At 56.8% G+C, this 57,671-nt stretch carries 48 protein-coding genes, 2 tRNA genes, 1 other RNA gene and 1 pseudogene (1 of these 52 cut by a window edge); 18 read left to right on the top strand and 34 right to left on the bottom strand.

Going from position 1 to position 57,671, the window contains the following annotated elements; genetic code table 11:
• Positions 1-87, top strand: partial view of an acyl-CoA thioester hydrolase YciA gene (gene yciA / locus FHN83_RS25305; protein ID WP_139565333.1) — the final stretch only. Its footprint begins 309 nt before the window's first position; only the last 87 of its 396 coding nucleotides appear in the window; its start codon lies beyond the left edge, outside the window; it ends in the stop codon at positions 85-87.
• 30 nt (positions 88-117) lie between these two features.
• On the opposite strand, the gene tonB is transcribed toward yciA, so the two are convergent.
• Positions 118-849, bottom strand: a complete 732-nt coding sequence (gene tonB, locus FHN83_RS25310; protein ID WP_138369256.1) for a TonB system transport protein TonB — start codon at positions 847-849, stop codon at positions 118-120.
• A 221-nt stretch (positions 850-1,070) separates the two neighbouring features.
• Between tonB and FHN83_RS25315 the strand changes: the two genes are divergently transcribed.
• Positions 1,071-1,367, top strand: coding sequence for a YciI family protein (locus FHN83_RS25315; protein WP_032611245.1), 297 nt, complete (start codon positions 1,071-1,073; stop codon positions 1,365-1,367).
• 36 nt (positions 1,368-1,403) lie between these two features.
• Here FHN83_RS25315 and leuE read toward each other — a convergent pair whose 3' ends face one another.
• Positions 1,404-2,039, bottom strand: coding sequence for a leucine efflux protein LeuE (leuE, locus tag FHN83_RS25320; protein ID WP_138369214.1), 636 nt, complete (start codon positions 2,037-2,039; stop codon positions 1,404-1,406).
• A gap of 70 nt (positions 2,040-2,109) precedes the next feature.
• Positions 2,110-2,283: a YciY family protein gene (locus FHN83_RS25325; protein ID WP_098946243.1), complete on the bottom strand. Its 174-nt coding sequence runs from the start codon at positions 2,281-2,283 to the stop codon at positions 2,110-2,112.
• 142 nt (positions 2,284-2,425) lie between these two features.
• Between FHN83_RS25325 and cls the strand changes: the two genes are divergently transcribed.
• Entirely contained in the window at positions 2,426-3,886 is a 1,461-nt protein-coding gene (gene cls / locus FHN83_RS25330; protein ID WP_039030676.1) for a cardiolipin synthase, read from the top strand.
• Between the two features lie 32 nt (positions 3,887-3,918).
• Positions 3,919-4,248, top strand: a complete 330-nt coding sequence (locus FHN83_RS25335; RefSeq protein ID WP_039030677.1) for an HI1450 family dsDNA-mimic protein — start codon at positions 3,919-3,921, stop codon at positions 4,246-4,248.
• Positions 4,249-4,307: 59 nt separating this feature from the next.
• Here FHN83_RS25335 and oppF read toward each other — a convergent pair whose 3' ends face one another.
• The 6 genes from oppF to FHN83_RS25365 all read right to left on the bottom strand — a co-directional run bounded on the left by oppF (position 4,308) and on the right by FHN83_RS25365 (position 11,318).
• The gene (gene oppF / locus FHN83_RS25340) at positions 4,308-5,312 is read right to left on the bottom strand and encodes a murein tripeptide/oligopeptide ABC transporter ATP-binding protein OppF (RefSeq protein ID WP_039030678.1); all 1,005 of its coding nucleotides are present in this window, start codon (positions 5,310-5,312) and stop codon (positions 4,308-4,310) included.
• Entirely contained in the window at positions 5,309-6,322 is a 1,014-nt protein-coding gene (locus FHN83_RS25345; protein WP_039030679.1) for an ABC transporter ATP-binding protein, read from the bottom strand. The genes oppF and FHN83_RS25345 overlap by 4 nt, the downstream gene beginning before the upstream one ends.
• Before the next feature lie 11 nt (positions 6,323-6,333).
• Entirely contained in the window at positions 6,334-7,242 is a 909-nt protein-coding gene (gene oppC, locus FHN83_RS25350) for an oligopeptide ABC transporter permease OppC (RefSeq protein WP_039030680.1), read from the bottom strand.
• A 14-nt stretch (positions 7,243-7,256) separates the two neighbouring features.
• The gene (gene oppB, locus FHN83_RS25355) at positions 7,257-8,177 is read right to left on the bottom strand and encodes an oligopeptide ABC transporter permease OppB (RefSeq protein ID WP_039030681.1); all 921 of its coding nucleotides are present in this window, start codon (positions 8,175-8,177) and stop codon (positions 7,257-7,259) included.
• 85 nt (positions 8,178-8,262) lie between these two features.
• Positions 8,263-9,894: an oligopeptide ABC transporter substrate-binding protein OppA gene (gene oppA, locus FHN83_RS25360; RefSeq protein ID WP_139565334.1), complete on the bottom strand. Its 1,632-nt coding sequence runs from the start codon at positions 9,892-9,894 to the stop codon at positions 8,263-8,265.
• Between the two features lie 776 nt (positions 9,895-10,670).
• Positions 10,671-11,318 carry a YchE family NAAT transporter gene (locus FHN83_RS25365; RefSeq protein WP_039030683.1) on the bottom strand — a complete coding sequence of 216 codons (648 nt, stop codon included), beginning with the start codon at positions 11,316-11,318 and terminating at the stop codon, positions 10,671-10,673.
• A 475-nt stretch (positions 11,319-11,793) separates the two neighbouring features.
• On the opposite strand from FHN83_RS25365, the gene adhE reads away from it, so the two are divergent.
• Positions 11,794-14,469 (top strand): bifunctional acetaldehyde-CoA/alcohol dehydrogenase, encoded by a 2,676-nt coding sequence (gene adhE / locus FHN83_RS25370; RefSeq protein WP_139565335.1) that lies wholly within the window; start codon positions 11,794-11,796, stop codon positions 14,467-14,469.
• 63 nt (positions 14,470-14,532) lie between these two features.
• Here the strand turns inward: adhE and tdk are convergent, their stop codons facing one another.
• Complete coding sequence (gene tdk / locus FHN83_RS25375) at positions 14,533-15,147, bottom strand: thymidine kinase (protein WP_139565336.1); 615 nt, start codon at positions 15,145-15,147, stop codon at positions 14,533-14,535.
• 536 nt (positions 15,148-15,683) lie between these two features.
• On the opposite strand from tdk, the gene hns reads away from it, so the two are divergent.
• Positions 15,684-16,097, top strand: a complete 414-nt coding sequence (hns, locus tag FHN83_RS25380) for a histone-like nucleoid-structuring protein H-NS (RefSeq protein ID WP_039030686.1) — start codon at positions 15,684-15,686, stop codon at positions 16,095-16,097.
• Positions 16,098-16,299: 202 nt separating this feature from the next.
• On the opposite strand, the gene galU is transcribed toward hns, so the two are convergent.
• From galU to rssA, 3 genes are all read right to left on the bottom strand, one after another.
• Entirely contained in the window at positions 16,300-17,208 is a 909-nt protein-coding gene (gene galU / locus FHN83_RS25385) for a UTP--glucose-1-phosphate uridylyltransferase GalU (protein ID WP_039030687.1), read from the bottom strand.
• Between the two features lie 201 nt (positions 17,209-17,409).
• The gene (rssB, locus tag FHN83_RS25390; protein WP_039030688.1) at positions 17,410-18,423 is read right to left on the bottom strand and encodes a two-component system response regulator RssB; all 1,014 of its coding nucleotides are present in this window, start codon (positions 18,421-18,423) and stop codon (positions 17,410-17,412) included.
• A gap of 92 nt (positions 18,424-18,515) precedes the next feature.
• Positions 18,516-19,415, bottom strand: coding sequence for a patatin-like phospholipase RssA (rssA, locus tag FHN83_RS25395; RefSeq protein WP_039030689.1), 900 nt, complete (start codon positions 19,413-19,415; stop codon positions 18,516-18,518).
• Between the two features lie 115 nt (positions 19,416-19,530).
• Between rssA and FHN83_RS25400 the strand changes: the two genes are divergently transcribed.
• The 5 genes from FHN83_RS25400 to FHN83_RS25420 all read left to right on the top strand — a co-directional run bounded on the left by FHN83_RS25400 (position 19,531) and on the right by FHN83_RS25420 (position 21,413).
• A complete protein-coding gene (locus FHN83_RS25400) occupies positions 19,531-19,989 on the top strand; it encodes a YchJ family protein (RefSeq protein ID WP_072036690.1) in 459 nt (152 codons plus the stop codon).
• A gap of 45 nt (positions 19,990-20,034) precedes the next feature.
• Positions 20,035-20,877 carry a formyltetrahydrofolate deformylase gene (gene purU / locus FHN83_RS25405; RefSeq protein WP_039030691.1) on the top strand — a complete coding sequence of 281 codons (843 nt, stop codon included), beginning with the start codon at positions 20,035-20,037 and terminating at the stop codon, positions 20,875-20,877.
• Positions 20,878-21,033: 156 nt separating this feature from the next.
• A tRNA-Tyr gene (locus FHN83_RS25410) sits at positions 21,034-21,118 on the top strand.
• A gap of 43 nt (positions 21,119-21,161) precedes the next feature.
• Positions 21,162-21,293, top strand: a non-coding RNA gene (locus tag FHN83_RS25415) — RtT sRNA.
• 35 nt (positions 21,294-21,328) lie between these two features.
• Positions 21,329-21,413, top strand: a tRNA-Tyr gene (locus FHN83_RS25420).
• Positions 21,414-21,641: 228 nt separating this feature from the next.
• Here the strand turns inward: FHN83_RS25420 and FHN83_RS25425 are convergent.
• Positions 21,642-22,085, bottom strand: a complete 444-nt coding sequence (locus FHN83_RS25425) for an Lrp/AsnC family transcriptional regulator (protein WP_139565337.1) — start codon at positions 22,083-22,085, stop codon at positions 21,642-21,644.
• 107 nt (positions 22,086-22,192) lie between these two features.
• Between FHN83_RS25425 and FHN83_RS25430 the strand changes: the two are divergent.
• Positions 22,193-23,088: pseudogene (locus tag FHN83_RS25430) on the top strand (DMT family transporter).
• Here FHN83_RS25430 and narI read toward each other — a convergent pair.
• From narI to FHN83_RS25455, 5 genes are all read right to left on the bottom strand, one after another.
• The gene (narI, locus tag FHN83_RS25435) at positions 23,085-23,762 is read right to left on the bottom strand and encodes a respiratory nitrate reductase subunit gamma (RefSeq protein WP_139565338.1); all 678 of its coding nucleotides are present in this window, start codon (positions 23,760-23,762) and stop codon (positions 23,085-23,087) included. The pseudogene FHN83_RS25430 and the gene narI sit on opposite strands and share 4 nt — an antisense overlap.
• The gene (gene narJ / locus FHN83_RS25440; RefSeq protein WP_139565339.1) at positions 23,762-24,472 is read right to left on the bottom strand and encodes a nitrate reductase molybdenum cofactor assembly chaperone; all 711 of its coding nucleotides are present in this window, start codon (positions 24,470-24,472) and stop codon (positions 23,762-23,764) included. The genes narI and narJ overlap by 1 nt, the downstream gene beginning before the upstream one ends.
• Positions 24,469-26,004 (bottom strand): nitrate reductase subunit beta, encoded by a 1,536-nt coding sequence (narH, locus tag FHN83_RS25445; RefSeq protein WP_039030696.1) that lies wholly within the window; start codon positions 26,002-26,004, stop codon positions 24,469-24,471. The genes narJ and narH overlap by 4 nt, the downstream gene beginning before the upstream one ends.
• Entirely contained in the window at positions 26,001-29,744 is a 3,744-nt protein-coding gene (locus tag FHN83_RS25450; protein WP_139565340.1) for a nitrate reductase subunit alpha, read from the bottom strand. The genes narH and FHN83_RS25450 overlap by 4 nt, the downstream gene beginning before the upstream one ends.
• A 383-nt stretch (positions 29,745-30,127) precedes the next feature.
• Positions 30,128-31,522: a NarK family nitrate/nitrite MFS transporter gene (locus FHN83_RS25455; RefSeq protein ID WP_139565341.1), complete on the bottom strand. Its 1,395-nt coding sequence runs from the start codon at positions 31,520-31,522 to the stop codon at positions 30,128-30,130.
• Positions 31,523-31,831: 309 nt separating this feature from the next.
• Between FHN83_RS25455 and narX the strand changes: the two genes are divergently transcribed.
• Entirely contained in the window at positions 31,832-33,628 is a 1,797-nt protein-coding gene (gene narX, locus FHN83_RS25460) for a nitrate/nitrite two-component system sensor histidine kinase NarX (protein WP_139565342.1), read from the top strand.
• Positions 33,621-34,271 carry a two-component system response regulator NarL gene (gene narL / locus FHN83_RS25465; RefSeq protein ID WP_039030700.1) on the top strand — a complete coding sequence of 217 codons (651 nt, stop codon included), beginning with the start codon at positions 33,621-33,623 and terminating at the stop codon, positions 34,269-34,271. Before narX ends, narL begins: the two co-directional genes overlap by 8 nt.
• 2 nt (positions 34,272-34,273) lie before the next feature.
• On the opposite strand, the gene FHN83_RS25470 is transcribed toward narL, so the two are convergent.
• From FHN83_RS25470 to nasR, 7 genes are all read right to left on the bottom strand, one after another.
• Positions 34,274-35,677: a YchO/YchP family invasin gene (locus tag FHN83_RS25470; RefSeq protein WP_039030701.1), complete on the bottom strand. Its 1,404-nt coding sequence runs from the start codon at positions 35,675-35,677 to the stop codon at positions 34,274-34,276.
• Between the two features lie 329 nt (positions 35,678-36,006).
• Complete coding sequence (locus tag FHN83_RS25475) at positions 36,007-38,517, bottom strand: nitrate reductase (RefSeq protein ID WP_139565343.1); 2,511 nt, start codon at positions 38,515-38,517, stop codon at positions 36,007-36,009.
• Entirely contained in the window at positions 38,514-42,494 is a 3,981-nt protein-coding gene (gene nirB, locus FHN83_RS25480; RefSeq protein ID WP_139565344.1) for a nitrite reductase large subunit NirB, read from the bottom strand. The genes FHN83_RS25475 and nirB overlap by 4 nt, the downstream gene beginning before the upstream one ends.
• A gap of 11 nt (positions 42,495-42,505) precedes the next feature.
• Positions 42,506-43,294, bottom strand: a complete 789-nt coding sequence (locus tag FHN83_RS25485; protein ID WP_103179937.1) for an ABC transporter ATP-binding protein — start codon at positions 43,292-43,294, stop codon at positions 42,506-42,508.
• A gap of 9 nt (positions 43,295-43,303) precedes the next feature.
• Positions 43,304-44,182: a nitrate ABC transporter permease gene (gene ntrB / locus FHN83_RS25490; RefSeq protein ID WP_139565345.1), complete on the bottom strand. Its 879-nt coding sequence runs from the start codon at positions 44,180-44,182 to the stop codon at positions 43,304-43,306.
• A gap of 1 nt (position 44,183) precedes the next feature.
• A complete protein-coding gene (locus FHN83_RS25495) occupies positions 44,184-45,431 on the bottom strand; it encodes a CmpA/NrtA family ABC transporter substrate-binding protein (RefSeq protein ID WP_138369261.1) in 1,248 nt (415 codons plus the stop codon).
• 228 nt (positions 45,432-45,659) lie between these two features.
• Entirely contained in the window at positions 45,660-46,826 is a 1,167-nt protein-coding gene (gene nasR, locus FHN83_RS25500) for a nitrate regulatory protein NasR (protein WP_139565346.1), read from the bottom strand.
• A 73-nt stretch (positions 46,827-46,899) separates the two neighbouring features.
• Here nasR and FHN83_RS25505 point away from each other — a divergent pair, with 73 nt between their 5' ends.
• From FHN83_RS25505 to FHN83_RS25515, 3 genes are all read left to right on the top strand, one after another.
• Positions 46,900-47,253: a DsrE/DsrF/TusD sulfur relay family protein gene (locus FHN83_RS25505; protein WP_139565347.1), complete on the top strand. Its 354-nt coding sequence runs from the start codon at positions 46,900-46,902 to the stop codon at positions 47,251-47,253.
• A 107-nt stretch (positions 47,254-47,360) separates the two neighbouring features.
• Positions 47,361-49,145 carry a methyl-accepting chemotaxis protein gene (locus FHN83_RS25510; protein ID WP_039030708.1) on the top strand — a complete coding sequence of 595 codons (1,785 nt, stop codon included), beginning with the start codon at positions 47,361-47,363 and terminating at the stop codon, positions 49,143-49,145.
• A 212-nt stretch (positions 49,146-49,357) separates the two neighbouring features.
• Entirely contained in the window at positions 49,358-49,600 is a 243-nt protein-coding gene (locus tag FHN83_RS25515; RefSeq protein ID WP_039030709.1) for a DUF1883 domain-containing protein, read from the top strand.
• Between the two features lie 38 nt (positions 49,601-49,638).
• Here the strand turns inward: FHN83_RS25515 and FHN83_RS25520 are convergent, their stop codons facing one another.
• Together FHN83_RS25520 and chaB are read right to left on the bottom strand one after the other, a co-directional pair.
• Complete coding sequence (locus FHN83_RS25520) at positions 49,639-50,334, bottom strand: gamma-glutamylcyclotransferase (RefSeq protein ID WP_039030710.1); 696 nt, start codon at positions 50,332-50,334, stop codon at positions 49,639-49,641.
• 194 nt (positions 50,335-50,528) lie between these two features.
• The gene (gene chaB, locus FHN83_RS25525) at positions 50,529-50,759 is read right to left on the bottom strand and encodes a putative cation transport regulator ChaB (RefSeq protein WP_039030711.1); all 231 of its coding nucleotides are present in this window, start codon (positions 50,757-50,759) and stop codon (positions 50,529-50,531) included.
• A 268-nt stretch (positions 50,760-51,027) separates the two neighbouring features.
• On the opposite strand from chaB, the gene chaA reads away from it, so the two are divergent.
• Entirely contained in the window at positions 51,028-52,128 is a 1,101-nt protein-coding gene (chaA, locus tag FHN83_RS25530; RefSeq protein ID WP_039030712.1) for a sodium-potassium/proton antiporter ChaA, read from the top strand.
• A 115-nt stretch (positions 52,129-52,243) separates the two neighbouring features.
• Here the strand turns inward: chaA and kdsA are convergent, their stop codons facing one another.
• From kdsA to hemA, 6 genes are read right to left on the bottom strand one after another with little or no spacing between them, the layout of a single operon-like run.
• Positions 52,244-53,098 carry a 3-deoxy-8-phosphooctulonate synthase gene (gene kdsA, locus FHN83_RS25535; RefSeq protein WP_039030713.1) on the bottom strand — a complete coding sequence of 285 codons (855 nt, stop codon included), beginning with the start codon at positions 53,096-53,098 and terminating at the stop codon, positions 52,244-52,246.
• A gap of 36 nt (positions 53,099-53,134) precedes the next feature.
• A complete protein-coding gene (sirB1, locus tag FHN83_RS25540) occupies positions 53,135-53,944 on the bottom strand; it encodes an invasion regulator SirB1 (RefSeq protein WP_039030714.1) in 810 nt (269 codons plus the stop codon).
• Between the two features lie 3 nt (positions 53,945-53,947).
• Complete coding sequence (gene sirB2, locus FHN83_RS25545; RefSeq protein ID WP_039030715.1) at positions 53,948-54,340, bottom strand: invasion regulator SirB2; 393 nt, start codon at positions 54,338-54,340, stop codon at positions 53,948-53,950.
• The gene (prmC, locus tag FHN83_RS25550) at positions 54,333-55,166 is read right to left on the bottom strand and encodes a peptide chain release factor N(5)-glutamine methyltransferase (protein WP_138369266.1); all 834 of its coding nucleotides are present in this window, start codon (positions 55,164-55,166) and stop codon (positions 54,333-54,335) included. Before prmC ends, sirB2 begins: the two co-directional genes overlap by 8 nt.
• Entirely contained in the window at positions 55,166-56,248 is a 1,083-nt protein-coding gene (gene prfA, locus FHN83_RS25555) for a peptide chain release factor 1 (RefSeq protein ID WP_138369267.1), read from the bottom strand. Before prfA ends, prmC begins: the two co-directional genes overlap by 1 nt.
• Before the next feature lie 42 nt (positions 56,249-56,290).
• A complete protein-coding gene (gene hemA, locus FHN83_RS25560; protein ID WP_039030718.1) occupies positions 56,291-57,547 on the bottom strand; it encodes a glutamyl-tRNA reductase in 1,257 nt (418 codons plus the stop codon).
• Positions 57,548-57,671 lie beyond the last annotated feature (124 nt).

Below are 57,671 nucleotides of genomic sequence, written 5' to 3' on the forward strand. Positions count from 1 at the left end.
GGTCAGCGTTATAAAGCCACCGAAGCGCTGTTTATTTATGTGGCGGTGGACAGCGAAGGTAAACCTCGCCCGTTACCTCAGGTCTAAAAAAAGCCTCCCGATTGGGAGGCTTTTTTATTATTCCATCTGTGCCCCGCCGTTCAGGCGGAAGACAATATTCACGATCAGCCCGCTGCCTGGCTTACCGGCTTCATAACGCCATTTGCGCATCGCGGTTTTCACTTCACGCTCAAACATATTCGACGGCTGTGCGGAGAGGATCTGCACATTATCTACGCGTCCGTCGGCGGTAACGTCAAATTTCACCCGTACACGGCCTTCAATACGTAATGCCTGAGCTCGCGCCGGGTATTGCGGCTGGTTACGGCTCAACGCGCGTGGACCTGCCGGGGCCGCTGCTACCGGCTTCGCGGTGGCGGGCGAAGAGTTCATGACCGGGCGAGCCGGGGCCGCTCGCTCAACGGGCTGGGTGGTGCGTGGCTCAACCGGGCGCTCTTCACGCTTCGGACGCTCCTCCACCTTTTTCACCGGTTTTGGTTTTGGCTTCGGTTTTGGCTTGGGCTCCGGCTTATGAATCACTACAGGCGCTTCTTTAGGCGGTTCAGGAACGATTTCAGGTTCCGGTTCCGGCTCGGGTTCAGGCTCTGCAACAGGTTCCGGTGGTGGCGCCACCTGCACGGGCTCCAGCTCCGCAGGTGTTACCATGGTCACAGAAATCGGCTGCGCGGGCGCTGGCATTTCAATAACCTGATGTACCGATGTGTAAAGCAGACCCGCCACGACGGCTCCGTGAATGCCGACGGACAACAGCGTCGGCCAGGGAAAGCGGCGAGGTAAATCAAGGGTCATTGAAGTCATAATCGTTTCAGTTAAAAAGCCAGGCCTCGATTTTAAATGCAAATAGCAATCATATTCAATAAGCCAGTTAAACTTCGCCCGATTTAACCGTTCAGCTGGCGAAAAAAGGCACGTGTTAAGAAGGGTTTTAACATTGTCGCTATCTTTGCGTTGCAGTCACCTGTACTTTCACATAACGTAATTCCCACTTTTATCGGTTAAGGAGCTCCGCTGTGCTTTATGTGATTTTTGCTGCAGATGTTGCTGATTCTCTGGAAAAACGCCTCTCCGTACGCCCTGCCCATCTTGCGCGCTTACAGCTGCTGCATGACGAAGGCAGATTACTGACCGCAGGGCCAATGCCTGCTGTAGACAGCAATGATCCGGGTGCGGCAGGATTTACCGGCTCGACGGTAATTGCCGAGTTTGAATCTCTCGAAGCGGCACAGGCCTGGGCCCAGGACGACCCCTATGTGGCAGCAGGCGTGTATGATAACGTCGTGGTGAAGCCGTTTAAAAAAGTTTTCTAGGATAAAAAAAGGCTCCGCACCGGGAGCCTTTTCTCATCAGTTCAGCGATGCCAGCCGCGCCGCGAACCCAACAAACAGTAAACCAATCAAGCCATTTCCCAGCTTCGCCAGTTTCTTTTTGGTTTTCAGGTAGCGCGTCACAAAGGCTCCGGAGAAGATCAGGAAGCTCATATAGACAAAACTGATGATTTCCAGCGTGACCGCGAGGATCATAAAGGCTACGCCGGTATGCTTCGCCTGAACATCAATAAACTGTACGAAGAACGAGACATAGAACAGGATCGCCTTCGGGTTGGTCATGCTCAGCACCAGCGAGCGTTTCATTATTGTTTTGGCTGGTTCAAGACCGCCCGCTTCGCCCTGCTGATTATGCCTTATCACTGACCAGAGCATCTTGCCGCCCAGCCATAACAGATAGAATGCCCCAAGATAGCGAACAATATTAAACAGCATCGGTGTGGTCTGGATCAGCGCAGCCACGCCCGCCCAGGCCAGAAACATCAGCACCGCATCGCCGATAAACACGCCGCTGGCGGCCAGATAGCCCTTTTTCACGCCGTGACCAATACCGGTCTTTAAGACAAACAGGGTATTTGGACCTGGCACCAGCACGATAAAAATAGCCCCAACGACATAAGTCCAGAAATTCAGTACACCCAAATCCGCAAACACCTCATCCTCCTTTTCGAAATAGCGAATCATATAAAAACATCGGGCACCTCTGAGGGTGCCCTTGTGTCATTCAGTAATCCTGAACGGCGAACAGCAACGCATTGCGATGACGGTTCATACTGCACTTTCTGATGGCGTGGATACGCATATTACGGCGGGATTGTGCTTCCAGCCAACGCGCTTTGCGACGACCTGTCTGTCGCAACATGCGCCAGCGCCCTACTTCTGTTCTACTGCGCTTCATGTTAACAACTCTTCCCAAAACAGAACGCTCATTATAGTCCCTTGCCTGCGTCAGACCAGTGCTTTTATCTGGCGTTTTTATTTGCCAGAAAAATCCTGACGCGTAAACTCATAACAATACGCTTTCAAAAGGATTTTTTATTATGACAACCTTCTACACCGTGGTGAGTTGGCTGCTCATTCTGGGATACTGGCTGCTCATCGCGGGGGTAACATTACGCATCCTGATGAAGCGCAGAGCCGTTCCTTCTGCCATGGCATGGCTGTTGATTATCTATATCCTGCCGCTGGTCGGTATTATTGCGTATTTATCCTTTGGCGAACTTCACCTCGGCAAACGTCGGGCAGAGCGCGCACGGGCGATGTGGCCTTCGACTGCGAAGTGGCTTAACGATCTCAAATCCTGCAAACATATCTTCGCCGAAGAGAACAGTGACGTCGCCGCGTCATTATTCAAGCTCTGCGAACGCCGCCAGGGCATTGCCGGGGTGAAAGGCAATCAGCTGCAGCTGATGACCACCTCCGATGACGTCATGAACGCGCTAATCCGCGATATACAGCTGGCGCGGCATAATATTGAGATGGTGTTCTACATCTGGCAGCCCGGCGGCATGGCCGATCAGGTAGCGGAATCGCTGATGGCCGCCGCGCGTCGCGGTATCCACTGCCGCTTAATGCTCGACTCCGCCGGGAGTGTGACCTTTTTTCGCAGCAACTGGGCATCAATGATGCGCAATGCCGGTGTGGAAGTGGTCGAAGCCTTAAAGGTCAATCTGATGCGTGTGTTCCTGCGCAGGATGGATCTGCGTCAGCACCGCAAAATGGTGCTGATCGACAACTACATTGCCTATACCGGCAGCATGAATATGGTCGACCCGCGCTTCTTTAAACAGGATGCCGGCGTGGGCCAGTGGGTCGATCTGATGGCGCGCATGGAGGGCCCGGTCGCCACCGCGATGGGGATTGTCTACTCCTGCGACTGGGAAATCGAAACCGGCAAACGCATTCTGCCTCCGCCGCCGGATGCCAACATCATGCCGTTTGAGCAGGCCAGCGGACACACTATCCACACCATTGCCTCCGGCCCGGGCTTTCCGGAAGATCTGATCCACCAGGCGCTGCTGACCGCAGCCTATTCCGCCCGTGAATACCTGATCATGACCACCCCCTACTTCGTGCCGAGCGACGATCTGCTGCACGCCATCTGTACCGCCGCCCAGCGTGGGGTCGATGTGAGTATCATCCTGCCGCGCAAGAACGATTCGGTGCTGGTGGGCTGGGCCAGCCGGGCGTTCTTCAGTGAACTGCTGGCGGCCGGGGTGAAGATTTATCAGTTCGAAGGTGGGCTGCTGCACACCAAGAGCGTGCTGGTCGACGGCGAACTCAGTCTGGTAGGAACCGTGAACCTGGATATGCGCAGCCTGTGGCTCAACTTTGAGATCACCCTGGTGATCGACGATGCCGGTTTTGGCGGCGATTTGGCCGCCGTGCAGGACGACTATATCTCCCGCTCCCGCCTGTTGGATGCCCGTTTGTGGATGAAAAGACCGCTGTGGCAGCGAATTGCCGAACGACTGTTTTACTTCTTTAGTCCGTTGCTGTAAAACGTGCCCAACGATGTTAAAAGGTAGTCATCATGGAAATGGATCTGAACAATCGCCTGACCGAAGACGAAACGCTCGAGCAGGCCTACGATATCTTTCTTGAACTGGCCGTCGATAATCTCGATCCGGCTGACGTCATTCTCTTTAATCTGCAGTTTGAAGAGCGTGGCGGTGCCGAGCTGTTCGACCCGTCTGAAGACTGGGCTGAACATGTCGATTTCGACCTGAACCCGGATTTCTTCGCCGAGGTGGTGATTGGCCTGGCGGATACCGACGGCGGTGAAATCAACGACATCTTTGCCCGCGTCCTTCTGTGTCGCGAGAAAGACCACAAGCTGTGCCACATACTCTGGCGCGAGTAAAATCTGGCGCGAATAAAAAAAGGCTGCAAATGCAGCCTTTTTTATTACCTGTTATCCACTCAGAGCGGATCGACCTTCAGGCAGGAGACCGCATGGCGGAAGCTGCCTTCCAGCACCGGACGCGTCTTCGCGCACTCCGGCCCGGCAATCGGACAGCGGGTACGGAACACACAGCCGGACGGCGGATTGATCGGCGACGGCAGTTCCCCTTCCAGCAGCTGAATCGTTTTATTCTGCTCGAGGTCAGGATCCGGCACCGGCACCGCAGACATCAGCGCTTTGGTGTAAGGGTGTAACGGGTTGTGATAGACCTCATCATAGGTGCCCAGCTCAACCGCATGGCCTAGATACATCACCAGTACGCGATCGGAGATGTGCTTCACCACCGCCAGGTCGTGCGCGATGAAGATCAGCGACAGGCCCATCTCTCGCTGCAGCTTTTGCAGCAGGTTAACTACCTGCGCCTGGATGGACACGTCCAGGGCGGAGACCGGTTCGTCGCAGATGATCAGTTTCGGCTCGAGGATCAGCGCGCGGGCAATACCGATACGCTGACACTGGCCGCCAGAGAACTCGTGCGGATAGCGGTTGATGAGGTTAGGCAGCAGGCCCACTTTCATCATCATCGCCTTAACACGGTCACGCACTTCTGTACGAGGCATCTTCGGATGATAGGTGCGCAGCGGCTCGGCGATGATCTCCCCGATGGTCATACGCGGGTTCAGTGATGCCAGCGGATCCTGGAAAATCATCTGGATGTCGCTGCGCACTTCGCGCCACTCATCCGGTTTCATCCCCAGCAGATCTTTACCCAGCCAGGCCACTTTGCCGTCGGTGGCTTTCACCAGGCCGATAATGGCGCGGGCGAAGGTGGATTTACCGCAGCCCGACTCACCCACCACGCCGAGGGTTTCCCCTTCGTACAGACGCAGGGTCACGCCGTCCACCGCTTTCAGGGTTTTGGCCGGCTGCCAGAACCACTGCTTGCCATCCTTAATGTCGAAATGCACCTTCAGATCGGCGATTTCGAGCAGAACATTTCTTTTTTCGTCGGTCGCGTTCATACCAGCTCCTCGTACGGCTTAAAGCAGGCGCGCAGACGGCCTGGGGCAAACTCTTCCAGCGGCGGAGCGCTGTTGCAGATTTCCATCGCGTGCGGGCACCGCGGCTGGAACGGACAGCCCTTCGGCAGACGCAGCAGGTTTGGCGGGTTGCCTGGAATGGTCAGCAGCGACTCCCCTTCCGCATCAAGACGCGGTACCGCATTCAGCAGGCCAATAGAGTACGGGTGCGCCGGATGGTAGAACACATCGCGCGCTTTACCGTACTCCATAGTACGACCGGCATACATCACCAGCACCTTGTCGCAGATCCCGGCCACGACGCCCAGATCGTGGGTAATCATGATGATCGCGGTGTTAAACTCGCGCTTCAGCTCATTCAGCAGGGTCATGATCTGCGCCTGAACGGTCACGTCCAGTGCGGTGGTGGGTTCATCGGCAATCAGCAGTTTTGGCCGGCACAGCAGGGCCATGGCGATCATCACGCGCTGGCGCATCCCGCCGGAAAACTCGTGCGGGAACATGCGCATGCGCTTACGCGCTTCCGGCATTTTCACCGCATCCAGCATCTTCACCGACTCTTCAAAGGCTTCGCCTTTGCCCATCCCTTTGTGCAGCATCAGCACTTCCATCAGCTGCTCGCCCACACGCATGTACGGGTTCAGGGAGGTCATTGGATCCTGGAAAATCATCGAGATCTGCTCGGCGCGCAGCTTGTTCAGCTCGTTTTCCGGCAGGTTAAGGATCTGTTTGCCGTTAAAGAGCGCAGATCCGCCGATAACACCGTTTTGTGCCAGCAGGCCCATCAGCGCGAACGCCGTCTGGGATTTACCGGAACCGGATTCACCCACGATACCCAGCGTTTCGCCAGCACGCAGGCTGAAGTTAAGATCGTTTACCGCGGTCACGTCGCCATCGGGCGTTTTGAAGGTAACGCGCAGATCTTTCACATCCAGCAGAAGGTTGCTCTGCTGATGCGCTTGTGGGGCAGATGCCGTTTCAATAATAGTCATGGCGGCACTCCTTAACGGTCTTTCGGATCGAGGGCATCACGCAGGCCATCGCCGATAAAGTTGAAACAAAACAGTGTCACCACCAGGAAACCCGCCGGGAACAGCAGCAGCCACGGTGAAACTTCCATAGAGTTGGCGCCATCACTCAACAGCGCACCCCAGCTGCTCAGCGGCTCCTGGGTACCCAGGCCGAGGAAGCTCAGGAAAGATTCAAACAGGATCATGCTCGGCACCAGCAGGGAGGCATACACCACCACTACGCCCAGCACGTTCGGCACGATGTGGCGAACCACGATATTGCCGGTAGAGACCCCGCCGACCTGCGCCGCTTCGATAAACTCTTTGCGCTTCAGACTCAGGGTCTGACCGCGAACGATACGCGCCATATCCAGCCACGACACCATGCCGATGGCCACGAAGATCAGCAGAATGTTCTGGCCGAAGAAGGTCACCAGCAGGATGACGAAGAACATAAACGGGAAGGAGTTGAGGATCTCCAGAATACGCATCATCACCGAGTCGACTTTACCGCCGAGGTAGCCGGACAGCGATCCGTATAAAGTCCCCAGAATTACCGCAACGAAGGCCGCCGCGATCCCGACCATCAACGAAATGCGTCCACCGATGGCCACACGCACCAGCAGGTCGCGCCCGGAGGAGTCGGTACCAAAGTAGTGGCCCGATTCGGTATCCGGCGCGCTGGACATCATGCCCCAGTCGGTATCGAAGTAGGTGAACTGAGACAGCATCGGCGCCAGCGTCACAAACAGAGCGATAATGACCAGCACAATCAGGCTGGCAACCGCTGCACGGTTGTGCATAAAGCGACGGCGGGCATCCTGCCAGAGACTACGCCCCTCGACTTCGAGTTTTTCACTGAAGTTTTCCAGCGCCTCGCTGTTTTTCTTACTTAACATCATGGCGAGCTCCAGTGTCAGTAGCGAATTTTCGGATCGATAACGGCATACAGCACGTCGACGATCGCGTTAAAGAAGATGGTGAGCGCGCCAACAAGAATGGTCAGACTCAATACCAGAGAGTAGTCGCGGTTAAGGGCGCCGTTAACGAACAGCTGGCCGATACCCGGCAGACCATAGATGGTTTCGATAACCATTGAACCGGTGATGATCCCGACAAACGCTGGGCCCAGGTAAGAGAGCACCGGCAGGAGCGCTGGCTTTAACGCGTGACGGAAGATAATGCGGCGCATCGGCAGCCCTTTCGCGCGGGCGGTGCGGATGAAGTTAGAGTGCAGCACTTCAATCATCGAACCACGGGTAATACGCGAAATACTGGCGATATAGGCGAGAGACAGCGCTACCATCGGCAGGATCATGTACTGCAGCGCCCCGCCGTTCCAGCCGCCGCCGGGCAGCCATTTCAGGGTGATGGCAAATATCATTACCAGTAAGGGTGCGACGACAAAACTCGGTATGACGACGCCGGTCATTGCCACCCCCATCACGGCGTAATCCCATTTGGTATTTTGATTAAGCGCGGCAATAACGCCCGCCGTCACGCCAAGAATAACGGCCAGTAAAAATGCCGCGGCGCCTAATTTTGCCGAAACGGGGAAGCTCGAAGCCACCAGGTCGTTTACGGAATAATCTTTGTATTTAAATGACGGACCAAAATCACCGTGGGCCAGCTGTTTCAGATAGTTGAAATACTGGGTGGAGATAGGATCGTTTAAATGATATTTCGCTTCGATATTCGCCATGACTTCTGGTGGCAGCGTACGTTCACCGGTGAAAGGACTTCCCGGCGCGAGACGCATCATAAAGAAGGAGATCGTTATAAGAATAAATAGCGTTGGGATCGCTTCAAGACAGCGACGTAGGATAAATTTCAACATTGCCCGTACCTTCTGGCGTGTGCCTATATAGTATTACGATGAGTAGACACCGTGGGGCAGGCATCGCCCGCCCCACTCATTGCCATTAATGCTTGATAATATACAAGTTTTTAACGTAGATATTATCCATCGGGTCTTTCCCGGTATATCCACCTACCCACGGTTTGACCAGACGGGCGTTCACGTAGTAGTAAACCGGCACGATTGCAGAGTCTTTATCGAGCTGCTGTTCTGCTTTCGCATACAGGTCAGCACGCTGCGCTTCGTCAGTGACTTTCAGGGTATCGCCAATCAGCTTGTCGAACTCTGGGCTTTTATAGTGCGCGGTGTTGTTCGAGCTGTCGCTCAGCATGGTGTTCAGGAAGGAGGTCGGTTCATTGTAGTCCGCACACCAGCCTGCACGCGCCACATCAAAGGTGCCCTGATGACGGCTGTCGAGGAAGGTTTTCCACTCCTGGTTTTCCAGCTTCACGTTCGCACCCAGGTTTTTCTTCCAGATGGAGGAGACGGCGATAGCCAGTTTCTTATGCAGGTCAGAGGTGTTGTACAGCAGGTTAAAGGTCAACGGTTTCTCAGCGGTATAACCGGCTTCGGCCAGCAGTTTCTTCGCTTCTTCGTTACGTTTTTCCTGTGACCAGCCGAACCACTCTGGCTGGGTCAGTTTTGCGCCATCGGTATACGGTGGGGTGTAGCTGTACGCCGGCAGGTCGCCCTGGTTTTTCACTTTATTAACGATGATGTCGCGATCCAGTGCCAGTTTCAGAGCGGTACGAACGCGAACGTCATTGAATGGCGCTTTCTGGTTGTTGATCTCGTAGTAATAGGTGCAGAGGTACGGGTCAACGTGTACTTCAGCCGGGATCTCTTTTTTCAGCTTCTGGAACAGTTCAATCGGCATGTTGTTATAGGTCATGTCGATTTCGCCGCTGCGATAGCGGTTAACGTCGGTCACTTCAGATGAGATTGGCAGGTAGGTTACCTGATTGATAACGGTTTTTGCGTTATCCCAGTAGTTGGTATTACGCTCGAGGTCGATACGTTCGTTAACAACCCAGGCTTTCAGCTTATAGGCGCCGTTGGTCACGATATTGGCAGGCTGAGTCCACTTCTCGCCGAATTTCTGAACCGCGGCTTTCGGAACCGGGGAAACGGACGGGTGAACCAGCAGCTTATAGAAATACGGAACCGGCTCGCTCAGGGTCACTTCGAAGGTGTTGTCATCGATCGCTTTTACGCCGAGGTCGGTAACAGGTTTTTTGCCAGTGATGATGTCGTCGATATTGGCGATATGGCCATACTGCAGATAGCTCGCATAAGGAGAGGCGGTGTTTGGATCCGCCAGGCGCTGCCAGCTATAAACGAAATCTTGTGCGGTGACCGGGGAACCGTCAGACCATTTTGCGTCTTTACGCAGGTGGAAGGTCCAGACTTTACCGTCTTTGTTTTCCCATTTTTCAGCGACACCCGCAACCGGGTGGCCGTCTACGTCAGAGACCAGCAGACCTTCGAACAGATCGCGGTTAACGTTAGACTCAGGTACACCTTCAATTTTGTGCGGGTCCAGAGACTGGACTTCAGCACCGTTGTTACGGACCAGCGTTTGCTTCTCCGCCAGTTGGACCCCAGCAGGTACGTCAGCAGCCATTGCAACGTTGCCTGCGATTAGCGCAGTTAAGATCCCCGCAGCGACCAGACTTTTTTTTGTGATGATGGACATTGTGTTGATACTCCACTCTTTATAATTACTGGTTTTTTACCAGCCTGTTTAATTCCCCTTTTTGGGGTTCCCTGACAACGTAGGAGTTTATGCTGCCGTCAGGCGTTTTTTTTTACTTCTTGCTATCACCGACTTTACTATTACTGGCGACTCGTCTGGCCGCCTTGCGTCGATTTGTGACACGCCTCCCCTGTCGAGGCGTGTATTAATTCTTATAGGTCAGAATCGTTAATGAAAAAGATTCTCAACTAAAGGAATTACGCTGAAATGGAATGGCCGGAAAGTACCAAATGGCTTACTTAGGTGCCAATACATTTTGCAAATTTGTTAACCAATTCTCTTTTACGAAAGTTACCGTAACGCTGTGGGCTACCCTGCCGCGCATCAAAAGCGGGAAAAGTTACCGCTATTCAATGGGATGTTGAAAATGTTATCGATGACTGCCTGGCGCTGCCAGAGACGAACCGTTATTTGTACAAAAAATTAACAACTGTCTATTATTTAGCACATTCATCTAAATCATTCAGCAAATTACTAATATCATCTCAGTAATCTTGCAGCAAGCCCCAGAGTATCGTGTGAGTAAAATAACAGTCGCATTGCGCGGATTGTGACCAAAGTAGTTGGAAGGTATTTGTTAACCCTTTGAAAAATAACAAAACAAAATTATTAATAAAATTTATTATAGATAGAGCGATTTTCAACTTTCATTATATGATTTGCTGATAATGACAAAAAAAACGGAGCCACAGGCTCCGCTCTTTCGTTTGAAATGGCTAACTGAGTAAACCCGGGAAAATGGATTTCAGACCGGTAACAATAAATTCGATCCCCAACGCCATCAGCAACAGACCCATAATTCGGGTAATAACGTTAATGCCGGTCTGCCCCAGTAGACGCACCAGCCAGGGTGCGAGACGGAATACCCCCCAGCAGCAGAACGCAAACAGCGCGATGGCTACCGAGAAGCCAACCAGATGCATAAGATTATGGTAGCGCGTTCCCCATACGATAGTGGAGCTGATTGCCCCCGGTCCCGCCATTAATGGCAGCGCCAGCGGTACTACACCAATACTCTCGCGGATGGCGGTTTCTGATTTCTCCTGCTTGTTTTGTTTGTCCTCACCCAGCTTGCCGCTGATCATTGACATTGCAATAGTCACCACGAGGATCCCGCCGGCAATTCTGAACGAATCAATGGAGATGCCAAAAATTTGCAATATTGAATCGCCAAGATAGAGCGAGGTCAGCAGGATGATTGCCACCGACAAATTTGCCGTCAGGTTGGTTTTATTCCTGGCCACAGCGGTTTGATAGCTGGTCATACTGATAAACACGGGGATGATGCCCACCGGGTTCACCAGCGCAAACAGGCCGATGAAAAACTTAAAATAGGTTGGAAAATCAAAGAGCGATAGGCTCACTGTTAGCTCCGCTGATAAGCAAGACGTAATATAAAATGTGGCAACAACAATAACCGCGCAGAAGATACGCCTTTTATGCCTGCCTTTCATCACATTAATGCTAAATATAGTGATGTTGCACTGTAAAATATTTGTGTACTTTATAGGTGCTTATGGTTCAATTAGTTTTGCAATTATTTAACATCTGACGAAATGCCCCAAAATACCCCTGCTGAAAGGTATCAGCTTATGGATAAATTGATACAGATCATGTTTTCGGTACTCAGAAGTGAGTAATCTTGATTACGCCACCACGGAGATGCAGAGTCTGACCCAGGCTACTGATAGGAGGCTCTTTTAGTAAATCAGGGGAAAGATAAAAACGTTAACACCTTGTTTTTATGTAATTAAAGCAAGTGGCAATGACGCTGACTATACTGTTTTCTTGTCGAGCAGCTGATTTACTAAAAGAGTTTAACATTATCAGGAGAGCATTATGGCTGTTACTAATGTCGCTGAACTTAACGCACTTGTAGAGCGCGTAAAAAAAGCCCAGCGTGAATATGCCAATTTCACCCAAGAACAGGTTGATAAAATCTTCCGCGCCGCCGCCCTGGCTGCTGCAGATGCTCGAATCCCTCTCGCTAAAATGGCCGTTGCCGAATCCGGTATGGGTATCGTTGAAGATAAAGTGATTAAAAACCACTTTGCTTCTGAGTATATCTACAACGCCTATAAAGATGAGAAGACTTGTGGCGTCCTGTCAGAAGATGACACCTTCGGAACCATCACCATCGCTGAGCCAATCGGTATCATCTGCGGTATCGTTCCAACTACCAACCCAACTTCTACCGCTATCTTCAAATCGCTGATCAGCCTGAAGACGCGTAACGCAATCATTTTCTCTCCACACCCACGTGCTAAAGATGCAACCAACAAAGCTGCGGATATCGTTCTGCAAGCGGCGATCGCTGCAGGTGCACCGAAAGATCTGATCGGCTGGATCGATCAGCCTTCTGTGGAGCTGTCTAACGCACTGATGCACCACCCGGACATCAACCTGATCCTTGCGACCGGTGGTCCAGGTATGGTTAAAGCAGCTTATAGCTCCGGTAAACCGGCTATCGGCGTAGGTGCAGGTAACACCCCTGTTGTTATCGACGAAACCGCCGATATCAAACGTGCTGTCGCTTCTGTACTGATGTCTAAAACCTTCGATAACGGCGTAATCTGTGCTTCCGAGCAGTCCGTTGTTGTTGTTGACTCCGTATACGATGCCGTTCGCGAACGCTTCGCCAGCCACGGCGGCTACCTGCTGCAGGGCAAAGAGCTGAAAGCTGTTCAGGACATCATCCTGAAAAATGGCGCACTGAACGCCGCCATCGTCGGTCAGCCAGCGTACAAAATCGCTGAACTGGCAGGTTTCACCGTTCCAGCCAGCACTAAGATCCTGATTGGCGAAGTGAAAATCGTTGATGAAAGCGAGCCGTTTGCGCACGAAAAACTGTCTCCGACCCTGGCAATGTACCGCGCGAAAGATTTTGAAGACGCGCTCGTTAAAGCTGAGAAACTGGTTGCGATGGGCGGTATCGGTCATACCTCCTGCCTGTATACCGACCAGGATAACCAGCCAGAACGTGTTGCTCACTTCGGTCAGATGATGAAAACTGCCCGTATCCTGATCAATACCCCTGCTTCTCAGGGTGGTATCGGTGACCTGTATAACTTCAAACTCGCGCCTTCCCTGACTCTGGGTTGTGGTTCATGGGGTGGTAACTCCATCTCTGAGAACGTTGGTCCTAAGCACCTGATCAACAAGAAAACCGTTGCTAAGCGAGCTGAAAACATGTTGTGGCATAAACTTCCGAAATCTATCTACTTCCGCCGTGGCTCCCTGCCAATCGCGCTGGATGAAGTGATTACTGATGGCCACAAACGTGCGCTCATCGTGACTGACCGCTTCCTGTTCAACAACGGCTACGCAGACCAGATCACCTCTGTTCTGAAAGCAGCTGGCGTAGAAACTGAAGTGTTCTTCGAAGTTGAAGCTGACCCTACCCTGTCCGTTGTGCGTAAAGGCGCAGAGCTGGCAAACTCCTTCAAACCAGACGTGATCATCGCGCTGGGCGGCGGCTCCCCAATGGACGCAGCCAAAATTATGTGGGTAATGTACGAGCACCCTGAAACGCACTTCGAAGAACTGGCGCTGCGCTTTATGGATATCCGTAAACGTATCTACAAGTTCCCGAAAATGGGCGTGAAAGCGAAAATGATCGCCGTCACCACCACTTCCGGTACCGGTTCTGAAGTGACTCCGTTTGCCGTTGTAACCGACGATGCAACCGGTCAGAAATACCCACTGGCAGACTACGCTCTGACGCCGGATATGGCGATTGTCGATGCCAACCTGGTTATGGAGATGCCGAAATCACTCTGTGCATTCGGTGGTCTTGATGCGGTAACTCACGCCCTGGAAGCCTATGTTTCTGTACTGGCGTCTGAGTTCTCCGACGGTCAGGCTCTGCAGGCACTGAAACTGCTGAAAGAGAACCTGCCAGCGTCCTATAACGAAGGCTCTAAAAACCCGGTTGCCCGTGAGCGTGTGCACAGTGCTGCCACCATCGCCGGTATCGCGTTTGCTAACGCCTTCCTGGGCGTGTGTCACTCCATGGCGCACAAGCTGGGTTCACAGTTCCACATTCCTCACGGTCTGGCGAACGCCCTGCTGATTTCTAACGTTATCCGTTACAACGCGAACGATAACCCAACCAAGCAGACTGCATTCAGCCAGTACGACCGTCCACAGGCTCGTCGTCGCTACGCAGAAATCGCTGATCACCTGGGCCTTAGCGCTCCTGGTGACCGCACTGCAGCGAAAATCGAGAAGCTGCTGGCATGGCTGGAAAGCCTGAAAGCTGAACTGGGTATTCCTAAGTCAATCCGTGAAGCAGGCGTTCAGGAAGCTGACTTCCTGGCTCACGTTGACAAGCTGTCTGAAGATGCCTTCGATGACCAGTGTACTGGTGCGAACCCGCGCTACCCACTGATTGCCGAGCTGAAACAGATCCTGCTGGATACCTACTACGGCCGTGAATACTCTGAAGGTGTGGTTGCTGCACCTGCAGTGGAAGCCCTGGTGAAAGCGGATAAGAAAGCGAAGAAAAGCGCTTAATTAATCGCTCAATAAAAAACCCGCTTCGGCGGGTTTTTTTATGTCTGTTAAGAAACAGGGATGTTAGCGGCGAAAGGCGTCCTGAATCGCCGTCAGAGAGCCTGTGACCAGCGCCTCTTTGTAATGCTTACGACAGACGGATACATAGCGCTCATTGCCGCCAATAACCACCTGCTCGCCTTCCGCATAGGGTTTACCCGACTGATCGAGGCGCAGCACCATACTCGCTTTACGCCCGCAGAAGCAGATGGTTTTTAATTCCACCAGTTTGTCTGACCAGGCTAGCAAATACTGGCTACCGATAAATAACTCGCCGCGAAAATCAGTACGCAAGCCATAACAGAGCACCGGTATATCCAGCTCATCAACCACTTCTGAAAGCTCATGTACCTGCTGACGCGTTAGAAACTGGCTTTCATCTACCAGCACGCAATGCACCGCCTGATCGGCGGCTTCTGCTCGAATTTCATCCAGCAGATTGGTTAGTGGGTTAAATAGCCTGGCGGGTGAAGAAAGGCCAATTCGGGAGCTGACCTTCCCGGTGCCAAAGCGGTCATCGATTTCAGCGGTGTACACCACCGTGCGCATCCCACGCTCCTGGTAATTGTAGGAGGATTGCAGTAATGCGGTCGACTTACCTGCGTTCATTGCTGAATAGTAGAAATACAGTTGTGCCATTGGCCCTTAAACCCTAATCAATGTGTATTATTACCGATGCGCGATTGTACCATATTTTGTCGGGTCTTCCGTGCTCCAGCGCTGTTTACCGGGATTTCAGAAGATTTTATCCCTTAACAAGGATATAGGGATCATACTAAAAAGAGGAAATATCTGAGCTTTATCACCGTGCTAAGTTCAGGAAAAACCTCTTATTTTAATGTCGTCACAGGGTTCAAAATGAATCAATAATAATTAACCATTTTGGCGAGAAACCGTGTTTTCAGTACTAATACGAAAGGTTGATATTTATCCTGAGAAACAATAAACCCTGACAAAATTGCAGACGAAAAAGAGTTCACCGTCAGGTTTACAACGCATCATTGGATAACCGGGGTTACCTTTTGCCCTACCAAATTTAAGTTGGCTTAATTATTAATAGCGTCGAATATTAGGTATTTTTGAATTCCTTACATTATGACCTATTGCATATATCAATTTATGCCTCTATTATTACTTCAACAACCCCCCCACATTATAAGTTTGAGATTACTACAATGAGCGAAGCACTTAAAATTCTGAACAACATCCGTACTCTCCGTGCCCAGGCGAGAGAATGTACTCTGGAAACGCTTGAAGAAATGCTGGAGAAATTAGAAGTCGTTGTTAACGAGCGCCGTGAAGAAGAAAACGCTGCTGCTGCTGAAATCGAAGAGCGTACGCGTAAACTGCAGCAATATCGTGAAATGCTGATCGCAGATGGTATTGATCCAAACGAATTGCTGAACAGCATGGCTGCCGCTAAAACCGGTACTAAAGCTAAACGCGCTGCGCGTCCTGCTAAATATAGCTACATCGACGAGAACGGCGAATCTAAAACCTGGACTGGCCAGGGTCGTACTCCAGCTGTTATCAAAAAAGCCATGGATGAGCAAGGTAAACAACTGGACGACTTCCTGATTCAGGAATAAGTCAGAAACTTATCCGAAAAATCCCGCTTAATGCGGGATTTTTTATGCCTTTATTTTATACAGTGTGACATTCTGTTACATGCTGTCATAACGATTGAACCAGATTATTCTCGTGCCCTGGTAAGAAACGCCTTAAAAAGGCCATAAAAAAACCGGTGTAGCCTGGCTATCACCGGTTTTTGCTTAGCGCGTCATCGCAAAATTAGTTTTTAATGCCCAGCGTATCTTTCAGCCAGCCTTTAAATTCCTCACCTAAAGACTGGTGACGAATACCATATTCAACGAATGCCTGCATGTAACCGAGTTTATTACCGCAGTCATGGCTCTTACCTTTCATGTGGTAAGCTTCAACGGTCTCTTTTTCGATCAGCATATCGATGGCATCGGTCAGCTGGATTTCATCCCCAGCGCCTGGAGGTGTTTTAGCCAGCAGTGGCCAAATCTCCGCGCTCAGGACGTAACGCCCTACTACAGCGAGATTAGACGGCGCTACGTCGGCTTTTGGCTTCTCAACCACGCCGACCATTGGCACGCTGTCACCCGGGTTCATGCCAACGCCTTTGCAGTCAACCACGCCATAAGCGGTAACGTCTTCAACCGGCTCAACCATGATCTGGCTGCTGCCCGTTTCGTCGAAGCGCTTAATCATTTCTGCCAGGTTATCCTGTGAGAGATCGGATTCAAACTCATCGAGAATAACGTCAGGTAAAATAACCGCTACCGGCTCGTTCCCGACGACCGGATGTGCACACAATACGGCATGGCCCAGACCTTTTGCCAGACCCTGACGAACCTGCATAATAGTCACGTGCGGCGGGCAAATAGACTGAACTTCCTGCAGAAGCTGACGCTTAACACGTTTTTCCAGCATAGCTTCAAGTTCAAAACTGGTATCGAAATGGTTTTCGATAGAGTTTTTGGATGAATGCGTTACCAGCACAATTTCAGTAATGCCAGCGGCAATACATTCGTTGACCACATACTGGATTAATGGCTTATCAACGAGTGGCAGCATCTCTTTTGGAATTGCCTTCGTTGCCGGCAGCATCCTGGTTCCCAACCCGGCAACCGGGATAACGGCCTTTGTCACTTTCGAATTTACGGCAGCCATTGAAACTCTCCTGAACTGTTCATGTTTTGAACTTTAGTCTGCATTAATAACGCGTTCAGTATATCAGCCTGAAGATGGTGTCCGGGTCTGAAAAGGACGCGCTACCGCTTAATTAGGATAAATACGAATGAAAACAGGCACCGATAGTAGCATTGCCCGTAAAACGACGGTAAAGCTATCTACCGTTTAAAATTCAACTGACTATTCTGTGGACAACATTAAGCGCAACCGTCCCCCTGTCCCCCAAATTTGGCATTGCCATGAGGTGCAGCGGTGGCTTATTTGATTAAGATAAGTATTACCTAACGTGCCTAACGGAACGCCGTTACTGACCTGAATATGATGCTCACCTGTATTAAGCGTGGCATTAAGTCCGGCAGACACCAGAATCAAATTTTTCAGGCCGCTGTGGTAATAACCGACCAGTAAAGGAAATTGACCAGGCAGACTGGCTTGTCGCAGCAGCTGGTTAACCTGTTTCAACAAGCTGCCCAACTCAGGCAGACGCTGCCCCTGGTGAGAAAGTTGTTCCTGGAGCAGGCCATTAAATAATGCCCGCAATAATAACGCCGCCAGCACGCCATTATCGCCTGCCCGGGTGACGTCCAGACAATAAAATGCCAGATCGTTTTCAGACAACGGTGCGATATCCAGCACCAGACCTGGTTGATCGGCCGCCATCAGCTGGCGGTAATTCACCTTGCACCCGGAGATGGTCTGTTGCACTGGCGGCTGAAGTTCCTGTAACAGCTTTGCTGCCGCAGATGGGTTATTGACCAGCGCATCCCAGTCCTGAAAAAGTCGCTCTTCTTCTTCAACGCGCGAATTGAACATATTGGGATAGAGGCAGGCGAGCACGGTTTCACGCAGGCGATTGAGATCTTTTACCGGCTTAAGCAATACATCCTGGACTCCAAGACGTAACGCTTTTGCGATATCGGCCATATTTTCCGTCGCGGAAATAACCAGAATCGGAAGCTGGTTACCTGCGTTACGCAGATGCTCCACCAGCTTCAGGCCATTCATACGCGGCATGGCGATGTCGCAAATCATCAAATCGGGCTTAAGCCCTACCATTATTTCCAGAGCGTCGATTCCATCAGCTGCAAGCGCGGTGGTCGCCCCCAGCGATGATAGCCATGAATCCAGTAAAGAGCGGAAAACAGGCTCGTCTTCAACTATCAGAATTTGTTTTCCGGCTAGTGGTTGTGTCATGGTCTCTCCCGGCGCTGACAATAGATAAATAGTGGCATGCTATCGGTACTATCGCCTGTCAGATTTTGCTGAAGTAATCAAAAAAAACGTGCTCAGGCTGTTGCCCGCACTAAAGGTAATAATTCATCCATTTTCTTTTCGACTGCCTGCGCGCCTGCGGTAATGGCTGCCTCTGCACGATGGAAATCGAGCGTTGAAATTTGTGGACAAAAAGGTTGGATCAATATATCCGGCGGATCTCCCGCCATTCGATTGCGCTTCAGGCGATTTTCCAGCACCTGAATTGACGTCGTCATGATTTCCATAGCGGTAGGCGCAGTGACCAGCTTACGGGTGGTCCGCGTGAAGCGTCCTCGCAGGCGTTTATGCCAGGCGAGATCTTCTGGCGCGCCCTCATCAGTATGGGTATTGACCGGCATAAGATCCTGCTGCATCAGGTGGGCATCATGCTGGAGGTCGACGGCAATGACGATATCGGCCCCCATCGCGCGGGTCAGTGAAATGGGCACCGGATTAACAACGCCGCCGTCAACCAACCAGTAGCCATTATGCGGAACCGGCGCCATCAGGCCAGGCATACTGCAGGAGGCTCGTACGGCAAGATGAAGATCGCCTTCGGTGAACCAGATTTCCCTGCCGGTGCTGAGATTGGTAGCTACCGCACCGAAAGGCATCTGACAGCTTGAGAATTCGGTCAGGGGCATGACCTGGCGAAAACGGTTAAAGACGCGCTCACCGCGTAATAACCCGCCACGTTGCCAGGAGAGATCCATCAGGCGCAGGACGTCCCAGTAGCTAAAAGAACGAACCCAGGTTTCCAGCTCCGGGAGCTTGCCACACGAGTAGGCGGCCCCCACCAGTGAACCTATTGAACAGCCTGCAACAATATCAATTTCGATACCTAAACGTTGTAAGGCGTTGATCACGCCAATATGCGACCAGCCCCGGGCTGCACCTGAGCCCAACGCCAGTCCAATTTTTACTTTTCTCATTAGCCCTGTTTAACGTCCCCTGGATTCCTGGCATAGCGTCATTGCACACGCTCAGTTAACATAGTGCCACCCTGGCGTTGTCAGCCATTCATATTTTAATTTCAGGAAGAGAATCGTGTCTCAACTCTGTCCCTGCGGTAGCGCTCTCGATTATAGCCTATGTTGCCAGCGATATCTTACTGGTGAACAGGTTGCACCGGACCCGGCATCACTTATGCGCTCCCGATATGCCGCTTTTGTGACGCGGGACGCAGACTACCTGATCAGGACCTGGCATCCATCCTGCCATGCTACTGATTTTCGTCAGGAGATCGAGGCCGGATTTGCAAATACGCAGTGGCTCGGCCTGACTCAGTACGAAACGGCAGCAGGCCGGGATGAAAACGAGGGGTTCGTCAGTTTTGTCGCGCGCTTTACCGAACAAGGCAAAGCGGGTGCCATCATCGAACGCTCGCGTTTCTTAAAGGAGGGCGGACAGTGGTACTATATTGACGGTACGCGTCCACAGTTCGGTCGTAATGACCCCTGCCCCTGTGGTTCAGGTAAAAAATTTAAAAAGTGTTGCGGCCAGTAAGGCCTGACGACACCATTTCAGCAAACACTTAAGGATTTTCCGGCAATGCAATCAACACAACGCAAAGTGCTGCGCACCATTTGTCCCGACCAGAAAGGGCTGATCGCCCGTATCACCAATATTTGCTACAAGCATGAACTGAATATCGTGCAGAACAACGAGTTTGTTGATCACCGTACCGGCCGCTTCTTTATGCGTACCGAGCTGGAAGGGATTTTCAATGACGCGACGCTGCTTGCCGATCTGGACGGCGCCCTGCCGGAAGGCTCGGTACGTGAACTGACTCCTGCCGGTCGTCGCCGCGTGGTTATCCTGGTCACCAAAGAGGCGCATTGCCTGGGCGACCTGCTGATGAAAGCCAACTATGGCGGGCTGGACGTGGAGATCGCTGCGGTCATTGGCAACCACGAGACGCTGCGTACTCTGGTTGAGCGTTTTGATATTCCGTTTGAGCTGGTCAGCCATGAAGGCCATACCCGCGAAGAGCATGACAATTTAATGGCTCAGGCCATTGAAGCGCATGATCCGGACTACGTGGTGCTGGCGAAATACATGCGCGTTCTGACGCCGTCATTTGTTGCCCGTTTCCCGAACAAGATTATCAATATTCACCACTCGTTCCTGCCGGCGTTTATTGGCGCGCGTCCTTATCACCAGGCGTACGAGCGCGGCGTGAAGATCATCGGCGCAACGGCCCACTACGTGAATGACAATCTGGATGAAGGTCCAATCATTATGCAGGACGTGATTCATGTCGATCACACCTACACGGCGGAAGATATGATGCGTGCCGGCCGCGACGTCGAAAAAAATGTATTAAGCCGCGCGCTGTATCAGGTGCTGGCTCAGCGTGTCTTCGTGTACGGTAACAGAACGATTATTCTTTAATCCTTTATAAAATGAATTGATTAGCTTTGCGTCTTTATGCGCAAAAATCAGGCAAACGATTCAATTTAGCAAAGGAAGTCTTTACAGGGGCGCGTCATTTGATATGATGCGCCCCGCTTCCCACAAGGAAGCAGGCCAGTATAAGCATTACCCCGTGGTGGGGTTCCCGAGCGGCCAAAGGGAGCAGACTGTAAATCTGCCGTCATCGACTTCGAAGGTTCGAATCCTTCCCCCACCACCATTATTCACCACAGCGATGTGGTAATACCGATGAGATGTAGCGAAGTTTGCACTTATCGGGAAGGGTGAGAACCTTCGATTAAGGTTCGAGTCGAGCGAAAGCGAGACAACGTTGCCAAAGGCAACGGCCCGAAGGGTGAGGAGCGAAGCGACGAATAATCCTTCCCCCACCACCATCTCTCAGCTTTACCTCAAAATTTGAATTACCCCTGGTGGGGTTCCCGAGCGGCCAAAGGGAGCAGACTGTAAATCTGCCGTCATCGACTTCGAAGGTTCGAATCCTTCCCCCACCACCATCATTTTCAAATCCTATTAAATCTGTTATTCGCAACATGTCTCATGCATTTTTTGATGCAGCCGAGTAATCTTTCCTTCTCCACCATTACTTCCCAAATCAATGTATTTATCCAGCTCCCGCGCACCTGTATTCCCCGGTGGCGCTGCGCTTACCGGGGCTACAAAACGACAACACCGCACCGTATCCGTAGGCCGGGTAAGGCGCAGCCGCCACCCGGCAAAAAACACTACACCGGCGGCAACCGGCGCGTTACCGGTGAACTCTTCACAATAGACGTATTGCACTGCGCGTGTTCTGCCAGCCCATCCAGCAACGTATCCAGCTGTTCAATCGAGCACACCACCAGCCTGATAACAAAGCAGTCTTCGCCGGTCACTTTGTCGCTCTCTATACATTCGGGCATCTGCTGGATGTATTTATCCACCTTATGCAATAACCCCGGCAACGGCCGCACGCGGACAAGCGCCTGCAGCGTATACCCCAGCGCAGCCAGGTTTACCCGGGCACCGTACCCCTGAACAATCCCCCGCTCCTCCAGCCTTTTTAAACGCTCCGCCGTACTGGGTGACGTGAGTCCAACCCGGGCGCTCAACACCTTCAGCGACATACGCGCGTCCTCTACCAGACAGCGCAGAATATGGCGGTCGATCTCATCAATAACGTAATCCATAGCATCCACCTAATTTATAAAAGCAAATCCTGACTCTTACCTTACTTCAGCACTGTAAAACCAGACACAATTTTTTAACAATAAAGGCATTAATCAGGAGGTGTGTGATGAGTGACATTCAAAAAGGCGTCTGGCAAATGAGCCTGGCGATGCTGATATCCGGCTCCATCGGCGCGTTTGTTTTGCTTTCCGGTTTACCGGTGACCGAAGTAGTGTTCTGGCGCTGCCTGATCGGTGCCATTGCGCTGTTTCTCTTTATTCGTTTCAGTAAACACCCTTTCAGCCCCTTAACTAAAGTCACTCTGGGGCTGGCCGTGCTCGGCGGCGTTGCGCTGGTCATTAACTGGCTACTGCTGTTTGCCGCCTTCGACCGTATCTCAATCGGGCTTCAACGGTGGTTTATAACACCCAGCCCTTTATGCTGGTGCTGATGGGCATGTTGATGGGTGAAAGGGTGAGCCTGGTGAAATGGGGCTGGCTGTTCCTCGCCTTTGGCGGCGTGGTGATACTGCTCTCCAGCGAACTGACCGGCGGGCATAACGCACAATGGCTCGCGGGGATCGCCCTCGCGCTGGGCGCAGCCTTTTTCTATGCCCTGACCGCCATCATCACGCGCAAATTGAAGACCATCGCGCCGCAGCATATCGCCTTTATTCAGGTTTTAACCGGGGTGGTGATGCTCCTGCCACTGGCAACTATGCCAACTTTCTCCGGCGATTTTCCTTGGGCGATTTTACTCACGCTGGGGATTGTGCACACGGGGGTGATGTATCAACTGCTCTACAGCGCCATTCAGAAACTCCCTACGCCCATCACCGGTTCGCTGTCGTTTATCTATCCGGTGGTGGCATTGATTGTCGATAATCTGGTCTTTGGCCATGCGCTGAATCTCACCCAACTGGCCGGTGGGGCGCTGATCCTGTTTGCTGCGGCGGGGAATAATCTCGGCTGGGGCGAAAAAAAACCCCGCGAGTGCGGGGTTCAGATTAAAACGGCTGATTAGCGACGGGCACGCACAATCTGATATCTGCGCGTCAGGTACTCTACCGGCGCGCTCCAGATATGCACCAGACGGGAGAACGGGAACAGCAGGAACAGGGTCATGCCCAGCACCAGGTGGACGCGGAAAACAAACGCCACGCCGTCCAGATGCTCAGATGCCCCGCCGTGGAAGGTCACCACCGACTGTGCCCAACCCACCAGCTTCAGCATTTCGCTGCCGTCCATGTGCTGCGCAGAGAACGGAATGGTCAGCAGACCCAACGCACACTGCACCATCAGCAGGGAGAGGATCAGGATATCTGCCCCGGTGGTGGTGGCGCGAACGCGCGTGCTGAACAGACGACGTTTCAGCAGCAGCAGGCCGCCGACCAGGGTCATCACGCCGCAGGCGCCCCCGGCAATCATCGCCATCTTCTGCTTCACGTCCATCGGCAGGAAGGATTCATACATCCAGTGCGGGGTCAGCATCCCGAGGAAGTGACCGGCAAAGATGCCCAGAATACCGATATGGAACAGGTTCGACGCCAGGTTCATCCCTTTGCGATCCAGCATCTGGCTGGACGCGGCGCGCCAGGTGTACTGACCGTAGTCATAACGCAGCCAGCTACCAATCAGAAATACCGAACCGGCAATATACGGATAGATATCGAAGAAGAACATATTCAGGAAATGCATTATTGCTGTCCTCCGTTAGAGATATTCAAATATTGCGGGGCAACGGCACCGGCAAAACGACGCTGGTGAGCGGCGATCTCCGACTCACCGCAGCTCTGGTCAGCAAAGAACTTCACCTGCTCCTCTTCCCAGACCGCATCCAGCGCCTGTGGGGTATCATCGCGCGCTTCATCGGCGATTTTTTCCGCCACTTTTTCACTGTCGACCGATGCGTTTGCCAGTTTCACCAGCAGATCGAACAGCACCGCGTAGCGGCTTTCACGCTGTTGCAGACGCGCGCTCAGTAACGCCAGAATCGGAGCGATATCCTGCAGGCCGCCCAGCGCCTCTTCTTTCGGCAGCTGCGCCAGATACTCCAGGTACAGCGGCAGGTGATCCGGCAGCTCGCGGCTGTCGAGATGCAGGCCGTGCTGCTCGTACTGCGACATCAAGTCGACCATCGCCTGACCCCGGTCACGGGATTCACCGTGAACGTGCTCGAACAGCAGCAGCGAAGTGGCGCGGCCGCGGTCGAACAGCTGGCTGTAGTCAGACTGCACGTCCAGCAGATCCCGGGAGAGCAGATCGCGGAGGAAAACGCCCAGGGTCTGGGCATCCTCTTTGTCCAGGTTTTCCGATGACGCGAGTGCATCAAAGAGTTCCTGTTGATGCTGCGCCAGGGCAGCATCCGGGTACTCGAGCAGACGCGAAACAATGACGAGTTCAATCATTGGTGCGGCTCCGTTTTGCTGGTCACATCCATCGCGTCGATGCGACGGCTGTTAAACAGGTTGAATTTGTTGTCTGAACCGTGGCAACCGTCGCCGAAGGTAAAGCCACACCCACTTTTTTCCGGGAAGGCTTCACGGGCCAGCTCACGGTGGCTGCTGGGTACCACGAAACGATCTTCGTAGTTGGCAATCGCCAGATAGCGGTACATCTCCTGAGCCTGAGCTTCGCTTAAGCCCACCTCTTCCAGCGCGCGGGTGTCGATGACGCCGTCAACGGTTTCCGCACGTTTGAAGTGGCGCATCGCCAGCATACGTTTCAGCGCCAGCAGTACCGGCTGGGTGTCACCTGCGGTGAGCAGGTTCGCCAGATACTGAACCGGGATACGCAGGCTTTCGACATCCGGCAGAATGCCGTTGCTGCCCAGCTCGCCCGCGTCAGCCGCAGACTGAATCGGAGACAGAGGCGGCACATACCAGACCATCGGCAGCGTGCGGTATTCCGGATGCAGCGGCAGGGCCAGCTTCCAGTCCATCGCCATTTTGTACACTGGCGACTGCTGCGCAGCGTCAATCACGCTCTGCGGAATGCCGTCTTTCAGCGCCTGGGCGATCACTTTTGGATCGTTCGGATCGAGGAACACGTCCAGCTGTCGCTGGTACAGATCTTTCTCGTTCTCGGTGCTCGCCGCGTTTTCAATGGCATCTGCGTCATACAGCAGCACGCCGAGGTAACGGATACGGCCTACGCAGCTTTCAGAGCAGACGGTTGGCATCCCGGCTTCGATACGCGGATAACAGAAGATGCACTTCTCGGACTTGCCGCTCTTCCAGTTGAAGTAGATTTTTTTGTACGGGCAGCCGGTGATGCACATACGCCAGCCACGGCATTTGTCCTGGTCGATCAGCACGATACCGTCTTCTTCACGCTTGTAGATGGCACCGCTCGGACAGGTGGCGACACAGGCCGGGTTGAGGCAGTGTTCGCACAGGCGCGGCAGATACATCATGAAGGTGTTTTCGAACTGGCCGTACATCGCCTTCTGCATGTTTTCGAAGTTCTGGTCTTTGGCGCGCTTTTCGAACTCGCCGCCCAGAATCTCTTCCCAGTTGGGCCCGCTGGTGATCTTGTCCATGCGCTGACCGGTGATCAGCGAGCGTGGACGGGCGATCGGCTGGTGTTTACCTTCCGGGGCGTTGTGCAGGTTCTGGTAATCGAAGTCAAACGGCTCGTAGTAGTCATCGATGCCCGGCAGGTGCGGGTTAGCGAAGATCTTACCCAGCAGCAGCGCTTTGTTACCCATGCGCGGCACCAGCTTGCCGTTGATTTTACGGATCCAGCCGCCCTTCCATTTCTCCTGGTTTTCCCAGTCAGTCGGGAAGCCGGTGCCCGGCTTGCTTTCCACATTGTTGAACCAGGCGTACTCCATACCTTCGCGGCTGGTCCAGACGTTTTTACAGGTGACTGAGCAGGTATGACAGCCGATGCATTTATCCAGATTCAGCACCATGCCGACTTGTGAACGAATTTTCATTTTACGCTCTCCTGTACCTGGTCATTACCTTCGCCATCTAACCAGTTAATGTTCTTCATCTTACGTACCACCACGAACTCATCGCGGTTCGATCCTACGGTGCCGTAGTAGTTAAAGCCGTAGGCCAGCTGCGCATAGCCGCCGATCATATGGGTCGGTTTCGGCGTAATACGGGTCACGGAGTTATGAATACCGCCGCGCTGTTCGGTTATCTCGGAACCCGGCAGGTTCACGATACGTTCCTGGGCGTGGTACATCATGGTCATCCCGGCCGGTACACGCTGGCTCACCACCGCACGGGCGGTCAGGGCGCCGTTGCTGTTGAACACTTCGATCCAGTCGTTATCTTCAATGCCCAGATCTTTGGCATCCGCTTCACTCATCCAGACAATCGGGCCGCCGCGCGACAGCGTCAGCATCAGCAGGTTGTCGCTGTAGGTGGAGTGGATACCCCACTTCTGGTGCGGCGTCAGGAAGTTCAGCGCCTTCTCCGGGTTGCCGTTGGATTTCGCACCCATTACGGCTTTCACGGAGCGGGTATCAATCGGCGGACGGTAGACCAGCAGGCTCTCACCGAAGTCACGCATCCACTGATGATCCTGATACAGGGACTGACGGCCGGACAGGGTACGCCATGGGATCAGCTCGTGAACGTTGGTGTAACCGGCGTTATAAGAGACGTGCTCATCTTCCAGACCAGACCACGTCGGGCTGGAGATAATTTTGCGCGGCTGGGCCTGAATATCGCGGAAGCGGATCTTCTCGTCTTCTTTGTTCAGCGCCAGATGGGTATGGTCGCGACCGGTAAATTCGCTCAGCGCCGCCCAGGCTTTCACCGACACCTGACCGTTGGTTTCCGGGGCCAGGGTGAGGATCATCTCTGCCGCATCAATCGCCGTGTTCAGCATTGGCTGGCCTTTGGCCGGGCCGTCCGCTTTGGTGTAATTGAGCTTACGCAGCAGATCCATTTCGCTCTGGGTATTCCAGGCAATGCCCTTGCCGCCGTTACCGATTTTCTCCATCAGCGGGCCGATAGAGGTAAAGCGCTCGTAGGTCGCCGGGTAATCACGTTCCACCGGAATAATGTGCGGTGCAGTGACGCCCGGGATCAGGTCGCACTCGCCTTTTTTCCAGTCCTTCACGTCCAGCGGCTGCGCCAGTTCGGCGGCAGAGTCGTGCTGGATTGGCAGGGTGACCACGTCGGTCTCTTTGCCCAGATGCCCTACGCACACTTCGGAGAATTTCTTCGCGATATCTTTGTAGATATCCCAGTCGCTTTTGGATTCCCACGCCGGGTCAACGGCGGCAGACAGCGGATGAATAAACGGATGCATATCCGAGGTATTCATGTCGTCTTTTTCATACCAGGTAGCGGTTGGCAGCACGATATCGGAGTACAGGCAGGTGCTGGACAGACGGAAGTCCAGGGTCACCACCAGATCCAGTTTGCCGTCGAGACCGTTGTCTTTCCACTCCACCTCTTCAGGCTTCACGCCGCCCTGCTTGCCGAGATCTTTCCCCTGGATACCATTTTCAGTACCGAGCAGGTATTTCAGCATGTACTCGTGGCCTTTACCGGACGAGCCCAGCAGGTTGGAGCGCCAGATGAACAGGTTGCGCGGATGGTTTTTACCGTTTTCCGGCTGCTCAGCGGCGAAACGGATAGAGCCCTCTTTCAGGGACTTGACGGTGTAGTCCGCTGGCGTCATGCCGGCTTTCTTCGCTTCCTCTGCAATGCGCAGCGGGTTGGTCCCCAGCTGTGGCGCAGACGGCAGCCAGCCCATGCGCTCTGCGCGCACGTTGAAGTCGATTAAGTGGCCGCTGTAGCGGGATTTGTCCGCCATCGGCGACAGCAGCTCCTGGGCGGTAACCGTTTCGTAGCGCCACTGGCTGGAGTGGTTATAGAAGTAAGAGGTGCTGTTCATGTGACGCGCCGGACGCTGCCAGTCAAGGGCAAACGCCAGCGGCTGCCAGCCGGTCTGCGGACGCAGTTTTTCCTGGCCCACGTAGTGTGCCCAGCCGCCGCCACTCTGACCGACGCAGCCGCAGAAGATCAGCATGTTGATCAACCCGCGATAGTTCATATCGAGGTGATACCAGTGGTTCAGGCCTGCACCGACGATGATCATTGAACGACCGTGAGTCTTATCGGCGTTATCCGCAAACTCGCGCGCGGTACGGACGATCTGCGCCCGCGGTACGCCGGTGATCTGCTCGGCCCAGGCCGGGGTGTAGGCTTTTACGTCGTCATAGCTGGTGGCGCAGTTTTCGTCGCCAAGGCCGCGCTCCAGACCGTAGTTGGCCATGGTCAGGTCATAAACGGTGGTGACTAACGCGGTAGAGCCGTCGGCCAGCTGCAGGCGTTTCACCGGCAGTTTGTGCATCAGGACGTTTTGCAGCTCAACCTTGTTGAAGTGTTCAGATCCTTCGCCGCCAAAGTACGGGAAGCCGACATCGGCGATCTCGTCCTGGCTGCCCAGCATGCTGAGGCGCAGTTCGGTCTCTTCACCGGTCGTGCCGTTACGCTGCTCGAGGTTCCATTTGCCCTTCTCACCCCAGCGGAAACCGATGGAGCCGTTAGGAGCAATCATGTCGCCATTGCTGGTGCAGGCAACGGTTTTCCACTCCGGGTTATTTTCCTGGCCCAGCGCATCCACCAGGTCGGCGGCACGCAGCATACGGCCTGCGGCGTAGTAACCGTCGCGCTCTTCCAGCATCACCAGCATTGGCATGTCGGTGTACTTGCGCACGTAGTCGGTGAAGTACTGGCTTGGCTTGTCGAGGTGGAACTCACGCAGCATGACGTGGCCCATCGCCAACGCCATCGCGGCATCGGTACCCTGTTTCGGGGCCAGCCACAGGTCGCACAGCTTGGCGATTTCGGCGTAGTCCGGGGTAACGGCGACGGTTTTGGTACCTTTGTAACGCACTTCGGTAAAGAAGTGGGCGTCCGGGGTACGGGTCTGCGGAACGTTGGAGCCCCAGGCGATGATATAGCTGGAGTTATACCAGTCTGCGGATTCCGGCACGTCGGTCTGCTCACCCCAGGTCTGCGGGGAGGCAGGCGGCAGGTCGCAGTACCAGTCGTAGAAGCTCAGGCAGGTACCGCCGATAAGCGACAGATAGCGCGCGCCAGAGGCGTAGGAGACCATCGACATCGCCGGGATTGGCGAGAAGCCCGCCACACGGTCCGGGCCGTAGGTTTTAACGGTATAGACGTTGGAGGCGGCAATCAGTTCGTTCACTTCCTGCCAGGAGGAGCGCACAAAGCCGCCGCGACCGCGAGCCTGTTTGAAGCTCTTCGCTTTGTCGGCGTCTTCGATAATAGAGGCCCAGGCCAGCACCGGATCGCTGTGCTGCACTTTCGCTTCACGCCACATCTTCATCAGGCGTTTACGCATCAGCGGATATTTCAGGCGGTTAGCGCTGTACAGATACCAGGAGTAGCTGGCGCCACGTGGGCAGCCACGCGGTTCGTGGTTTGGCATATCCGGGCGGGTGCGTGGGTAGTCGGTCTGCTGCATTTCCCAGGTCACCAGACCATTTTTGACGAAAATCTTCCAGCTGCAGGAGCCGGTGCAGTTTACGCCGTGGGTAGAACGCACCACTTTGTCATGTTGCCAACGCTGACGGTAACCGTCTTCCCAGTCCCGGTTAGTCTCCAGAACCTGGCCGTGCCCATCGGCAAAAGTTTCACCCTTCTGTTTGAAGTAGCGAAACCGGTCCAAAAATTTGCTCATCGGGTATCTCCTGTGTGGAGCCTGTGGCTCTCTAAATCGACATTGCTGATTTGCTGCGAAGGTAACGCTCTGAAAGAGGAGGAGAATTGATAACGATCAAGGGGGATGGGGGATGTTCAGCGCGGTAATTTTTTAGCTACCACTAAAGCGGTACAAAAGTAAACAATGTAATATATTGTTTTATATGATTATTATTTATTTATCGTACAAAACAGCACTGGGCATTTATCCCCGGTGGTATTAAGGGGTAGGCCATCCTGTTAAGCGATGGCGATCACAGTAGCTGCGGGCTGACAGCGGTTTCGGGTGTAAAGTATGTTGTAACTAAAACAGGCGTAAAAAAAGCGCGGCCTCAGGCCGCGCAAACGGATAATCAAACTTACTTACTTTTTATTAGAATTCCGTCCGTATACCAGCCAGGTGACAAACACGCAGGCGATATAGAAAACAAGGAACACTTTCATGGCGCCCGCCGGTGAGCCGGTCAGGTCCAGAGAGATACCAAAGGCTTTCGGGATAAAGAACCCGCCAATGGCGCCGATTGCTGAGATAAAGCCCAGCGCGGCTGCGGTGTCGGTGGCTGCTTCACGCATTGCCTGCTCCTCAGAGCCGCCCTGCGCTTTAACGCGATCCATCGTCAGTTTACGGAAGATCACCGAAATCATCTGGAAGGTAGAGGCGCTACCCAGCCCGGCGGTCAGGAACAGGACCATAAACACCGCGAAGAAGGCACCGAAGTTGCCGCCCGCACCGTTAACCGGCAGGGTCATGAACAGCAGCGCACAGAAGAGAGCCATCACCACAAAGTTCACCAGCGTGACGCGGGTGCCACCCAGACGGTCGGAGATCATCCCGCCGGTAGAACGTGCCAGCGCGCCAATGAACGGACCGAAGAAGGCATAGTGCAGGATCTGCACATCCGGGAACTGGGTTTTCGACAGCATTGCGAACCCGGCGGAGAAGCCGATGAACGAGCCGAACGTGGCCAGATAGAGCAGCGCCATGATCCACAGATGGGCACGCTTAAGCACCGGCAGCTGTTCGCTCAGGGAGGCTTTCGAGGCCGCCAGATCGTTCATGCCAAACCATGCCGCCAGGGTGAAGATCACCAGGAAAGGCACCCAGATCCACGCGGCGTTCTGCAGGAACAAATAAGAGCCATCGGCCTGCTCAACGCCTGCGCCACCGAAGGCGGCAAAGATACCGACCGAGATCGCCAGCGGTGCGATCAGCTGCATGACGCTGACGCCCATGTTGCCCAGGCCGCCGTTGATCCCCAGCGCCCCGCCCTGCTTCTGTTTAGGGAAGAAGAAGCTGATGTTCGCCATGCTGGAGGCAAAGTTCGCTCCCGCAAAGCCGCACAGCAGAGAAATAATCACGAAGGTGCTAAATGGCGTAGAGGTATCCTGTACCGCAAAGCCCAGCCACACGCATGGGATGATCATGATCCCGGTACTGAACGCGGTCCAGCGGCGGCCACCGAACAGCGGCACCATAAAGGCGTAAGGAACACGCAGCAGCGCGCCGGAGAGCGCAGGCAGTGCGGTTAACATAAACAGCTGGTCGGTAGTAAAGGTAAAGCCCACTTTCGGCAGGTTGACGGCGACGGCGCTGAACAACATCCAGACGCAGAACGCCAGCAGCAGGCAGGGAACGGAAATCCACAGATTACGACTTGCTACACGTTGGCCCCGCTGTTGCCAGAACGCCGGATCTTCCGGACGCCACTCGGTAATGACTGCGCCAGAATCCCTTTCGGGGGTAGTTGAGTGACTCATAGACACCTCTGATTCTTAAAAGATGCTACAAAGATCAGGGTTTTAAGCTGGCGTGAAGTTGATATAAATCAATGGGAAGGTAAGCAAATTTCTGGCCTGAAATCCGCCATCCTCCAAAGTGAGTAGCGTTTTTCGCTAAAAAAGGTGTGGTTTTTCACGGCGCTGCTACCCCCGCTGCCCCCTCTCCTCCCATTCACCCCTTCAATGGCAATTAGTAGGTAATCCTTTTGGGGTATGGGTATACTCCAGGGGTTGCCTGAGAATAGAGCCCTTGCCGAGTCCAGGCATTGTCAGGAGCCAGACTGCCCTATGTTTAAACGCTGTTTTTCACCTTTAACGCTGGTTAACCAACTGGTGCTGATTGTCATGCTGTCTACCGCCATCGGGGTGACAGGGATGGCGATCTCCGGCTGGCTGGTGCAGGGCGTACAGGGCAGCGCGCACGCCATTAATAAAGCCGGTTCGCTGCGCATGCAGAGCTACCGCCTGCTGGCGGCAATCCCGCTGGAAGACAAAGATCGGGCATTGCTCGACGAAATGGAAGCCACGGCGTTCAGCCCTGAGCTGGAGCTCGCTGCGCGTCGGGATAATCAGCAGGCCCAGCTGAAGGCCCTGCAGACCTACTGGCATACCCAGCTGGCGCCCGGGCTGCGTCAGGCGCGTAACCCGGATGCGGTAGCCGCAGACGTATCGGGTTTTGTCAGCCGTCTGGATAATCTGGTCTCGGCGTTCGATCACAGCACCGAACTGCGTATTGAGCGGGTGGTGCTGATGCAGCAGCTGATGGCAGTGTTTATGGGCCTGCTGCTGGTGTTCACCATCCTCTGGCTGCGCGCCCGGCTGCTGCATCCCTGGCGGCAGCTGCTGGCGATGGCCCGCGCTGTTACCCAGCGTGATTTTACCCAACGCGCGCACATCAACGGGCGCAACGAAATGGCGATGCTCGGCGAGGCGCTGAACACCATGTCCGGCGAGCTGGCGGAGAGCTATGCAGTGCTGGAGCAGCGGGTTCGCGAAAAAACCGCCGGGCTGGAGCAGAAAAACGAGATCCTCTCCTTCCTCTGGCAGGCCAACCGCCGCCTGCACTCCCAGGTGCCGCTGTGCGAACGTCTTTCGCCGGTGCTCAACGGGTTGCAGAACCTGACCCTGCTGCACGATATCGAATTACGCGTCTATGACCTGGAAGACGAAGAGAACCATCAGGAATTTACCTGTCAGTCCGATGCCAGCTGCGATGAAATTGGCTGTCGCCTCTGCCCGCGCGGCCTGCCGCCGCTGACCACCAGCGGCACCACCCTGAAGTGGCGCCTGGCGGACAACCTGACGCAGTACGGCATTTTACTGGCGACGCTCCCTGCCGGACGCCATCTCAGCCACGATCAGCAGCAGCTGGTCGATACGCTGGTAGAGCAGCTGACCGCGACCCTGGCCCTCGACCGTCATCAGGAAAAACAGCAGCAGCTGATTGTGATGGAAGAGCGCGCCACCATCGCCCGGGAGCTGCACGACTCTATCGCCCAGTCGCTCTCCTGCATGAAGATGCAGGTCAGCTGTCTGCAGATGCAGGACACGGACCTGCCGGAGAGCAGCAAACAGCTGCTGAGCCAGATCCGCAACGAGCTGAACACCTCCTGGGTGCAGCTGCGTGAACTGCTGACCACCTTCCGCCTGCAGCTGACGGAGCCCGGGCTGCGTCCGGCGCTGGAAGCCAGCTGCCAGGAGTTCAGCGCCCGCCTCGGCTTTACCGTCTCGCTGGATTACCAGCTGCCGCCACGTTTTGTGCCGTCGCACCAGGCCATTCATCTGCTGCAGATCGCCCGGGAAGCATTGAGCAACGCGCTGAAACATTCCGGGGCGACAGCGGTCTCGCTCACCGTGAGCCAGCATGACAACCAGGTCAGACTGGTGGTCCGTGACAACGGCTGCGGGCTCCCGGAGAACGCCGAAAGAAGTAACCATTATGGTCTGATTATTATGCGTGACCGCGCACAAAGCCTGCGTGGAGATTGTCAGGTCCGCCCCGGCGAATCTGGCGGAACTGACGTCATCGTCACCTTTATTCCCGAAAAGCCTCTTTTCACTGCTCAAGGAGAACATCATGTCTAATCAGGAGCCCGCTACAATCCTGCTGATCGACGACCATCCGATGCTGCGCACCGGTGTTAAACAACTTATCAGCATGGCGTCGGATATTACCGTCGTGGGCGAAGCCAGCAACGGGGAACAAGGTATTGAACTGGCCGAGGCCCTCGATCCTGATTTGATCCTCCTCGACCTGAACATGCCCGGCATGAACGGCCTCGAAACCCTGGATAAGCTGCGGGAAAAATCCCTCTCCGGACGCGTGGTGGTCTTCAGCGTCTCGAACCATGAAGAGGACGTGGTCACCGCCCTGAAACGCGGCGCCGACGGCTACCTGCTGAAGGATATGGAGCCGGAAGAGCTGCTGAAATCGCTGCAACAGGCGGCAGCAGGCGATATGGTGCTGAGCGAAGCCTTAACCCCGGTGCTGGCTGCCAGCCTGCGCGCCAACCGCGCCACCTCCGATCGCGACGTCAGCCAGCTGACCCCGCGCGAGCGCGATATCCTGAAGCTGATTGCCCAGGGGCTGCCGAACAAGATGATTGCCCGCCGTCTGGACATCACCGAAAGTACGGTCAAAGTGCATGTGAAACATATGCTGAAGAAGATGAAGCTGAAGTCTCGCGTGGAAGCGGCGGTGTGGGTGCATCAGGAACGTATTTTCTGAGTTTACTCGTCCGGCAGCAGCGTCCAGCGCGGATCGTCCTCTGGCAGAGCCAGGAGCGGCTGCGTCAGCGCAAGCGTGATCTCATTGGACGAGACACGCTGCCCCGCTTCATCTTCCACCACCACCGACAGCCGCCAGCGGTTGCTCGCCCCTTCACTGCTGTCCCACGCCGGCAGGATAATGCTCCAGCCCTCGGTATCACTGGCTTTCGCCGGTGAGGTCAGGCTCAGGGCCTGAACATCCCCCTGCCAGTGCAGCGAGCGCACCCCGTGACGGCTGCGAATGTCCAGCTTCAGCATCACCGTTTCACCCGGCTTAAGATCCCAGGGCGGCGTTGCCAGCCAGACGGATAGGGTTTTGCGCTGGCGGAACTCCAGCACCGGCAGATTCTGGCGCTCGGGCGGATCGTAGCGGCTGCCGCGCAGGGAGCGGCTTTCGGCCACTTCGCCAGCGGAGAGTTGTTTTTTAAGCGGCACCCCGAAGCGGTAGTTGAGCTTCAGGCCGAGGTTGTTCTGGCTCACCCCGCTCTCCCCTTGCTTATGCCCGGCGGAAAAGGTCACCAGCGGCACCGGGGTGTAATCCAGCCCCAGGTTTACCGCCAGCGGGTTGTGGTATCCGGTGCCGGTCTGGAACAGATCCACGCTGTCGCCAAAATATTGCTCAAAGCTGACGCTGGTGTTGAGGTGATGCCAGAACGGCAGCCAGGCTTTGGCGGTGACATCATATCCGCGCGCCATGCGCTGCTCCTGCACCTCTGAGCTGTCACGCCAGCTGGCAAACGGCTGATAGTAGTTAGCCGACAGGCGCAGGTATTCGCCCCAGGCTTCGGCGCCCAGCCCGGCGCGCTGGAGATTTTCATCGAGCAGATTGTCGTAAAAAGTGTTGTAACCAAGCAGCCATTTGCCCGCCACCCAGCGCTGGCCGATGCCCGCATTGCTGACCAGGCCGTCCTCCTGCTGGGTCAGGCCAAGCTGACTCCAGGTAAGATAGTGGTTGTTATCCTGCCAGGGGATAAACCAGCTGCCTTTACTCCCGGTGAAGCGCCCCTCGTCGTTGACCAGCAGATCGACGCTGGCATTGCCCCACGGCGAGAGCCACGACTCAATGTGCTGGTTCACCTCCTGGCTGACGGCCTCCCGCACCTGGCCCAGGGCAAACTGCCGGGCCTGCTCCTCGGTGGTCAGGCCGTTGTCGGTCATGCTGGCTTCGCCGAACGCTTTCGCCATCTCCGCCAGATGCTTTTCGCCTTCTCCCGTCGGGGTCGCCATGCCTAAGTCCGGCAGGCTGTCGCCATTGTTATCGAACGGGTTTTGCGCCTGATGGATGAAGGAATTCGGGGCACCGTGAACGGCTCCGGCATAACAGAGGAGGAGGAACAGCGAACGAATGCGGGGAGATACAACCATCACCGTCGTGAAAGGTAGCCTGTGTTGTCGGAAACAGAGTTAATACCTTAACGTGATTGAGGAAAAATGACAGCCCAAAGGGAAATTTCAGGAATATCCTGAAGTCTTATTGCCGGGTGGCGCTGCGCTTACCCGACCTGGGGGGACGGTGCATGATTGCCGGGTGGCGCTGACGCTTACCCGGCCTACGGGGGTACGGTGCATGATTGTCGGGTGGCGCTTCGCTTACCCGACCTGGGGGGGACGGTGCATGATTGCCGGGTGGCGCTGACGCTTACCCGGCCTACGGTCTGCCCATGTAGGCCTGATAAGCGCAGCGCATCAGGCGTTTACACCCGCACGGAAACCATCGCTTTTAGCTCCGGCACGCAGGAGCCGCAGTTGGTGCCGCAGCGTAGCTTCGCGCCCAGCGCGGCGGCAGAGTCGCATCCCCCGGCAATCGCCTCGCGAATGGCGTTTTCACCCACGCTAAAACAGCTGCAGATAATCCGCCCCTGCTCCACGCGCTCGCCAGGGCTCTGGCCGTTCAGCAGGGCGTGCCGTTCCGCCAGCTCTACCGGCGCGGTGTGAAACGCCGCTTCGATAAAACCATGCGCCAGCGCGGGCACCTGAGTGCCCTGCCAGAAGCCGAGCATCAGAGCCCCCTGATGCCAGGCGAGCAGGCTGCTGCGCTCCCCCGTTTGCGCGATTTGCAGCTGCCAGCCCTGCCCGGTGCAGTGCGCCAGCAGCCACTCCAGCAGCGGCTTATCCCCGGCCAGCGTCAGGCGTGAGACTCCGGTCACCGCCTTGCGCCACCAGTGGACGAACATCGGCAGCGTCATCTCTTCCCGGCTCCAGAGCTCCCCCTGCCAGGCGGGCTGCCACGGCATCAGCCGCACCGCCGTCTGCTTGCTCTCCGGCTGACCGGAATGGGGATCGCAGCGCCCCTCCACCAGAGCGTTCACCTTGCCCTGGCGGGAAAAGCAGCTGTTCCAGTGCATCGGAACGAACAGTTGTCCGACGCGCTGGCCCTCGTTGATCCGCGCCCGGGCCACCATCAACCCGCGCGGGGCGCTGATCCGCGCCAGCTGTCCCTCCTGCAGCCCCAGCCGGGCGGCATCCTGCGGCGAGATATCCACCGTCGGCTCATCGCTGTGCTGCATCAGACGCGGCACATACCCGGTGCGGGTCATGGTGTGCCACTGATCGCGAATGCGTCCGCTATTGAGCGTAAAGGGATAGAGCACACTCCCGGTGGCGCCGTGGGGCTGCGGGTTAACGGGGATCTGGCGTCCACGGGTAAAGGCTTCGCGGTTGATGGGCCACTGCCAGGGCGTCAGCCCGTCCCACTCCTCGCGGGTAAGCTGTGCCAGCGCCGCGAGGTTCAGCATCCGCTCGCCCTGATTTTCGAACGCCGTCAGGGCAGCGTGTTCGGAAAAAATGGCGTGGGGATGGTCCCAGGCGAACGCCGCGCCATGGCCGAGCCGCTCAGCGATGCGGGCGATGATCCACCAGTCGGGTTTCGCTTCCCCAGGTACTGGCAGAAAGGCGCGCTGGCGCGAGATGCGGCGTTCGGAGTTGGTGACGGTACCGTCTTTCTCGCCCCAGCCCAGCGCCGGGAAGCGGATATGGGCGAAGCGGCTGGTGTCAGTGTCGCGCATCACCTCCGAGACTATCACCAGCGGACAGGCGGCCAGGGCCTGACACACCGCATGGCTGTCCGGGAGCGACACCGCCGGGTTGGTGCCCATGATCCACACCGCCTTGACGTCGCCGCGGGCGATGGCTTCAAACAGCTCCACCGCCATCAGGCCCGGCGTCTGCGCCAGCCGCCCGGTTCCCCAGAAACGGGCCACGCGGCTTAAATCATCCGGGGTGAAATTCATGTGCGCCGCCAGCTGATTCGCCAGCCCGCCCACCTCGCGCCCGCCCATCGCATTGGGCTGACCGGTCAGCGAAAACGGCCCGCAGCCCTCGCGGCCAATCTTACCGCTCGCCAGGTGAACGTTGATGATGGCATTGCACTTGTCGCTGCCGCTGGCGGACTGGTTGATCCCCATGGTGTAGAGCGTCACCGCCCGCGGGGCGGCAGTAAACCAGGCGTAGAACGTCGCGACGTCGTCAGGCAGCAGGCCGCAAAATTCGGCCACCCGTTCGGTCGGCCAGTCGCTGGCACGCTCAGGATCGATGGCATTCAGCAGGCCGACAAACAGCCCCGCATCGCTGCCGGGCGTCAGGGCCAGATGCAGGTCGGCGATATCGCAGGTCGCAGTGCGGCGCGGGTCGATCACCACCACCTTCAGCGCTGGATTAGCGGCGCGCGCCTGCACCAACCGCTGATATAGCACCGGATGGGTCCAGGCGGCATTTGATCCCACCAGCACCACCAGATCGGTCTTTTCAATGTCCTCGTAGCTGCACGGCACCACGTCTTCACCGAAGGCCCGCTTGTAGCCCACCACCGCCGAAGACATGCAGAGCCGGGAGTTGGTGTCGATATTGGCCGCGCCGATAAAGCCCTTCATCAGCTTGTTGGCGGCGTAGTAATCCTCCGTCAGCAGCTGGCCGGAGGCATAAAAGGCCACCGCCTGCGGCCCGTACTGGTCGATAATCTCCCTCAGCCGCTCTCCGGCGCGATCCAGCGCCTGATCCCAGCTCACTGGCTGGTCGTCCACCTCCGGGTGCAGCAGACGGCCCGTCAGGCCGGTCGTCTCCCCTAACGCCGAGCCTTTCACGCACAGGCGGCCAAAGTTGGCCGGATGGCTGTCGTCGCCGCGCACGCTCACCCCGCCGTCCTCAACGCGGGCGATCACCCCGCAGCCCACGCCGCAGTAAGGACAGGTTGTCCGGGTTTCCGTCATGAGGCCTCCGCGCGCATCACCAGTTCTTCGCTGCCCACCAGCACGCGGTTGCCATCCACCTTCACCGGCCAGGCGCGCACCGCCACTTCGCCGGTGTCGACCAGGCGTCCATCGCGCAGGCGGATCCGGGTTTTATACAGCGGGGAGATCACCACCGGCTCGCCGCCGGCATCCCCAAGAATGCCGCGCGACAATACGCTGGCGCTGCCGCCCGGCTCCCTGTCTTCCAGGGCATAAATCGACTTGCCGAAGCGGAACAGCGCAATCTGCTGCGAACCCAGACGGGCGCCTATCCCGGCCTCCTCGGGGATGTCGTCCAGGTTGCAGATATCCTGCCAGCGTTTTGCTGGTGCCGGGGCGGCGTCGAGCGTGCGGAACTGCGCCAGACGGCCCGGATCCTGCAGCGTGGTCTGCCATTCGCACTGATAGGTATCCACCACCCGCTGCATCTCCTGTTCCAGCTCACCGGCAATGCCCAGACTGTCGTCGATGATCACCTCGCGCAGATACTCCAGCCCGCCTTCGAGGTTATCCCGCCAGGTGCTGGTGCGCTGCAGGCGGTCGGCGGTGCGGATATAGAACATCAGGAAGCGGTCGACGTAGCGCAGGAGCGTGGCGTCATCGAGATCGCTGGCAAACAGATCCGCATGGCGTGGCTTCATGCCGCCGTTGCCGCAGAGATAGAGGTTCCAGCCCTTGTCGGTGGCGATCACCCCCACATCCTTGCTCTGGGCTTCGGCACACTCGCGGGTGCAGCCCGACACCGCCATCTTGATTTTGTGCGGGGCGCGCAGCCCCTTGTAGCGGTTCTCCAGCGTCACTGCCAGCCCGGTGGAGTCCTGCACCCCGTAGCGACACCAGGTAGAGCCGACGCAGGATTTCACCGTGCGCAGGGATTTGCCGTAGGCGTGGCCGGTTTCAAACCCGGCGTCAATCAACTGCTGCCAGATCTCCGGCAGCTGCTCCAGCCGGGCGCCAAACAGGTCGATACGCTGCCCGCCGGTAATTTTGCTGTACAGCTGATAGCGTTTGGCGATCTGGCCGATGGCGATCAGCCCGTCGGCGGTCACCTCCCCGGCAGCCATGCGCGGCACAATGGAGTAGGTCCCGTCTTTCTGGATGTTGGCAAAGTAGCGGTCGTTGGTGTCCTGCAGCGGCAGGTGAGCCGGTTTCAGCAGGTATTCGTTCCAGCAGGAGGCCAGCACCGAGCCCACCAGCGGTTTGCAGATCTCACACCCGTGACCCTGACCGTAGCGGCTGATGAGTTGCTCAAAGGTGTGGATGCGATTGACGCGCACCAGGTGATAGATCTCCTGGCGGGAGTACGCGAAGTGCTCGCAGATGTCCTTTTTCACCTCCACGCCCTGGGCCGCCAGCTGGAACTCCATCACCTGTTTCACCAGCGCGCTACAGCCGCCGCAGCCGGTGGCCGCTTTGGTGCACTGCTTCACCGCCCCGATGTCGGTCGCGCCGTTGCTCACCGCCTGGCAGATATCGCCCTTGCTGACGTTATGACAGGAGCAGATCTGCGCGCTCTCCGGCAGGGCCGCCACGCCCAGCGCTTTCGGGGCGCTGCCGGCTACCGCAGGTAAGATCAGGGTTTCAGGATCGTTGGGCAGGCTGATGCCGTTAAGCATCATCTGCACCAGGGTGGCATATTCGCTGGCATCCCCCACCAGCACGCCGCCGAGCAGGGTTTTGTTATCGGCGCTGACCACGATCTTCTTGTAGATCTGCTGCGGGCCGTGGGTCCACTGGTAGCTCTGCGATCCGGCCGTGCGGCCATGGGCATCGCCAAACGAGGCCACGTCCACACCCAGCAGCTTGAGTTTGGTGCTCATGTCCGCCCCCATAAAGGCGTTCTCTTCACCTGCCAGCGCGGCACAGGCGACGCGCGCCATCTGGTAGCCGGGGGCCACCAGGCCGAAGATTTTGTTCTCCCAGAGGGCGCATTCGCCAATGGCGAACACATCCGCATCCGAGGTGCGGCACTGGTTGTCGATAATGATCCCACCGCGCTCGCCAAGCCCCAGACCGCATTCGCGGGCCAGCGCATCCTGCGGGCGGATCCCGGCGGAGAAGACCACCATGTCGGTAGCCAGTTCGCTGCCGTCGGCGAAACGCAGCACCATTCCGCCTTCGGTTTCGGCGATCTCCGTTGTCGCTTTGCTGGTATGCACGCCCACACCGAGCGCTTCGATTTTGCGCCGCAGCATGGCGGCCCCGTCGTTATCGAGCTGCACCGCCATCAGGTTGGGGGCAAACTCCACCACGTGGGTCTCCAGCCCAAGCTGTTTCAGGGCGTTGGCCGCCTCCAGCCCCAGCAGCCCGCCGCCGATCACTACCCCGGTGCGCGAATCTTTGGCGCGGGCGGCGATGTTATCCAGATCGTCCAGGGTACGGTAAACAAAGCAGCCCGGCAGGTCGCGCCCTGGCACCGGAGGCACGAACGGGTAGGACCCGGTGGCGAGCACCAGTTTGTCCCAGTGGGTCTCATGCCCGCCCGCCGTGCGGATCACCCGGGCGTCGCGATCGATAGCCACCACCTGCTGAGAGAGGCGCAGCTCAATGCCATTTTCCGCAAAGAAAACCCCGGCGACCATCGACAGCGAGTCGGCGCTGCGTCCGGCAAAGTATTCTGAAAGATGGACGCGATCGTAGGCGGCATAGCGCTCTTCACCGAAGACCACGATCTGATACTGCTGATGCAGACCGCGGTTTACGCAGTCTTCAAGAAAATGGTGGCCGACCATACCGTGTCCAACCACAACCAGAGTAGGTTTTGTCATAGCGTTCTGTCCTGCAACCTGCGGCTGCGTAGTGAATCGATCGAACAGCCAGTCCGCCCGGGCGGGTTCTGACGTTGCCAGTAAATCGGTGAGGGTGGCCGCACTGCGACACTCCCCCATCAGCAGCACGCCTGCCAGCGTGCCGTTACGAACCAGTAAGCGGCGGTAATGGCGGGTCAGCGGATCCCAGCTGGTCCACACCGCGTCATCCTGTTGCGCGCCCACCCCTCCGGCGCTGAACAGCTCAATGCCGGTGACCTTCAGGCGCATGCCGTTTTGCGTCGGGGTAAAGGGGGTGACGCTGTCGCCTGCAAGACGGGCGGCGAGGATCTCCGCCTGGGCCAGACAGGGCGCCACCAGCCCCCACGTCTGCCCGTCGATTTCGCAGCACTCGCCGATGGCGCTGATGCCCTCAAACGCGGTGCGCATCTGGTTATCCACCCGGATCCCGCGCCCGCACGGCACACCGCTTGTCTGCGCCAGGGTGATGTTGGGTATGACGCCCGTGGCCAGCACTACCCGGCTGGCGGCCAGAGTGCGTCCGCCGCTGAGGACGACGCGCTCAGGGGTTATCTGCGCAATACCAGCGTTAAGCTCGCAGCCGATACCCCGCGCCGAGAGCGCCTCCTCCAGCAGCAGCCCGGCGTGCTGATCCAGCTGTTGCTCCATAAGCCACGAGCCGCGATGCACTAACGTGACGTTGTCACACTGGAGGCGTAACGCCGCCGCTGCTTCCACGCCGAGCACGCCGCCTCCCAGAATCACCGCCGGACCGGGCGTCGCCAGAATGGCGTTCACGTCATCCAGGGTGCGGAAGGTAAAGACGTGGGGCAGATTGCTTCCGGGGATCGGCGGCACGAACGGCTGCGATCCGGTGGCGAAGACCAGTTCATCCCACCCCAGCAGGCGTTTATCGGTGCGCAACATCCGCGCCGCGCACTCCACCCCCAGCACCCGTTCGCCGCATAGCACCGTGACGCCGCGCACCAGATACCAGGCGTCGTCATGCAGCTGCGTTGCCGCGGCCGCTTTCTCGCCCCCCAGCACCGGCGAAAGCTGGATGCGGTTATAGGCGGGCGCCCGTTCTTCACCGATGACGGTGATGTCGAAGTGCCCGGGGGCGCGGTCGGTCAACGCCTCAATCAGCCGCGTTGCCGCCAGTCCGTTTCCAATGATGACCAGGCGCATGGTGGTGCTCCTCAGGCCGCTTTCGGCTGTTTTTCGTAGAGGAAGTGGAGGATCTGCTGGCGCATATGGTGATAGCGGCTCTCTTCCGCCAGCTGCACCCGGTTACGCGGCCGCGGCAGATCGACGCGCAGGATCTCGCCCACCGTCGCCGCCGGACCGTTGGTCATCATCAGCACCCGGTCCGAGAGCAGTACCGCCTCGTCCACGTCGTGGGTGATCAGCACGATGGTGGTGTTCAGCTCCTGCTGGATGTGCATCACCGAATCCTGCAGATGGGCGCGGGTCAGGGCGTCGAGGGCGCCAAACGGCTCATCCATCAGCAGCACTTTTGGCTTCATCGCCAGGGCGCGGGCAATGCCCACCCGCTGCTTCATGCCGCCAGAGATCTCCCCCGGGCGCTTGTGGATGGCGTGCCCCATCTGCACCCGCTCGAGGTTATGTTCGATCCACTCCCGGCGTTCCGCTTTGCTCATGCTGCGGCGGAACACCTGATCCACCGCCAGCGCCACGTTGTCGAAGCAGGTCAGCCACGGCAGCAGGGAGTGGTTCTGAAACACCACCGCCCGCTCCGGCCCCGGCCCGGCGATCTCGCGGTTATCGCAGAGAAGCCCGCCTTCGGTTGGCAACGTGATGCCCGCGATCAGGTTAAGCAGCGTGGATTTGCCGCAGCCGGAGTGACCAATCAGGCTGATGGTCTCCCCTTCGTGAATATCAAAAGAGACGTTCTGCAGTGCCAGAAACTCGCCGCTGGCAGTGGAAAAACGCTGGCTGACGGCCTGGACCTGAATTAATGGTTTCATGTGCGCTCCTTATTTTTCCTGCCAGCTGAAACGACGGGCGATCAGCATCAGCCCCTGCTCCAGCAGCAAACCCACCACGCCGATAATGACGATGGCGATGAGAATGTTTTCAACGTTGAGGTTGTTCCACTCGTTCCAGATCCAGAAGCCGATACCCAGGCCCCCGGTAAGCATCTCGGCGGCGACAATCACCAGCCAGGCGATGCCGATGGAGAGCCGCACCCCGGTCAGCACCGCGGGCAGCACGGCCGGGAAGAGAATGCGGCGCATCACCGTCCACTCAGACAGTTGCAGCACCCGGGCGACGTTGAGGTAATCCTCCGGGATGCGGCGCACCCCTTCGGCGGTGTTGATGACCATCGGCCAGATCGAGCAGATAAAAATGGTCCAGCTGGAGGCGGGCTCCGCCTTCTGGAACAGCAGCAGGCCAATGGGCAGCCAGGCCAGCGGGCTGACCGGGCGCAGCAGGGCAATCAGCGGGGTGAACATGCGGGACATAAAGGTGAAGCGGCCAATCATAAAGCCCAGCGGAATGCCCACGATGGCCGCCAGACCAAAGCCGATGGCAACACGCTGCAGCGAGGCCAGCACGTTCCAGCCCACCCCCATGTCGTTTGGCCCGTCGCGATAGAAGGGATCGGCAAACAGGGTGAGAGCAGAATCCAGCGTGCTGAGCGGCGTTGGGAAGCCTTTGCTGTTGATGGCCGCCAGCTGCCAGGCAATCACCAGCAGCCCCAGGCCGAGCAGCGCCGGGATCAGGCGTTGCAGCAGGTCGTTAATCCGCCGGGCAAACGCCGGGGTGCGACGGCGCACCTGCACCGGCGGGAGAGCGATCACTTCACCGCTGACCGGCTCGGCGGGTGCGGCTTTGGTGTTAACTTTTTTCATATCAGGCCCCTGTACGGTGAATAGCGAAACTGTTGGCGTAACCCTTCGGATCGGTGCCGTTCCAGACGGTGCCGTCCATCAGGGTGCTGCTGCGCAGCGGCGAAGATGGCGCGCGAATGCCCCCTACTGCGGTGGCGGCGTCCTGCCAGACGTCGGTGCGGTTGATGCGCTGCGCGATGGCGGCGTAGTCAGGATCGGTTTTCAGCAGCCCCCAGCGGCGGAACTGGGTCAGGAACCACATCCCGTCGGAGTGCCACGGATAGCTCACCGCCCCGTCCTCAAAGAAACGGATCGGGTTGGCATCCTGCCAGCGGTGGCCGGTTCCGTTGTCGTACTCCCCCAACATGCGGCCGGTGAGGTACTGCTCCTTGGTGTTGAGCCAGGCGCGACGGGCCAGCAGCTGAGCGGTTTCTTCTTTGTTCTGCGGCGAGGCGTCGATCCAGCGCTGGGCCTCCAGCAGGGCGCTCACCAGCGCCCGGGCGGTGTTCGGATGCTGCCCGACCCACTCGCTGCGGGTGCCGAGCACTTTTTCCGGGTGTTCCGGCCAGATCGACTGCGAGGTGGCGGCGGTAAAGCCGATGCGATCGTTAATGGCGCGGGCGTTCCACGGCTCGCCGACGCAAAAGCCGACCATATTGCCGATGCGCATGTTCATCACCATCTGCGGCGGCGGCACCACCACGGTGCGCACATCGTCAAACGGGTTAATGCCTGCGCTCGCCAGCCAGTAGTAGAGCCACATGGCATGGGTGCCGGTGGGAAAGGTATGGGCGAAGGTATAGCTGCCCGGCGCCTGCCGGGCGATAAGCTTTTTCAGCCCCTCAACGTCGCGCACGCCCTGCTGGGCCAGATCGCTCGACAGGGTGATCGCCTGCCCGTTGCGGTTGAGGGTCATCAGGTTGGCCATCGGTTTGGGTTTACCGGCGATCCCCAGCTCCAGACCGTACAGCAGGCCATAGAGAATGTGCGCCGCGTCCAGCTCCCCGGCGACCAGCTTGTCGCGCACCGCCGCCCAGCTGGCCTCTTTAGTGGGCACCAGGGTGAAGCCGTATTTTTTATCGAAACCTTTATATGCCGCGATGGCCAGCGGCGCGCAGTCGGTCAGCGGAATAAAGCCGACGCGCACGGTATCGAGTTCCGGTTTATCGGAGCCTGCGGCCCACGCAGCCTGCATCACGCCCGGCAACATGAGCGCCCCGCCGGCCAGCGCGCTGGCCTGTAAAAAACGCCGTCTTGTCCATTCCACCATGTTCACTCCCGAAAAAAAGCCAAAAAAAAACGCCCGGCAGTGCCGGAGCACTGCAGGACGCCTTTATCCTTCGTCACGACCCACCGCCGTTGGCGCGTCGTTAAAATTGTTATGTTGATTAATGCAAGGGTGATGCCAGGTTTTAAACGCTTAAATGACGGGCCTTTTCTGCCTGCGGGTCAGGAAAACGCACCTCAACCATGCAGGCCTTGCCCAGCCAGGGTGCATTCACGGCTGCCAGAGGGCTTTGACCGTCAGCAGCGCCCGGGCGATATCCACCATCCTCTGGTTTTTATCCATCGCCATCTTGCGCAACTGGCACCAGGCCTGCTCCTCGCTCATCTGCTGATGGGTCATCAGCACGCTTTTGGCCTTGTCGATGATTTTGCGCTCCTCCAGGGTGTCGCGCATTGAGGCCAGCTGGCGGGAGAGCTGTTCGATCTCCTGCGCCTGCTGGCGCACCAGCGGCAGCAGGGGTTTCTGCGGGTAGAGCGCCAGCGGCTCATCCGTTTGCGGCTCGGCGGGCGGCTCGTCGTCGGCCCGGCTAATCAGCGACTCTACCGCCAGCATCAGATCGTCGATGAGCATCTCTTCCAGGGTGCGCAGATGTTCAAGGCGCTCGGTTTGCAGCGAGAACCAGTGCAGCGCCAGCACGCCTTGATCCGCAGCGGGTTGCCGGGTACAGGCCAGCCGCCGCAGCTGTTCAACTTCCGCTCCCGGCACGCTGAGTGTGAAGTGGTTATGCAGGCTGGCAGGCGTAAGGGAGAGGAAGACCTCAAAACAGGTTTGCTGCCCGTCGATCCGGTCCACCAGCGTCTGGCGCATTTCGTCGCTGAAAAAGCCCTGGGTAAAGCCAATCGCTCCCAGGGCCCTCTCCTGTCCTACCAGCTCTTTGCCCTGCATCAGGCTGTAAAGGGCGACAAATCTGCCCGCGATTTGCGGATCGTCAATGCTGTCATTAAGTTGCGGCACAATACTGAGCAGGTTACGCAGCATGCGGCCATAGCGCTCCATCGCCGTTGTCGCGGGCAGCGCGCAATCTGTAATTGCCTCGCGAAGCCCGGGAAGTTGCTCCAGGCTTTGCAGGGCGTTGGCGACCCGCTCGCACAGGGCACCGCTGGCCATCAGCGGCGTGCCGAGAGCCTGATGCAGCGCCTGCAGATAATCGTCCACCAGCGCGCGGCTGGCTTTACACTCCAGGGCGTACAGCGCCCCCTGTGAGCAGAGCCAGATGTTGGAGGCTCCGCGCTCGCACTGTAGCATGTGGGCAAGATGGCCGATCCGGCTGACCAGGGTGCCCAGCTGCGCCAGTTTGCACAGCTGCGCTTTCCGCAGCAGTCTGGCCTGCTGGTACCATTCAGTGGCGCCGGGTGGACGGCCCGTGTTTATCGTCATGCTTTCTCTCCCGGATCGATATCTAATGATGAGAGAAGCAATTTTCATGCCTTTTCATTGTTCAGGAGTCAAGATGCAGAAGATTGTGATTGTCGCCAACGGCGCGGCCTACGGCAGCGAATCCCTGTTTAACAGCCTGCGGCTGGCCATTGCCTTGCGCGAACAGGAGAGCGACCTGGATCTGCGCCTGTTTTTAATGTCCGATGCGGTGACCGCCGGACTGCGCGGCCAGAAGCCTGCGGAGGGCTATAACATTCAGCAGATGCTGGAGATCCTGACGGCGCAGAACGTGACGGTAAAACTGTGCAAAACCTGCACCGATGGCCGCGGCATCAGCGCCCTGCCGCTGATCGAGGGGGTCGAGATTGACACCCTGGTAGAGCTGGCGCAGTGGACGTTATCCGCCGATAAACTATTAACATTTTAATAATACTTTAACTTAAATATTTTTTTCTTATGAGCGCGGTTCCAGCATCAAGTTTGCCTGCCCGATGCCGATAGGCATTTAACAACAACACAGCAGGTATAACATTTATGTTCAGGTCAATTCGCGCTCGTATTATTGCGGCGACGGTCGGATGTCTGATCGCCGCGCTTGTACTGAATACCGTGATCAATTTCCAGGTCACGCGTCAGGATAATCAACAGTCGCAACGCTCCATGCTCGCCAGTACCAGCGCCAGCCACAGCATGGCGATTGCCGACTGGGTCAGCAGCAAGACAACCATCATCAACTCCCTGCAAAACGTTGCCCTGAGCGACGATCCGGTCCCGGTGTTTAAACAGCTGGCGCAGGCGGGCGGATTTATCAACGTCTATGCCGGATATGCCAGCAAAACCGCGAAGTTCTCCAATCCTGACGGCGTGCCCGCCGACTACGATCCGACGGTGCGCCCGTGGTATCAGCAGGCGGTGAAAGAGGATCGCGCCATTGTCACCGCGCCCTATGTGGATACCGGCACCAAAAAGCTGGTGGTGACCTTCGCCGTGCCGGTGAAAGAGAACGGCGAGTTAAAAGCCGTGCTGGCGGGCGACGTGGCGATGGACAGCGTGATCGCCAACGTGCGCGGCATTCATCCGACCCCGGCCAGCAGCGGGCTGCTGGTGGACAGCGATGGCTCGGTCATTGCCGCAAGCGATCCTGAGCTGACCCTGAAACCCTTTAAGGATGTCATCAGCGGCGTCGATCTGGCGGCGCTGAAGAACGGCAACAGCGCCGACGGCCAGTACAACGGCGTGGCAAAAACCTTCTCTGCGACCCCGATTGCCGGCACCCAATGGCAGCTGATTGTGGCGCTCGACAGCGATGACGCCACCTCGGGGATGCGCACCCTGCTGAAAGCCTCCTCCCTGTCGCTGGTGATCCTCGTGCTGCTCAGCGCGGTGGTGGTGCATTTCGTGATCGCCCGTCTGCTGAAACGCCTGTCGGAGATCCGCGATGCGATGCACGCCATTGCTAACGGCACCAACGATCTCTCCCAGCGCCTGCCGGAGAAAGGTGACGATGAGGTGGCGCAGATCGCCCATGCGTTCAACGCCTTCAGCGACAAGCTCTCGGTGGTGATGGTGCAGCTGCGCGACGCCAGCGCCTCGGTGAAAAACGCCGCTCAGGAGATTGCCGCCGGTAACCAGGATCTCTCTGGCCGTACCGAGCGGGCCGCCTCCAGCCTGCGTGAAACCGCCAGCGCCGTGGAGCAGATCACCGCCTCCGTCGCCCAGTCCACCGAATCTGCCGCCGTGGCGAACGAGCAGGCGGGCAAAGCCGCCGAGGCCGCGACGCGCGGTGGCAGCGTGGTATCGCAGGCGATCACCACCATGCAGTCCATTGAGGCCGCCTCGACCAAAATTGGCGACATCACCAGCGTGATTGACGGCATTGCCTTCCAGACCAACATTCTGGCGCTTAACGCCTCGGTCGAAGCGGCCCGCGCCGGTGAACAGGGTCGTGGCTTTGCGGTCGTGGCGGGGGAAGTGCGCAATCTCGCCAGCCGCAGCGCCCAGGCGGCAAAAGAGATCAAGAGCCTGATCGACTCTACCACCGACAGCGTGGCGACCGGGTCGCGCTACGTGCATCTCGCCGGACAGAGCATGGATGAGATCGTCACCAGCATTGGCAGCATGTCGGGGATCATGCGGGAGATCACTGTAGCCACCAGCGAGCAGATGAAAGGCATTCAGGAGATTAACCGCGCGGTGCTTAACCTGGACAGCATGGTGCAGCAAAACGCCGAGCTGGTGGTGGAGTCGGCCGCTGCGGCCAGCGCCCTGCAGGGTCAGGCAGGCGACCTCGCTGAAACCGCAGGCCATTTCCGCATTTAATGTTAAAGCAATGCCTGAAAGCCGCGTAAAGCGACGTCAGCTGAACCCTTTCAGGCATATTGTCATTTTTGTTTAAGGTTTATGCCATTTTTTGATCAAAATCAGCACCCCTGACCTTCCCCTTTGGTGTTATGCCATGAGTGAATTGTGAACAACATCACGCTCAGGATTGGCCGCAAGGAGAGCGTCGTTTTCAGATACGGGGTAATAAAATGGCACTGGTAAAAGCAAGTCTGAAGTTGTTTGGCGGGGATACGGTAGTGGTGCGCTGCTCAGAGCGTTGCCATATTCATCTGATGAGTAACAAAGCACCACGTAAAACGCAGGCGGATATTTTAAGCGTGCAGGACAGAGACAACGCCTGGCTCACGGTGCCCTACACCGGGACCTGGGAGGTACTCATCGACAGCCACAGCCAGTCCCTTGAGCACTCCATCAGCTACGTCGCAGCCTGATAACTAAGCCCGGTGGCGCAAGGTCACCGGGCGTTTTTTCAGGCAAAGCCCGGACGCAGTTGGCTGTCAGGCGAGGCGTTATCCAGCAAGGCCCGCACCCGCGACACCAGCTCATTCAGACAATCATCCTGCATACCCAGACGCGTTAACTCCTGATCGAGGGAGAAGAGGTACTGCGCGTTGGTGCCAAGCGGGCCGCTGGCGGCGGCAATCAGCGGGGCAATGACCTGCGCGCGGGTATCGGCTTCAAACAGCGGATGGCGCGGATCCATAATGAAGACCAGCGCATTAACGGTACGTCCGTCATCCAGTTCCAGCTTGCACCAGCTCGGCATATAGCAGCCAGTGATCATCTCGCGCTTCCACAGCAGCGCCAGCTCCTCTTCCAGGCTCGCATCCGGCAGGCGATAGGCCACCCCCGTGGTGCGTCCGCCCTCTTTCAGTGCAAGCATGCGCCCTGGCTGACAGGCGCTGCCGCGTCCGGCGGTCAGGCGCAAACAGAAGGCGCGATGCCAGCCCGGCAGCGTACCGGTTGCCGATTCGACAAACTCCAGCGCCGGGTTCCACATCAGGGAGCCGTAGCCAAACAGCCAGACCGGACCGTTGTCCGGACGGCAGGCAAGGGTTGCGGCCAGCGACGCCGCTCGCTGCTCGGCTGACCACAAAAGCGACTCTTCAATCGCACCGAAGGCCGTTTTACAGTCGGCCTTCATCAGAAAATCACGCGTTAACATATTGCACCTCCGCCACTGCCTGCTTCCATTCGCACACTTTTTTGAACCTTCCGGGTCCTTTTACTGCTCAATTAGAAAGCAGCTACCGTGACGATATGCAATAAATTCGCCGGGTGCAACAGAGCGGCGCGTCGAGAGCCTTAAAAGTCAAAGCGCAGGGTGCAAACTATTAAGCACAGCGCACTAAGCAACGGCTATTTCTTCTTGTGCCACTTATCATCCTCACCCTTTTCATAATCCTGCTTCACCGCCGCCCAGGCCACCTTGTGCGCGGTCTCTTCGCGGCTGTCATCGCCCCGACGGTCCTCTTTGTCTTTGTACTGATCCCAGGCGCTGTTAAAGGCTTCTTTGTAGATATCCTGCGCGTGGGCGGGCAGAACGTGCTGAACGTTATCCGGTAAATCACTTTTCGATTTGTATGGCATGGCAAGCCCCTCTTTTTAATCAATTACTAAGTGTGGTCCACAATGCCGGAGCCTTCCAGTTGAATTGATAATCGGATAATTCTATTGCTTAATTCACTGTTATTAAGAATATATTTAATAAAATCTTCTCATTATGAAGCTCTCACGTAAAAATGACGTGATACCGTAAAATTAAGTAAAAGATAACCAGAAATTAACGGTAATCTGTTAATTTAACGTCCTCTTTTTCTGTCTACAATAATAAGCACCTGCAACTCTGGAGATATACATGACAACAGCACACGAGGCGGTGAAAACCCGCCATAAGGAGACGTCTCTCATTTTCCCGGTGCTGGCCCTGGCCGTGCTGCTCTTCTGGGGAAGTAGTCAGTCGCTGCCAGTGGTCATCGGTATTAATTTGCTTGCCCTGGTGGGTATTCTGAGCAGCGCCTTTAGCGTTGTCCGCCATGCCGACGTGCTGGCCCACCGCCTGGGCGAACCCTACGGTTCCCTGATTTTAAGTCTTTCCGTCGTTATTCTTGAAGTGAGCCTTATTTCCGCTCTGATGGCGACCGGTGACGCCGCGCCAACGCTGATGCGCGATACGCTCTATTCCATCATTATGATTGTCACCGGCGGGCTGGTCGGCTTCTCGCTGCTGCTGGGCGGGCGCAAATTCGCCACCCAGTATCTGAACCTGTTTGGCATTAAGCAGTATCTGATCGCCCTCTTCCCGCTGGCGATTATCGTGCTGGTGTTCCCGATGGCACTGCCGGGGGCCAATTTTACTACCGGTCAGGCCCTGCTCGTGGCGCTGATTTCCGCGGCGATGTACGGCGTGTTTCTGCTCATCCAGACCAAAACGCACCAGAGCCTGTTCGTGTATGAGCATGAAGATGAGAGCGACGACGATGACCCGCACCACGGCAAGCCGTCCGCGCACAGCAGCCTGTGGCACACGGTCTGGCTGGTGGTGCATCTGATTGCGGTGATCGCGGTCACCAAGATGAATGCGAACCCGCTGGAAACCCTGCTGACCGAGATGAACGCGCCGGTGGCCTTTACCGGTTTCCTGGTGGCTCTGCTGATCCTCTCCCCGGAAGGGCTGGGGGCGTTGCGTGCGGTGCTGAACAACCAGGTGCAGCGCGCCATGAACCTGTTCTTTGGTTCAGTGCTGGCGACCATCTCCCTCACCGTGCCGGTGGTGACGCTGATCGCCTTCCTCACCGGGAACGAGCTGCAGTTCAGCCTCGGTGCACCGGAGATGATTGTGATGGTGGCGTCGCTGCTGCTGTGCCAGATTTCGTTTTCCACCGGGCGCACCAATGTGCTCAACGGTGCGGCGCACATGGCGTTGTTTGCGGCGTATTTGATGACGATATTTGCGTAGCCTGACGCCCGGCGGCGCTGCGCTTGCACGGGCCTACGGGTTTTGTAGGCCGGGTAAGCGCAGCGCCACCCGGCAAAATCACCCATAAAAAAACCCGCCGAAGCGGGTTTTTTTATTAGTTGCTGGTATCCAGCTCTTCAAAACTCTTAACCAGGTCGTCAATCGCTTTAATCTGCTTCAGGAACGGCTCCAGCTTATCCAGCGGCAGCGCGGATGGGCCGTCGCACTTAGCGTTGGCTGGGTCCGGGTGCGCTTCAATGAACAGGCCCGCCAGACCGGTCGCCATACCGGCACGCGCCAGTTCAGTCACCTGGGCACGACGGCCGCCGGATGCTGCGCCAAACGGGTCGCGGCACTGCAGGGCGTGGGTCACGTCGAAGATCACCGGCGACTGGTTAGAGACGTTTTTCATCACGCTGAAGCCCAGCATGTCGACCACCAGGTTGTCGTAACCGAAGTTAGCGCCACGGTCGCACAGAATAACTTTGTCGTTACCGCCTTCGATAAACTTATCGACGATGTTCCCCATCTGGCCTGGGCTTACGAACTGCGGTTTTTTCACGTTGATCACGGCACCGGTTTTCGCCATCGCTTCGACCAGGTCGGTCTGACGGGCGAGGAACGCGGGGAGCTGGATCACGTCGACAACGTCAGCGACAGGCTGCGCCTGGCTGGCTTCATGGACGTCGGTGATCACTTTTACGCCAAAAGTCTGCTTCAGCTCCTGGAAAATCTTCATCCCCTCTTCCAGGCCCGGGCCACGGTAAGAGTGAATGGAGGAGCGGTTGGCTTTGTCAAAAGAGGCTTTGAACACGTACGGAATGCCCAGCTTCTGGGTCACGGTCACGTAATGTTCGCAGATACGCATCGCGAGGTCGCGGGATTCCAGAACGTTCATGCCGCCGAACAGCACGAACGGCAGGTCGTTCGCCACGTTGATATCGCCAATGCTAACCACTTTTTGTTTCATAGGATCGCCTTATTCAGGGGTGAATCGGAATTAAGATTAATGCAGTGTAATCTGTTTGTGCGCGATGGAATTAATCTGCGCGCGGATCATTTCGCTGATCGGATCTTCCGGACACTGCTCAACAAAATAACTCAAATCATTCAGCGCAACGTGGTCGCACTCAAGCTGGACGTAGATCAGACCGCGGTCGCGGATCTCATACGGATCTTCCGGGTTAAACTGCAGCAGCACCTCACTGGCACGCAGCGCCAGCTCCATCTGCCGCTCTTCCATCAGCGCCGACTTCAGGGTGTCCAGCAGCTTGCGGATCACCTCGGCGTTATCCGCTTCATCCAGATCTTCGTTGTACAGCTCCGCCATCGGACTGATGTTGCCCTTCAGCCAGACATCCAGCGTATGGTCGTCGAGGGTCTCGCCATTGAACGGGTTGATTAACCACATTTCACCGTCGAGCCACTCGGCGCGCAGCAGCATCTGCGTCGGGAAGATGACCGGCACCAGCGGGATATCCAGACGGTGCGCCACCCATAATAAAATCGCCCCCAGGGAGACGGCGCTGCCCTGACGGTTTTTCAGTACCTGATCGAGCCACAGCGCGTCGGAGAGGCGATACACGCCGCGCGTATCGCAAAAGCCCCACTCGCCATAGAAAAGCTCAATCAGTTTTTCCAGTTGCCAGTCCTGAGGGCGCGCCTGATTAATCTCTTCACGCGCCAGACTCACCAGCTGCTCCAGCTCGTCATAGACATACTGCGAAATGAAATCATCGCGGATCAACTCTGATACCTTAATCATCCCATCGCACAGCGGCACTTTATTAAATTCGAAATCGGCCAAGGACCTCATGACTTACCCCAGTATCGGTATTCTTGTGGTGGCGAGTTTAATGATGATGTACAGCACCACCAGCCCCAGCAGAAAGGCAATAAACCCCACCTGCTGGCTGCGCGGACGATGACGCCCCAGCGCAATAAAACCCAAAACGATGTAGATGATAACGCCAAACAGCTTTTCAGTCAGCCATGAGCCTTCATCTGTAAATGGCAGATAACCCGTTATCCACATCAGACCCGCGCCGGAGAGAAACAGCACGGTGTCGATGCAGTGCGGCAGCACCCTCACCCAGCGCGCGTTGATCAGGGCATTACTGCTGTAACGCCACCAGTAACGCAGCGCAAAAAAACTGACGGTCAGGGTGACTGCCGTCAGATGCAGGGTGATGAGTAGAGAAAAGCTATTCATGCCATTTGCCAAGGGTCAGGCGCTCATTACCGCCATAGTCGCGACAGGTTTCAACCTGGGTAAAACCGGCCTGCCGGAAGAGGTTACGCACCGGATCGCCCTGCGTCCAGCCATGTTCCAGCAGCAGCCAGCCGCCGCTCACCAGATGTTGACGAGACTGGATGATAATATGGCTGAGATCCGCAAGGCCCTGATCCGCTGCAACCAGCGCGCTGCGCGGTTCAAAACGCACGTCGCCCTCGCCGAGGTGCGGATCGCATTCATCAATATAGGGCGGGTTGCTGACGATGGTCTCAAACTGCTGGTCAGCGAGGGCCGCAAACCAGCTGCTCTGTCGCACCGTCACGTTTTTAAGTCCCAGACGCTCAAGGTTACGCTGTGCCAGCGCCACCGCGTCGGGCATCACGTCCACCGCCGTCACCTGACAGTCAGGCCGCTCGCTGGCCAGCGCCAGAGCGATAGCTCCGGTGCCGGTGCCTAAATCGAGAATACGCGCGGGCGCGGCGGGCAATCTGGCCAGCGCCTGCTCCACCAGACATTCGGTGTCGGGACGGGGGATCAGCGTGGCGGCAGAGACATACAGCGGCAGCGACCAGAACTCACGCTCGCCCACCAGGTGCGCCACCGGCTCGCCGGTTTTACGCCGGGCCAGGAGAGCCTCAAGCTGCGCCTGCTGATCGGCGGTGAGCTCGGTTTCACCAAAGGCGAGAAGATAGGTGCGTGCTTTGCCGGTCACGTGCTCCAGCAGGATCTCCGCATCGCGACGGGGGCTTTCGCCGCCCGCCAGCGTCGTTATCGCCTGCTGTAACCAGTGCTGAAAATCCATTAATCCTGCTCTGCCAGCGCCGCCAGCTGATCGGCCTGGTACTCCTGCACGATAGGCTCGATCAGCGAATCCAGTTTGCCTTCCATGGTCTCATCCAGACGATAGAGGGTCAGGTTGATGCGGTGATCGGTCACGCGCCCCTGCGGGAAGTTGTAGGTACGGTTACGATCGCTGCGATCGCCGCTGCCCAACAGGTTACGACGGGTTGAGGCTTCCGCCTGCTGGCGTTTTGCCATCTCTGCGGCATGGATACGCGCACCCAGCACCGACAGCGCTTTGGCCTTGTTTTTGTGCTGGGAACGTTCGTCCTGACACTCCACCACAATGCCGGTTGGCAGGTGGGTAATTCGGATCGCGGAGTCGGTGGTGTTAACGTGCTGACCACCCGCGCCGGACGAGCGGAAGGTATCGATGCGCAGATCCGCCGGGTTGATATCCGGCAGTTCGGCTTCCGGCAATTCGGGCATGACCGCTACGGTGCAGGCGGAAGTATGGATACGGCCCTGTGACTCGGTGGCCGGTACGCGCTGAACGCGATGACCGCCGGACTCAAACTTCAGGCGACCGTACACCCCGTCGCCGCTGATTTTGGCGATCACTTCTTTATAGCCGCCGTGCTCGCCTTCGTTGGCGCTCATGATCTCCACGCGCCAGCGACGCGACTCGGCGTAGCGGCTGTACATGCGGAACAGATCCCCGGCAAACAGGGCCGCTTCATCCCCGCCGGTGCCGGCGCGGACTTCGACAAAGGCGTTACGCTCATCGTCCGGATCTTTTGGCAGCAACAGCACCTGAAGCTGCTGCTCCATCTCTTCCGAGCGGACTTTCGCTTCCTGCAACTCTTCCTGCGCCATCTCGCGCATTTCCGGGTCGTCGAGCATCATCTGCGCGGTTTCGATATCTTCCTGAACCTGTTGCCAGTCGGTAAAGCAGCGCGAAACATCGCTTAACTGTGCATATTCGCGCGACAGGGCGCGGAAACGTTCCTGGTCGGCAATGGTCGCGGCATCGCCGAGCAACGCCTGAACTTCTTCATGGCGCTCGTGCAGCGCTTCCAGTTTGGCGACGATAGAGGGCTTCATAGGCGTAAGTGCACCTTTTAATTATAAAATGGGTATGGCGCGCTATTCCAGCCCGAGGCTGTCGCGCAGAATGTTCAGGCGTTCGTCGTCCCCGTCACGGGCAGCCTGTTGAAGTGATTTGGTTGGGGCATGGATCAGACGGTTGGTCAGTTTCCATGCCAGTTCCTGCATGATGACCTGCGGATCGCCGCCCTGTTCCAGGGCCGCCATCGCTTTGGCAGTGAGTTCATTACGAACCTGTTCCGCCTGACCGCGGTATTCGCGAATGGTCTCGCTGACGCTTTGCGCGCGCAGCCAGGCCATAAATTCGCTGGTTTCCTGCTCGACAATCGTTTCGGCCTGCACCGCCGCCGCTTTACGCTGGGCGAGGTTGTGGGAAATGATGCTCTGCAGATCGTCCACGCTGTACAGATAGGCGTTCGCCAGCTTGCCGACTTCCGGTTCGACATCACGCGGTACGGCGATGTCCACCAGCAGCATCGGCTGGTTGCGGCGGGACTTAAGGGCGCGTTCTACCATGCCTTTGCCGATAATCGGCAGCGGGCTGGCGGTGGAGCTGATGATAATATCCGCCTCGTTCAGACGGGCGTCGATGTCGCTCAGGGCGATCACTTCCGCGCCCACCTCATCCGCCAGCGCCTGGGCGCGTTCACGGGTGCGGTTGGCGATAATCATCTTCTTCACTTTGTGCTCGCGCAGATGACGCGCGACCAGCTCAATGGTTTCACCCGCGCCGACCAGCAGCACGGAGACCGTCGAGAGGGATTCAAAGATTTGGCGCGCCAGAGTACAGGCGGCAAACGCAACGGAAACGGCACTGGCGCCAATGTCGGTTTCGGTTCGCACTCGCTTGGCGACGGAGAAGGATTTCTGGAACATGCGCTCCAGCTCGCTGGCCTTAAGATGGCCTTTTTGCGAGTCGGCAAAGGCTTTTTTAACCTGGCCGAGGATCTGCGGTTCACCCAGAACCAGCGAGTCAAGGCCGCTGGCCACGCGCATCAGGTGGCTGACCGCATCGTTATCCTGATGCCAGTACAGGCTGTTGCGCAGCTCTTCTTCGTTCAGATTGTGGTATTCGCATAACCAGCGGATCAGCGCTTCGTGCAGGTTATCCTGCTCTTCCACGCTGAGATAGAGCTCAGTACGGTTGCACGTCGACAGCACCACGCCCCCCTGCACCATTGGCTGGGCAAGCAGACTTTCCAGCGCCTGGTCGAGCGTGTCCGGCGAAAACGTGACGCGTTCTCGCAGTGAAACCGGGGCCGTTTTGTGGTTAATACCGAGTGCTAAAAGGGTCATATGAGCGGGAGTAGTACCAGCGTTAATAAGGTTAGCAGGCCGCATCATACAGGATGCGCGAGATCAATAAAAGAGACTGCCCCCTTTCGGAGTAATAGGTTATTAGTTGTTATTAACGGTTAAA

It is taken from the genome of Leclercia adecarboxylata, from assembly GCF_006171285.1.
GTDB classification, from domain to species: domain Bacteria; phylum Pseudomonadota; class Gammaproteobacteria; order Enterobacterales; family Enterobacteriaceae; genus Enterobacter; species Enterobacter barmai.

What these genes read in the sequence shown, in the direction of transcription:
- rssB (WP_039030688.1), bottom strand. Translation starts at nt 18,423, where the DNA reads ATGACACAACCACTAGCCGGAAAACAAATTCTGATAGTTGAAGACGAG.
- chaB (WP_039030711.1), bottom strand. Translation starts at nt 50,759, where the DNA reads ATGCCATACAAATCGAAAAGTGATTTACCGGATAACGTTCAGCACGTT.
- hemA (WP_039030718.1), bottom strand. Translation starts at nt 57,547, where the DNA reads ATGACCCTTTTAGCACTCGGTATTAACCACAAAACGGCCCCGGTTTCA.
- FHN83_RS25485 (WP_103179937.1), bottom strand. Translation starts at nt 43,294, where the DNA reads ATGAAACCATTAATTCAGGTCCAGGCCGTCAGCCAGCGTTTTTCCACT.
- FHN83_RS25520 (WP_039030710.1), bottom strand. Translation starts at nt 50,334, where the DNA reads ATGTTAACGCGTGATTTTCTGATGAAGGCCGACTGTAAAACGGCCTTC.
- oppF (WP_039030678.1), bottom strand. Translation starts at nt 5,312, where the DNA reads ATGAACGCGACCGACGAAAAAAGAAATGTTCTGCTCGAAATCGCCGAT.
- narL (WP_039030700.1), top strand. Translation starts at nt 33,621, where the DNA reads ATGTCTAATCAGGAGCCCGCTACAATCCTGCTGATCGACGACCATCCG.
- hns (WP_039030686.1), top strand. Translation starts at nt 15,684, where the DNA reads ATGAGCGAAGCACTTAAAATTCTGAACAACATCCGTACTCTCCGTGCC.
- chaA (WP_039030712.1), top strand. Translation starts at nt 51,028, where the DNA reads ATGACAACAGCACACGAGGCGGTGAAAACCCGCCATAAGGAGACGTCT.
- oppC (WP_039030680.1), bottom strand. Translation starts at nt 7,242, where the DNA reads ATGATGTTAAGTAAGAAAAACAGCGAGGCGCTGGAAAACTTCAGTGAA.
- adhE (WP_139565335.1), top strand. Translation starts at nt 11,794, where the DNA reads ATGGCTGTTACTAATGTCGCTGAACTTAACGCACTTGTAGAGCGCGTA.
- oppB (WP_039030681.1), bottom strand. Translation starts at nt 8,177, where the DNA reads ATGTTGAAATTTATCCTACGTCGCTGTCTTGAAGCGATCCCAACGCTA.
- FHN83_RS25425 (WP_139565337.1), bottom strand. Translation starts at nt 22,085, where the DNA reads ATGGATTACGTTATTGATGAGATCGACCGCCATATTCTGCGCTGTCTG.
- prmC (WP_138369266.1), bottom strand. Translation starts at nt 55,166, where the DNA reads ATGGATTTTCAGCACTGGTTACAGCAGGCGATAACGACGCTGGCGGGC.
- narJ (WP_139565339.1), bottom strand. Translation starts at nt 24,472, where the DNA reads ATGATTGAACTCGTCATTGTTTCGCGTCTGCTCGAGTACCCGGATGCT.
- FHN83_RS25475 (WP_139565343.1), bottom strand. Translation starts at nt 38,517, where the DNA reads ATGACGGAAACCCGGACAACCTGTCCTTACTGCGGCGTGGGCTGCGGG.
- oppA (WP_139565334.1), bottom strand. Translation starts at nt 9,894, where the DNA reads ATGTCCATCATCACAAAAAAAAGTCTGGTCGCTGCGGGGATCTTAACT.
- tdk (WP_139565336.1), bottom strand. Translation starts at nt 15,147, where the DNA reads ATGGCACAACTGTATTTCTACTATTCAGCAATGAACGCAGGTAAGTCG.
- narX (WP_139565342.1), top strand. Translation starts at nt 31,832, where the DNA reads ATGTTTAAACGCTGTTTTTCACCTTTAACGCTGGTTAACCAACTGGTG.
- rssA (WP_039030689.1), bottom strand. Translation starts at nt 19,415, where the DNA reads ATGAGAAAAGTAAAAATTGGACTGGCGTTGGGCTCAGGTGCAGCCCGG.
- FHN83_RS25510 (WP_039030708.1), top strand. Translation starts at nt 47,361, where the DNA reads ATGTTCAGGTCAATTCGCGCTCGTATTATTGCGGCGACGGTCGGATGT.
- nasR (WP_139565346.1), bottom strand. Translation starts at nt 46,826, where the DNA reads ATGACGATAAACACGGGCCGTCCACCCGGCGCCACTGAATGGTACCAG.
- purU (WP_039030691.1), top strand. Translation starts at nt 20,035, where the DNA reads ATGCAATCAACACAACGCAAAGTGCTGCGCACCATTTGTCCCGACCAG.
- FHN83_RS25505 (WP_139565347.1), top strand. Translation starts at nt 46,900, where the DNA reads ATGCAGAAGATTGTGATTGTCGCCAACGGCGCGGCCTACGGCAGCGAA.
- FHN83_RS25515 (WP_039030709.1), top strand. Translation starts at nt 49,358, where the DNA reads ATGGCACTGGTAAAAGCAAGTCTGAAGTTGTTTGGCGGGGATACGGTA.
- prfA (WP_138369267.1), bottom strand. Translation starts at nt 56,248, where the DNA reads ATGAAGCCCTCTATCGTCGCCAAACTGGAAGCGCTGCACGAGCGCCAT.
- FHN83_RS25450 (WP_139565340.1), bottom strand. Translation starts at nt 29,744, where the DNA reads ATGAGCAAATTTTTGGACCGGTTTCGCTACTTCAAACAGAAGGGTGAA.
- FHN83_RS25335 (WP_039030677.1), top strand. Translation starts at nt 3,919, where the DNA reads ATGGAAATGGATCTGAACAATCGCCTGACCGAAGACGAAACGCTCGAG.
- kdsA (WP_039030713.1), bottom strand. Translation starts at nt 53,098, where the DNA reads ATGAAACAAAAAGTGGTTAGCATTGGCGATATCAACGTGGCGAACGAC.
- galU (WP_039030687.1), bottom strand. Translation starts at nt 17,208, where the DNA reads ATGGCTGCCGTAAATTCGAAAGTGACAAAGGCCGTTATCCCGGTTGCC.
- ntrB (WP_139565345.1), bottom strand. Translation starts at nt 44,182, where the DNA reads ATGAAAAAAGTTAACACCAAAGCCGCACCCGCCGAGCCGGTCAGCGGT.
- sirB1 (WP_039030714.1), bottom strand. Translation starts at nt 53,944, where the DNA reads ATGAGGTCCTTGGCCGATTTCGAATTTAATAAAGTGCCGCTGTGCGAT.
- FHN83_RS25455 (WP_139565341.1), bottom strand. Translation starts at nt 31,522, where the DNA reads ATGAGTCACTCAACTACCCCCGAAAGGGATTCTGGCGCAGTCATTACC.
- tonB (WP_138369256.1), bottom strand. Translation starts at nt 849, where the DNA reads ATGACCCTTGATTTACCTCGCCGCTTTCCCTGGCCGACGCTGTTGTCC.
- FHN83_RS25325 (WP_098946243.1), bottom strand. Translation starts at nt 2,283, where the DNA reads ATGAAGCGCAGTAGAACAGAAGTAGGGCGCTGGCGCATGTTGCGACAG.
- narI (WP_139565338.1), bottom strand. Translation starts at nt 23,762, where the DNA reads ATGCATTTCCTGAATATGTTCTTCTTCGATATCTATCCGTATATTGCC.
- narH (WP_039030696.1), bottom strand. Translation starts at nt 26,004, where the DNA reads ATGAAAATTCGTTCACAAGTCGGCATGGTGCTGAATCTGGATAAATGC.
- FHN83_RS25495 (WP_138369261.1), bottom strand. Translation starts at nt 45,431, where the DNA reads ATGGTGGAATGGACAAGACGGCGTTTTTTACAGGCCAGCGCGCTGGCC.
- FHN83_RS25470 (WP_039030701.1), bottom strand. Translation starts at nt 35,677, where the DNA reads ATGGTTGTATCTCCCCGCATTCGTTCGCTGTTCCTCCTCCTCTGTTAT.
- nirB (WP_139565344.1), bottom strand. Translation starts at nt 42,494, where the DNA reads ATGCGCCTGGTCATCATTGGAAACGGACTGGCGGCAACGCGGCTGATT.
- FHN83_RS25345 (WP_039030679.1), bottom strand. Translation starts at nt 6,322, where the DNA reads ATGACTATTATTGAAACGGCATCTGCCCCACAAGCGCATCAGCAGAGC.
- sirB2 (WP_039030715.1), bottom strand. Translation starts at nt 54,340, where the DNA reads ATGAATAGCTTTTCTCTACTCATCACCCTGCATCTGACGGCAGTCACC.
- cls (WP_039030676.1), top strand. Translation starts at nt 2,426, where the DNA reads ATGACAACCTTCTACACCGTGGTGAGTTGGCTGCTCATTCTGGGATAC.